The sequence below is a fragment of the Sphingobacterium sp. NGMCC 1.201703 genome (assembly GCF_047784615.1).
In the GTDB taxonomy this organism is placed as follows: domain Bacteria; phylum Bacteroidota; class Bacteroidia; order Sphingobacteriales; family Sphingobacteriaceae; genus Sphingobacterium.
In genome coordinates, this window is record NZ_JBLOHD010000004.1 from 173,014 (window position 1) to 230,684 (window position 57,671).

44 protein-coding genes (2 of these 44 only partly in view) are annotated in these 57,671 nt (G+C 43.6%); 15 read left to right on the plus strand and 29 right to left on the minus strand.

From position 1 onward, the window contains the following. The 8 genes from ACK8HY_RS09175 to ACK8HY_RS09210 form a co-directional block, all read right to left on the minus strand. Positions 1–1,377, minus strand: the beginning of a protein-coding gene (locus ACK8HY_RS09175; RefSeq protein ID WP_416133422.1) for a SusC/RagA family TonB-linked outer membrane protein. It extends 2,154 nt beyond the left edge of the window; 1,377 of the gene's 3,531 nt are visible here — the first part of the coding sequence; its start codon is at positions 1,375–1,377; its stop codon lies off the left edge, out of view. A 278-nt stretch (positions 1,378–1,655) separates the two neighbouring features. Continuing rightward, positions 1,656–2,876: a FecR family protein gene (locus ACK8HY_RS09180; RefSeq protein ID WP_416133423.1), complete on the minus strand. Its 1,221-nt coding sequence runs from the start codon at positions 2,874–2,876 to the stop codon at positions 1,656–1,658. Between the two features lie 66 nt (positions 2,877–2,942). Beyond that, positions 2,943–3,542 carry an RNA polymerase sigma-70 factor gene (locus tag ACK8HY_RS09185; RefSeq protein ID WP_343563947.1) on the minus strand — a complete coding sequence of 200 codons (600 nt, stop codon included), beginning with the start codon at positions 3,540–3,542 and terminating at the stop codon, positions 2,943–2,945. Between the two features lie 129 nt (positions 3,543–3,671). Then, a complete protein-coding gene (locus ACK8HY_RS09190; protein WP_416133424.1) occupies positions 3,672–5,180 on the minus strand; it encodes a glycoside hydrolase family 32 protein in 1,509 nt (502 codons plus the stop codon). Positions 5,181–5,427: 247 nt separating this feature from the next. Then, entirely contained in the window at positions 5,428–7,110 is a 1,683-nt protein-coding gene (locus ACK8HY_RS09195) for a RagB/SusD family nutrient uptake outer membrane protein (protein WP_416133425.1), read from the minus strand. Between the two features lie 101 nt (positions 7,111–7,211). After that, on the minus strand, positions 7,212–10,337 hold the full coding sequence (locus ACK8HY_RS09200) for a SusC/RagA family TonB-linked outer membrane protein (RefSeq protein WP_416133426.1): 3,126 nt from the start codon (positions 10,335–10,337) through the stop codon (positions 7,212–7,214). Positions 10,338–10,422: 85 nt separating this feature from the next. Beyond that, a complete protein-coding gene (locus ACK8HY_RS09205; protein WP_175992116.1) occupies positions 10,423–11,379 on the minus strand; it encodes a carbohydrate kinase family protein in 957 nt (318 codons plus the stop codon). A 50-nt stretch (positions 11,380–11,429) separates the two neighbouring features. Further along, positions 11,430–12,752: a sugar porter family MFS transporter gene (locus ACK8HY_RS09210; protein WP_416133427.1), complete on the minus strand. Its 1,323-nt coding sequence runs from the start codon at positions 12,750–12,752 to the stop codon at positions 11,430–11,432. 292 nt (positions 12,753–13,044) lie between these two features. On the opposite strand from ACK8HY_RS09210, the gene ACK8HY_RS09215 reads away from it, so the two are divergent. Then, positions 13,045–15,795, plus strand: coding sequence for a substrate-binding domain-containing protein (locus ACK8HY_RS09215; RefSeq protein WP_077438435.1), 2,751 nt, complete (start codon positions 13,045–13,047; stop codon positions 15,793–15,795). A gap of 8 nt (positions 15,796–15,803) precedes the next feature. Here the strand turns inward: ACK8HY_RS09215 and ACK8HY_RS09220 are convergent, their stop codons facing one another. The 6 genes from ACK8HY_RS09220 to ACK8HY_RS09245 form a co-directional block, all read right to left on the minus strand. Beyond that, the gene (locus ACK8HY_RS09220) at positions 15,804–16,577 is read right to left on the minus strand and encodes an ABC transporter permease (RefSeq protein ID WP_077438436.1); all 774 of its coding nucleotides are present in this window, start codon (positions 16,575–16,577) and stop codon (positions 15,804–15,806) included. Next, complete coding sequence (locus tag ACK8HY_RS09225) at positions 16,570–17,475, minus strand: ABC transporter ATP-binding protein (protein ID WP_077438437.1); 906 nt, start codon at positions 17,473–17,475, stop codon at positions 16,570–16,572. Before ACK8HY_RS09225 ends, ACK8HY_RS09220 begins: the two co-directional genes overlap by 8 nt. Continuing rightward, a complete protein-coding gene (locus tag ACK8HY_RS09230; RefSeq protein ID WP_077438438.1) occupies positions 17,475–18,752 on the minus strand; it encodes an erythromycin esterase family protein in 1,278 nt (425 codons plus the stop codon). The genes ACK8HY_RS09225 and ACK8HY_RS09230 overlap by 1 nt, the downstream gene beginning before the upstream one ends. 211 nt (positions 18,753–18,963) lie before the next feature. Beyond that, a complete protein-coding gene (locus tag ACK8HY_RS09235) occupies positions 18,964–20,580 on the minus strand; it encodes a RagB/SusD family nutrient uptake outer membrane protein (RefSeq protein WP_077438439.1) in 1,617 nt (538 codons plus the stop codon). Between the two features lie 9 nt (positions 20,581–20,589). After that, positions 20,590–23,703: a SusC/RagA family TonB-linked outer membrane protein gene (locus tag ACK8HY_RS09240; protein ID WP_416133428.1), complete on the minus strand. Its 3,114-nt coding sequence runs from the start codon at positions 23,701–23,703 to the stop codon at positions 20,590–20,592. 372 nt (positions 23,704–24,075) lie between these two features. Further along, positions 24,076–26,331 carry a GH92 family glycosyl hydrolase gene (locus tag ACK8HY_RS09245; RefSeq protein ID WP_416133429.1) on the minus strand — a complete coding sequence of 752 codons (2,256 nt, stop codon included), beginning with the start codon at positions 26,329–26,331 and terminating at the stop codon, positions 24,076–24,078. Between the two features lie 165 nt (positions 26,332–26,496). Here ACK8HY_RS09245 and ACK8HY_RS09250 point away from each other — a divergent pair, with 165 nt between their 5' ends. Both ACK8HY_RS09250 and ACK8HY_RS09255 read left to right on the plus strand, forming a co-directional pair. Then, a complete protein-coding gene (locus tag ACK8HY_RS09250) occupies positions 26,497–28,083 on the plus strand; it encodes a sulfatase (RefSeq protein WP_416133430.1) in 1,587 nt (528 codons plus the stop codon). 323 nt (positions 28,084–28,406) lie between these two features. After that, positions 28,407–29,531, plus strand: a complete 1,125-nt coding sequence (locus tag ACK8HY_RS09255; RefSeq protein WP_077438443.1) for an MBL fold metallo-hydrolase — start codon at positions 28,407–28,409, stop codon at positions 29,529–29,531. On the opposite strand, the gene ACK8HY_RS09260 is transcribed toward ACK8HY_RS09255, so the two are convergent. From ACK8HY_RS09260 to ACK8HY_RS09290, 7 genes are all read right to left on the minus strand, one after another. Next, positions 29,532–30,347 carry a helix-turn-helix domain-containing protein gene (locus ACK8HY_RS09260; RefSeq protein WP_077438444.1) on the minus strand — a complete coding sequence of 272 codons (816 nt, stop codon included), beginning with the start codon at positions 30,345–30,347 and terminating at the stop codon, positions 29,532–29,534. It abuts the gene before it with no gap. A 27-nt stretch (positions 30,348–30,374) separates the two neighbouring features. After that, the gene (locus tag ACK8HY_RS09265; protein ID WP_416133431.1) at positions 30,375–30,959 is read right to left on the minus strand and encodes a Crp/Fnr family transcriptional regulator; all 585 of its coding nucleotides are present in this window, start codon (positions 30,957–30,959) and stop codon (positions 30,375–30,377) included. Between the two features lie 284 nt (positions 30,960–31,243). Further along, positions 31,244–33,004, minus strand: coding sequence for a RagB/SusD family nutrient uptake outer membrane protein (locus ACK8HY_RS09270; protein ID WP_416133432.1), 1,761 nt, complete (start codon positions 33,002–33,004; stop codon positions 31,244–31,246). An 11-nt stretch (positions 33,005–33,015) separates the two neighbouring features. Further along, positions 33,016–36,270 carry a SusC/RagA family TonB-linked outer membrane protein gene (locus ACK8HY_RS09275; protein WP_077438447.1) on the minus strand — a complete coding sequence of 1,085 codons (3,255 nt, stop codon included), beginning with the start codon at positions 36,268–36,270 and terminating at the stop codon, positions 33,016–33,018. A 292-nt stretch (positions 36,271–36,562) separates the two neighbouring features. Continuing rightward, the gene (locus tag ACK8HY_RS09280) at positions 36,563–37,072 is read right to left on the minus strand and encodes a DsbA family protein (protein ID WP_416133433.1); all 510 of its coding nucleotides are present in this window, start codon (positions 37,070–37,072) and stop codon (positions 36,563–36,565) included. Between the two features lie 7 nt (positions 37,073–37,079). Further along, entirely contained in the window at positions 37,080–37,535 is a 456-nt protein-coding gene (locus ACK8HY_RS09285; RefSeq protein ID WP_077438449.1) for a redoxin domain-containing protein, read from the minus strand. Positions 37,536–37,714: 179 nt separating this feature from the next. After that, positions 37,715–38,266, minus strand: coding sequence for a hypothetical protein (locus ACK8HY_RS09290; protein WP_416133434.1), 552 nt, complete (start codon positions 38,264–38,266; stop codon positions 37,715–37,717). 230 nt (positions 38,267–38,496) lie between these two features. On the opposite strand from ACK8HY_RS09290, the gene ACK8HY_RS09295 reads away from it, so the two are divergent. Both ACK8HY_RS09295 and ACK8HY_RS09300 read left to right on the plus strand, forming a co-directional pair. After that, positions 38,497–39,348 (plus strand): SDR family NAD(P)-dependent oxidoreductase, encoded by an 852-nt coding sequence (locus ACK8HY_RS09295; protein WP_077438451.1) that lies wholly within the window; start codon positions 38,497–38,499, stop codon positions 39,346–39,348. Between the two features lie 68 nt (positions 39,349–39,416). Continuing rightward, positions 39,417–40,331, plus strand: a complete 915-nt coding sequence (locus tag ACK8HY_RS09300) for a helix-turn-helix transcriptional regulator (RefSeq protein ID WP_343564008.1) — start codon at positions 39,417–39,419, stop codon at positions 40,329–40,331. A gap of 49 nt (positions 40,332–40,380) precedes the next feature. Here ACK8HY_RS09300 and ACK8HY_RS09305 read toward each other — a convergent pair whose 3' ends face one another. From ACK8HY_RS09305 to ACK8HY_RS09320, 4 genes are all read right to left on the minus strand, one after another. Beyond that, positions 40,381–40,908, minus strand: a complete 528-nt coding sequence (locus ACK8HY_RS09305; RefSeq protein ID WP_343564010.1) for a hypothetical protein — start codon at positions 40,906–40,908, stop codon at positions 40,381–40,383. A gap of 273 nt (positions 40,909–41,181) precedes the next feature. Then, on the minus strand, positions 41,182–41,652 hold the full coding sequence (locus tag ACK8HY_RS09310; RefSeq protein WP_416133435.1) for a hypothetical protein: 471 nt from the start codon (positions 41,650–41,652) through the stop codon (positions 41,182–41,184). Between the two features lie 383 nt (positions 41,653–42,035). Beyond that, positions 42,036–42,632, minus strand: coding sequence for a hypothetical protein (locus ACK8HY_RS09315; RefSeq protein ID WP_416133436.1), 597 nt, complete (start codon positions 42,630–42,632; stop codon positions 42,036–42,038). 137 nt (positions 42,633–42,769) lie between these two features. Beyond that, positions 42,770–43,792 (minus strand): hypothetical protein, encoded by a 1,023-nt coding sequence (locus ACK8HY_RS09320; protein WP_416133437.1) that lies wholly within the window; start codon positions 43,790–43,792, stop codon positions 42,770–42,772. 349 nt (positions 43,793–44,141) lie between these two features. Here ACK8HY_RS09320 and ACK8HY_RS09325 point away from each other — a divergent pair, with 349 nt between their 5' ends. From ACK8HY_RS09325 to ACK8HY_RS09345, 5 genes are all read left to right on the plus strand, one after another. Then, the gene (locus ACK8HY_RS09325; RefSeq protein ID WP_343564020.1) at positions 44,142–44,588 is read left to right on the plus strand and encodes an Hsp20/alpha crystallin family protein; all 447 of its coding nucleotides are present in this window, start codon (positions 44,142–44,144) and stop codon (positions 44,586–44,588) included. Positions 44,589–44,658: 70 nt separating this feature from the next. Further along, complete coding sequence (locus ACK8HY_RS09330; RefSeq protein ID WP_416133438.1) at positions 44,659–44,949, plus strand: hypothetical protein; 291 nt, start codon at positions 44,659–44,661, stop codon at positions 44,947–44,949. A 153-nt stretch (positions 44,950–45,102) separates the two neighbouring features. After that, a complete protein-coding gene (locus ACK8HY_RS09335) occupies positions 45,103–45,957 on the plus strand; it encodes an NEW3 domain-containing protein (protein WP_077438459.1) in 855 nt (284 codons plus the stop codon). Between the two features lie 25 nt (positions 45,958–45,982). Then, positions 45,983–46,978, plus strand: coding sequence for an ABC transporter ATP-binding protein (locus ACK8HY_RS09340; RefSeq protein WP_416133439.1), 996 nt, complete (start codon positions 45,983–45,985; stop codon positions 46,976–46,978). Further along, positions 46,941–47,933, plus strand: coding sequence for an ABC transporter permease (locus ACK8HY_RS09345; RefSeq protein ID WP_416133440.1), 993 nt, complete (start codon positions 46,941–46,943; stop codon positions 47,931–47,933). Before ACK8HY_RS09340 ends, ACK8HY_RS09345 begins: the two co-directional genes overlap by 38 nt. A gap of 362 nt (positions 47,934–48,295) precedes the next feature. Here ACK8HY_RS09345 and ACK8HY_RS09350 read toward each other — a convergent pair whose 3' ends face one another. Together ACK8HY_RS09350 and ACK8HY_RS09355 are read right to left on the minus strand one after the other, a co-directional pair. Beyond that, a complete protein-coding gene (locus tag ACK8HY_RS09350; protein ID WP_416133441.1) occupies positions 48,296–48,793 on the minus strand; it encodes a DinB family protein in 498 nt (165 codons plus the stop codon). Between the two features lie 15 nt (positions 48,794–48,808). Next, positions 48,809–49,201, minus strand: coding sequence for a hypothetical protein (locus ACK8HY_RS09355; protein WP_416133442.1), 393 nt, complete (start codon positions 49,199–49,201; stop codon positions 48,809–48,811). Between the two features lie 484 nt (positions 49,202–49,685). Here ACK8HY_RS09355 and ACK8HY_RS09360 point away from each other — a divergent pair, with 484 nt between their 5' ends. Beyond that, positions 49,686–50,150, plus strand: a complete 465-nt coding sequence (locus ACK8HY_RS09360) for a PepSY-like domain-containing protein (protein WP_416133443.1) — start codon at positions 49,686–49,688, stop codon at positions 50,148–50,150. 78 nt (positions 50,151–50,228) lie between these two features. On the opposite strand, the gene ACK8HY_RS09365 is transcribed toward ACK8HY_RS09360, so the two are convergent. After that, positions 50,229–50,486, minus strand: a complete 258-nt coding sequence (locus ACK8HY_RS09365) for a hypothetical protein (RefSeq protein ID WP_416133444.1) — start codon at positions 50,484–50,486, stop codon at positions 50,229–50,231. A 28-nt stretch (positions 50,487–50,514) separates the two neighbouring features. Continuing rightward, positions 50,515–51,051, minus strand: coding sequence for a hypothetical protein (locus ACK8HY_RS09370; RefSeq protein ID WP_416133445.1), 537 nt, complete (start codon positions 51,049–51,051; stop codon positions 50,515–50,517). A 355-nt stretch (positions 51,052–51,406) separates the two neighbouring features. Between ACK8HY_RS09370 and ACK8HY_RS09375 the strand changes: the two genes are divergently transcribed. From ACK8HY_RS09375 to ACK8HY_RS09390, 4 genes are all read left to right on the plus strand, one after another. Then, a complete protein-coding gene (locus ACK8HY_RS09375) occupies positions 51,407–52,444 on the plus strand; it encodes a leucine-rich repeat domain-containing protein (protein WP_416133446.1) in 1,038 nt (345 codons plus the stop codon). 280 nt (positions 52,445–52,724) lie between these two features. Next, positions 52,725–53,273 carry an RNA polymerase sigma-70 factor gene (locus tag ACK8HY_RS09380; RefSeq protein WP_416133447.1) on the plus strand — a complete coding sequence of 183 codons (549 nt, stop codon included), beginning with the start codon at positions 52,725–52,727 and terminating at the stop codon, positions 53,271–53,273. A gap of 84 nt (positions 53,274–53,357) precedes the next feature. Then, positions 53,358–54,551, plus strand: coding sequence for a FecR family protein (locus tag ACK8HY_RS09385; protein ID WP_416133448.1), 1,194 nt, complete (start codon positions 53,358–53,360; stop codon positions 54,549–54,551). Between the two features lie 146 nt (positions 54,552–54,697). Next, positions 54,698–57,671: the 5' portion of a SusC/RagA family TonB-linked outer membrane protein gene (locus ACK8HY_RS09390; protein WP_416133449.1), read on the plus strand. 557 nt of this gene lie beyond the right edge of the window; 2,974 of the gene's 3,531 nt are visible here — the first part of the coding sequence; the start codon lies at positions 54,698–54,700; its stop codon lies beyond the right edge, outside the window.

A 57,671-nucleotide genomic window follows, 5' to 3' on the forward strand; every position in this document is an offset into this window, starting at 1 on the left:
CACCGTCAAAAATTTCGCTACTTTGGATTGCAGATTAATGCGCATACGGATTTTATCGGCTCCTGTTTTTGGCATGGTACCCGGATTATTGAAGTAACCCACGGAGAAAAGGTACTGCGTATTTTCAGTTCCACCATTGAGTGAGAGGTTATGGTTTTGCAGGAGCTTACGCTGCCCGAACAGCACATCGCCCCAATCCGTATTCGGATAGGCGACTTTATTGGGTATCCCGAATTCCGTCAATCCTTCTGGATCTTTCTTTGCGTCTTCCCACAGCTTGATTGTCGCATCGGTATATACTGCCGCTTGCCCCAGGTTGGTAAAACCCTCATTGACCAGCTGCATATGTCGCGGGTAATCGGTAATAAACTCGGGCACATTATTGGGGCGCAACATGGAAACCATTCCACTATACGAAAGATTATTTTTTCCCTTGGCACCTTTCTTTGTTGTGATGACAATAACACCGTTTGACCCAAGTGAACCATAGATGGCTGCCGTTGCCGCATCTTTTAACACCGAAACAGACTCCACGTCATTGGGGTTTACGGCATCGATGGATCCAACGATACCATCGATCACGACCAATGGAGCGGTATTATTTAGCGTTCCTTTACCACGGATAAGGATCGTGGCGCCGTCTGCCCCTGGTTTGCCGGTAGTAGTCTGTACATTTACCCCCGCAGCCAGGCCTGCCAAGGAGGAGGACAATGTCGAAGTTGACCTATTTTCCAAAGAACTTCCGTTCACGGTGGACACTGCACCGATCACATTGGCGCGTTTTTGACTCCCATAGCCGACGACGACCACCTCCTCTAGACCACTAACTTCTTCCTGTAGGACAACCTGCAGCTGGTCGCCATCACTGACTGTCTTTTCGAGTCTTTGATAGCCTACATTTGAAAAAATCAGGGTATTGCTCCCTGCCGGAAGCAGGATGGTAAAACTACCGTCCTGGACGGAGTTTGTAGAGACGGTGGTTCCCTTTACCGTTACGGTGGTTCCCATGAGCGCCTCGCCCTTGCTATTAACCACACGCCCGCCTATGCTGCGCTGCTGCGGCATTTCGTCGACCGCATGATCCTTTCGTCGCGATTTTAAGATAATGACCTCATCCTTTTTAATCCAATCCAGCTGGAGCGGCGCGGCAATAGCATTCATGGCATCCTCCAATCTGGCATTGCGTATATTGACCGATAGCCTTGACTGCGCCAGCGCTTTACCATTTAAAAAAAAGTTGAGTCCGCTTTGCTGCTGAATGCTGCGCATGACCTGGTTTAAAGTCACATGTTTTGCGGTAAGATTGATAGTTTGTGCATTTCCTTCAGCAAACACCTGCATTATAGTCAGCAAGGAAATGAGTATGATCAATTTCATAATCAGTATACTGCGTATCGTTAAACTCCACGGATGTAGCCTAACAAATGGATAAAAAATCATATGTTTGTATGGTTTTGTATTTATTTATAAATGGTTATCAACATTTTTGCCCTCGGGCATTTAAGTAGGTACATGCGGCCATTCGAGACAGTGCCCCCCAGCACTGTCTTTTTTATACGGCATGTATCCCTTGTTCCTGTTTAAGTAGGTTTCATTAGCCGGTTTGTTTTCATGGTTATTTTGGTTTTAGTTTATTTCCTTTTTCAATAGGTGGATCAAGGCTGCGCAGCTACCAATAGGACGTGTTTGTCCCGGGCTTTAACAAGTTTAAAACGCAGCCCGCCTTCGGCGAGTACCTCCAGCACTTCCCCTAGCGGTTTGTCACGCTTTATGCGACCATAAAAATGAGTTTGTGGTATAGAAGAACTGTATTTCACCTCAACATCGTACCAAAGTCCGATTTGTTGCAATGCTTCGGCCAGCGGTGTTTCATCAAAATAAAATAGTCCCTCTTTCCAGGCAGTAAAAGCAGCGGGATCTACCTGTGCGACCCGAATGGTACCGGTGGCGTTGGTGCTGGACTGCTGCCCTGGCTGTAGGTAGACCGCAGCGATGGCCGGATTCTCATTGGATAATTTAATCCGTCCGCTGACTAGGGTCGTTTTGACCAGTTTATTATCTGGATAAGCATTGACGTTGAAAGCAGTCCCAAGCACCTGCACTTCCTGTCCCTGACTCAACACCTTAAAGGGTCGTGCGATATCTTTCCTTACCTCAAAGAAAGCTTCGCCTTTCAACGTCACTTTGCGTTCATGCTGTGCAAATCGCGCTGGATAGTGCAACGAGGATGCTGCGTTGAGCCAGACCTTCGTTCCATCGGGCAATGTAATCTGGTACATTCCCCCGACTGGCGTGCTCAGTTCCAACATCACCTTGCTCAGGTCATTTGTTTCTTGATTTCGCTCCATCTTTCCGCTCTGCAACGGTTGACCATTGGCATAAGTAATTTCATCGCCCATAATGATACCGGATTGCTGATCGTTGAGTTGAACGAGAGAACCATCCGCCAAACGTAATGTTGCCCGATTACCGCCCGGCGGCAGTTCTTCAGGTAATATCTGTTGCCGTACAGTATGCTTGGTGAGCTGCTGCACCGTATCTGGGTGTTGGTTCCGGATCAATAGGGTGAAGAGCGAAAGGAAAAGAATCCCTGCAGCTGCCCAATAGGGCCATCGCATGAGGCGCAGCGATCTTTTTTTCACCTGCTGCTCAGCAATCTGCCTTTTAATATTCTCAAGCGTTTTTTCCAAGTGGGATTCACTTGCATTCAGCCCGTCGACAGGCTGTAGCAGGCTCTCGATGATAGCCTGGTCCACATCGGCTTCGGGATCGGCTTCGGCTAACGCCGTCCGCAGCCAGGTCATTTCCTCGACAGTACAATTTCCCGCTTTATACTTTTGAAGTAATTGGTCTATTTTAGATTTACGATTATCCACCGTGCTGTAATTTTAGGTAAATACACACGAGATAAAATTAAGGTCTGCTCGATCGGCAATTTTTTTTTATTTTCCTGAAAAAAGCAGTAAGGCAAACATGAATGCAGAAAAACCATTGTCCTGTAAGGCAGCATTGCGGATAAATTTGTTGGCTTTGACGATATGGTCACGGACTGTGGAAACCGAAATCCCCATTTCCTGGGCGATCTCCTGATAGCTCTTTCCCTCTAGTTTAGAAAGTCGAAATATTTTTTGCCGCTGCTGCGGTAATTTGTGCAGGAGTTGTTCGACCCATTGCTGCGCTTCCTTTGAATCCAACATCCGGTCGATGGAATTTTCCCCTTCCACTGCCCCCTGCGCCAGCTGAATGGCTGACTCCAGCTCCAATTTTAGCCTTCTTCTAAAATTAAAGGTGATATTGCGCGAACAGGTGTATAAAAAAGCGGCAAATGACTGTTCGGGATCTATTTTTAACCTATTCTCCCATATCCGGACAAACACATCCTGAAGCAGATCTTCGGCAACAGTTTTATCCTTGATGAATTTAAGGATATTGGCGTAAATGGTATGGCTGTAACGATGGTACAAGACATCAAAGGCCTGCATATCCCCACAACGGAGTAGGCGCAAGAGTTCATTCTCAGGCATGCAGTGATAGGTGTCCATAATTGATTATTTCAACATGAAGTTAGCGACTTCAGCGCAATAATTCAAATCATTTTATGAAACGTTTCCTATACACTATTTTCTGAGAGCCTTTCTGATTACGCAGAAAGGCTCATTAAGTTACAACGCTTATTTATCCTTAAATGCCGCGATGTCTATATCCTTGAAGATTAAGTTATCCTCTCCTACAATACGTAGCCGGGTCATTGGCTCCTGCGGAAAAAACAAGCCAGTCATTGCCGTTAATCCACCATCAGCAAAGAGTTCTACAGAACTGACATCGATATATAGACTTAAGGATACGGTTTCGCTATTGGATAATCTTTTGGCCGTACTTCTTTTGGGGAAATCGGCATTGAAAGCAATTTCTCCGGATTTTGAGCGGTCAATATAATATGCTTTTTGATCTTTGGCATATCCCACAACAAGCTCATTTCCAATAGCATTTGACAAAATCACCTTAAAATTCTGTTGTTTTAACTTATTGATGTCCAACCGAAAAGCTTGGGGCAACTGTTCCTGTATACTGAGCTCTTTGGATTGATTTGCCCGATATTTTTTTACCGGCCGAAATGCTTTAGCCAACTCCGGTGCCGCTGAGCTGCTCACATAATATTTCTGATCTACTTTCTGCAAAGCTAGATCACGCGGAATTGTCGAAGATGAACGCCAGCGCGTCGTCGGCACCACATTGGCATATTGCCAGTTGCTCATCCAGCCGATCATCAGCTGCCGCCCGCCGAGATTACTCCAGGTTACTCCCGCATAGTTATCAGGTCCCCAATCTAACCATTTAATTGAAGTGTCTGCCGGCTGAAATTGATGCCCATCAAAATCACCTACAAAATACTGGGTCACCGAACCACCATTGGGACCTCCCGGATTGATGCTCACCAATAGTACCCATTTCGTCTCCTCTTTGTATTTCATCGGGATCAGGTCAGGACATTCCCAGACTCCACCATGTGCGCCCACTTCCTTTCCAAATTCGCTCTCCTTTTTCCACTCTTTTAAGTTTTGGGACGAATAAAAGGTAATGCAATCTTTGGTTGCCAGCGTCATAATCCAGCTTTTTGATTTTTCGAACCACATCACCTTGGGATCGCGAAAATCCCAAATCCCGGGATTTGGTAGCACCGGGTTACCTTTGTATTTGGTCCAGGTTGCGCCCTGATCAAGGCTATAGGCCAAACTCTGATTTTGGTGCAGGCCGGTTTTCCGGTCTTCCTCCTGATGATTGTGGTGTGTAAAAATAGCGACCATGGCCCCCTTTCCAAAACCAGCGGTATTATTTTTATCAATCACCGCACTTCCCGAAAAGATCGTCCCCAAACTATCGGGATACAAAGCAATTTTTTGCTCGTCCCAATGAATCAGATCTTTGCTGATAGCGTGCCCCCAGTGCATTGGCCCCCAAACTGATTTTTCAGGGTTATGCTGAAAAAAGAGGTGATAATTTCCATTGAGATATACCATGCCATTGGGATCATTCATCCAACCCTGTTTGGGTGTAAAATGGTAGCTCGGCCGGTATTTTTCCAGCTGGTCATTACTGCCCTGCTGTCCTACCTGCGCAAAAGCTGAGCTCAGCATGCCTGCAAAAAGCATGGCGGCTCCGTATTTCTTCATTCTATTCATAGCTTAATTAGTTTAATATCATTTATCCCATTTCACCTGAGTTCTTAAAATAACGATAATTCTTATGATTTTTCGATTTTCATCGCATTGACTTTAATTGTTCCCTGATCGGCATAAATGGTCTAGGAAAACCTTATTGGAAGGCACAATCAGCGGAGTAAAATTAAGTTCTGTTATAAACAGGTCTATGGGTCCCAATCCGATATATTTTAATGTTCCCATTGGTATAAATTGGTTATTGTGTTAGTTAATATCCCGGATTCTGTTTGTAGAGGTACTTACTCAGTCTTATCTGCGCTTCCGGGATAGGCAGATATTCATTCTTATCTGCTGTAAAATGAGCTGATGCGTAATAAGAACGACGTGATTTCTCAGTTTCATAATATGCATTCATATTCTTATCCGCTATCCCCCATCTGACCAGGTCAAAGAAGCGGCCGTTTTCCATCGCCAGCTCCAGGCGACGTTCCCATCGCAAAGCCTTACGGGCGTTTTCCTCGTTCCATAGGATGTTCTCCCCATTTTTATAGGTTTCTATCAGCATTTTATCCGTAGCATAACCGGTCATTGAAGCGCTATTTTTTGCACGCATACGTACCTGGTTGATCAGTGGTAAAGCTTCGGCCGACCGGTGCAGTTCAATCAGCGCCTCCGCGCGCATCAATATGAGGTCAGCAACACGCAAGACAATACGGTTTTTTGTATTCGCAAAGAATGGAGCCATTGGGACAAAGCAATCGCAATCCGGATCAACATTCTCCTTCAACGAAGCATACACCGAATAATCCGCAGGATTACGGTTCCAGCTCTCCTCATAGATACGTTTGCTGTTATATTTGTAAGGAAGCCCTGGAATTGCCACCGTATGGAATAACCTTGGATCATATTTTTCTGATGCATTGAAGGCATTCAAGCTATTGTAATTATCGAGTGGCACACCCTTTCCTGTTGTGCGGAATGCATTCACGAGGTTCTGGCTGGGTTTGTTGAAATCACAACAGCCCAAGCCCATTGGTACAGAAAGCAGATCCGAGAAATTCACACGTCCGAATTTTGTCCCGTCATCTTTTGAAAACTGGATGGAAAAGAGGGCTTCCGTACCATTCTCATATTTTCCGGGCAGAAAGTTGAATGCAAAATCTGCTTCAAGGGCATGGTTCGAGGCAAGTACGATCTCTGTATTTTGTAAGACTTTTTCGAGATCGCCCGAATTGATCCCGGTTACGGTATGCCGTTCTTCGTTGTCTTGGCGATAGGCTTTGTACAGGTATGTTTTCGCCAGATAGGCTGCTGCGGCAATCCGGTTGGCACGGCCGACTTCAGCTTGTACAGCAGGCAAATGGTCTACTGCATATTGAAAATCGTCAACAATCTTTTGCCAGAGCATGTCATTATTAAATGCCCTGTTCGATACGGTTTCATAACTATCTACTGGTACAGTTTCATCGATATAAGGGACATACTTAAAAAGCGTTTTGAGCATGAAATAAAAATGGCCTCTCAGGAATTTTGCCTCGGCCAATTTGCCTTCTTTACCCTCGAAATTGTCCATTTCCTGAATTGTTTTTATTGTCGTATTGGCACGCGAAATCGCTACGTACAACTGAAACCACAACTTATCTATTTCTGCGAAATTGGTCATCATATTGCTGGACACTTCCAAAAAATGAAATGTCTGGATATCCTGTGGTCCCGAACCGCCTTTATAGGCATCATCGGACCGTACCGTACCATAGGGCCATAAGCTAAAAGGCACATCATAATGGTCATTGCCTAAAGCTGCATAGGTGGCTGTGAGTAATCGTTCCGGTTCCTTGATCTGATCGGAGCTCAGAACGCCATTCGGTGTCTGGTCCAAGAACTTGGTACATCCGGACAGCATACCGGCAAGTACCATCATTATCGCTATTTTATTGGTTATTTTTTTCATTGGAATTCTATTTTTTAATAGTCTATATTTCCATGGATTTATTGTTTTGGTTCCGCTTCTTATCTTTTAAGGTTTTCGATCCCTTCTATTCGATCCCACTATTAAAAGCCGATATTTACACCTGCAGTCCATGTCGTCGGAATCGGGTATCCCCAGCCTACATTCTCGGGATCCACACCTGTGAAATTCTTCGATTTTACCGTAAACAGGTTCTGTCCGGTCACATACACGCGTAAGCGGCTCATCCGCAAACGGGAAGCTGTAGCCGTTGGCAAAGTATAGCCAAGAGACAGGTTGCGAAGTTTCATATAGGATCCATTTTCTATAAAGTAATTGGATAGACGTCCTTCATCATTATTGTTTGTTGTCTGCAAAGCTGGGATGGTCGAAGTGGGATTCTGTGGTGTCCAGGCATTGAGCAGACGTACACCTTTATTGGAATTTACATCATCGACACTCCAGAAATCAGTCTGTTTTTTCAGCCAGTTTTCAACATCTATCCCCTGTACCCCCTGAAAATAGGCCGACAGATCAAATCCTCTGTATTTCAAGGCAATATTCAAACTATAAGAAAAATCAGGATGCGGGTTGCCGATCCAAGTGCGGTCCATGTCCGTGATCTGCTGATCTGCGGCATACACGTTGACATAACGCAAACGGCCAATACCTTTACCGGCCTGATTGACGTGATCGTCAACTTCCTTTTGATTCTGAAAGATGCCATCTGTTACATAACCATAAAATGAACCCAATGGTCGGCCGATAATATTATCACCCTGACGGCCTCCGTAAGAGTTTTCCACGGCTTCAGGCAGGTGGGTTACCTTATTTTTATACGACGAAAGGACAGCAGTTATATCATAATCCAGCCCAAAAGAAGTCTTATTGCGGTAACCCGCGGTAACATCCAGGCCCTTATTTTCCATGGAAGCACCATTGGCCCAGCGGTAACCACCCTCACCTAACACGCCGATATAAGCCGGATTGATCAGCATATCTTTTGTCGCTTTAATATACCAGTCTACGGATCCGTAAAGGCTTTGGCCAAATAGCGTAAAGTCCAGACCGATATTGGTCTGTGTCGTTGTTTCCCACTTTAGGTCGTTATTTTCAGTTTGGATTTTTCGGTATCCTGAAGGAAGCGTCCCTGTTCCTGCGCCCGAAAGATCATAAGCGGTACCATCCACAATATTCCATGTAGGATCGCCGACGCCATATTCAGGAACGTAAAGTGCATAGGTTGCCAGATTGCCGATCCCCTGGTTACCGGTCTGCCCCCAGCCTGCACGCAGTTTAAGATCAGTGATAAAGTCTTTAGTACCGGCCATAAAACCTTCGGATGAAATCCGCCATCCAGCCGTTACCGCCGGAAAAGTGGCAAAGCGATTGTTTTTCCCAAAACGGGAAGAACCATCATGTCTCACGGTGAAGGAGGCCAGGTAGCGTTCATCGTAGGCGTAGTTAGCCTTTCCAAAATAGGAAAGGAGTGAAAATCCGGTAGAGCCACCGCCCACAGCAGCCGTCCCCGTACTTACCCCGGGCCACATATATTCCGGTGTTTCAATGGAAAATGCACCATCCCCGGCTGTATATGCGTTAAAATTGATGTCGTTCTGACGATTCATTTCTATACCAGCCAGTAGATCTATGGTATGTTTTTCAATCTCTTTTCTATACGTCGCAGTATTCGACCAGGTCCACTTTAATCCTTGGGTCTGTTCCATATTCACAGCGCTTCTACTGCTGCTCATAAAACCCGAACGATAGGAAACTTCGAGGTTGCGTTTGTAGAAATTGCTGTAATCTATACCGTAACTCGTGCGCAGGTGCAGGTCTTTGATCAGCTGCAAATCAGCGTAAGCATTTCCAAATAAGCGCCAGTAATTGTTTTTATTATTTCTGTTATCATGCAACAGGCGCATTGGATTATGACGGTCATTCATTCCTAGGGCAGGTCCGCCCCAGCCTATTCCGTCTACGGTATGTACCGGTATGATCGGTAATGCCTTCAACGATAGATCGAGCACATCTCCGGGCACCTGTACCTCGCCCGTGTTGTTCACCGTAAAATTCTCACCGACGATGAGTTTCCCGTCAAACAGTTTATAATCGGCATTCATCCGGGCCGATATACGTCGGAAATCGGTATACCGCAGTGTTCCACTATTGTCCAGATAACCCAAAGAAAAATAAGAACTTGACTTTTCTGTCGCCGAACTTAAGGTTGCATTGTACGATTGAAGCAAGCCCGGTTTAGATACTTCATCAAACCAATCGGTATCCGCTGCATACATGGTATGTTCGCGATCAATATATTTCGATACAGACACATTGTTAAGCTGTGGCAGACCATTGGCATCATTGTTCCATTCAAATTGATAGCCGATATTATTGCTGTTCGGATTACCGCCACTATTGATTGTCGCCCGCCAAAGTGCCTGACCATATTGCTGTGCATTGAGCACTTTCATGCGATTATTAAAATGCGTGCTGGTCACATAGGCGTCGACCGTAAGCTTCGGAGCACCAAGTTTTCCTCTTTTTGTTGTGATCACAATAACGCCATTTGCCGCACGCGAACCGTATATACTTGCCGAAGAGGCGTCTTTTAGCACCTGAATGCTTTCGATATCATTGGAATTGAGCTCATGCATGCCCCCTTGGGTGGGGATACCATCGATGACATAGAGCGGATCCTGGCTGCTGTTGATCGAACTGATACCGCGCATGCGTACTGTGGCCGCACCGCTTGGGCTACCATCGGAAGTCACCGTCATGCCCGCTACGCGGCCCTGAAGGGCTTTCATTGGGTTATTTTCCGGAGCTTTCATCATTTCGCTTACATTCACGACACTGACGGCACCGGTCAGATCCTTCTTACGCTCGCGCTGATAACCCGTGACAACCACCTCATCAAGTCCTTTTTCGGTACTGACCAGCCGGATATCCAAAAACTTTCTGTTCCCCAAAAGTACCGTTTGGGATTCGTAGCCAACATTAGAGATTTCTAAGGTACCGTTACTGCCGGATAACTGCAGCACAAATTCCCCTTTTTCATTTGTCTTTGTTGCCTGGCTGGTTCCCTTGACCATCAACGATGCCCCCACAACTGGGGTTGCTGTCGCACTGTCCGTGATCCGCCCCCGAATTTCTGTCTGCTGCGCAAAAGCAACAACCGAAAAGAGAGCCAAAGACGGAAGCAACATAGCTTGCTGTCTTGTAAACATAATTGGTTATTATAAGTAGATTATTAATTGATTATTTTTCCTCTTTTTGCCTATACCGCATTTTCCCTCTTTGCGGTACAGGCAGCTATAACTTCATCTTCTGTTCGTTATCGCGGAAGATGGGGTTCAGCCAATGGAAGCGGTTGATATCCGCTTCATTATAAGCGGGACATGCCCCCCTGCTCTGTGTCACAAAACCACTTAAGGTAGCCGCAAACTCAAGCACCTCCTCCAAGGCGATCCCTTCTGCCATCTGAAAGCGTTTGGTCAAAAAAGCCGCTAAAAACGAATCACCACTTCCGATGGTATCTTCCACCTGTACTTTCAATGCAGGAAAATGATAACTGATATTTGCTTTTTTATGATGGTACACTGCTCCAGCCGCGCCATAGGTAACAATAGCTTCCTGAATGGCAAAGCAATCCAACAGCAGATCCACCCGCTGCTGGTCGGTATAGGTTGCCGGCGCACCGCTCCATTCGGCAATGATATGCAATTCCTCTGCATTCATTTTAACGAGATCCGCATAACGCAATAATTCATGCAAGCGATTCGGATCAAAAAAAGGAGCGCGCAAATTAACGTCCATCACCCGAAAAGGGGCTGCCTTTAACAAGGTCAACAGACTTTGGAAGCTCACATCATCGCGACAGGCCAGACTGCCATACACCAAAAAATCCGCTTTGGAAACCGCTTCCAGTACGGCTGGTCCTACTTCAATTTTGTCCCATGCCACAGGATATACAATGTCGTATTGTACATTACGGTCTGCATCAATCGTCACTTCAACCGTGGAGGTTGGTAAACTGTCGTCATACTGAAAAAATGTGGTCGGAACTCCCAACTGTTGACATACTGCCAGCAATTCTTTACCATTTTCATCTCTTCCGATACGGGTTAGCATCTGTGTAACAACACCCAGCTTATTGAGATGATAAGCAACATTTAGCGGAGCACCGCCCAATTTCTTTCCGGTTGGCAGATTATCCCAAAGAACCTCTCCGAAACAAACTCCCTGTATTGATTTATTCAGATTTTTCATTGTCATCTTTATTTGTTCACCGAAGTGATTGGATCTATAATAGCGCTATTTTAATGCAGATTGATTGTCTGCCCCATATCCTCCAGTGAGCGCCCTTTCGTTTCAGGCATAAATTTCAGGACATAAATAAGTTGCAATACCATAAATAGCGCAAAGATCAGAAAGGTACCACCACCGCCGACCATTTCTGTCAGTGCGGGAAAGCAAAAAGTAATAATTGCAGCCATTACCCAATGTGTCAAACTGCCAAATGTCTGCCCTTTGGCACGCACATCATTGGGAAAAATTTCGGAAATAAATACCCAGATCACTGCCCCTTGAGAGAATGCGAAGAAGGCGATAAAACTCATCAGATAGATCGTAATGGCAAAACCTGTTGTCTGCCCTGTATAGAAAGCCTGTGAAACCAGTGCGAGCGATACGATCAAACCGATCGAACCTACGAGCATTAGTTTTTTGCGGCCTATTTTATCTATAAAATTAATGGCCACCAGCGTGAAAATAAAATTGATCACACCGATCCCTACTGTCGAAAGCAGGGAGCTCTGTGAACCTAGGCCGGCCATTTCAAAAACACGCGGTGCGTAATAGATAATCGCATTAATACCCGAAAGCTGATTGAACAGCGCAAAACAGAGGGCCAGTAAAATTGGCCGGGCATTTTCCCGAATAAATAATTTACCCTCACCCGCCAACTTATCTTTTGATTCCTGAATTTTCTGGATTTCAAGTTCGTAGCCTTCCGAATTGAGTCGTTGCATGATCTTTGTCGCTTCAGGTAGGTTATTCTTGTGCAATAACAACCATCTGGGACTTTCTGGAATAAAGAAGATCAGCACAAAAAACAGCAAAGACGGAAAGCACTGCACTCCCAGCATCCAGCGCCAGGATTCCTCCCCGCCCTGTCCGATAAAGTAATTGGATAAATAAGCGATCAGAATGCCCAATACCACATTAAACTGAAAGAGACCCACCAGCTTGCCGCGTGAAGCTGCGGGTGAAATCTCCGAAATATAGATAGGTGCTGTCACGGATGATACACCGACGCCAATACCACCCAAAAAACGAAATAGAATAAATACTGTCCAGTCACTGGCCAACGCACTTCCGATCGCTGAAATAAAATATAAGGCTGCGACAACGAATAATGTGTTCTTTCGGCCCAGTTTATCGGATGGCCAAGCGCCCAATGCTGCACCAACGACCGTACCTATTAATGCAATGGCCATCGTAAGCCCATGCTGAAACTCGCTCAAATGCCAATGTTCCTGCACGGCTTTTTCAGCGCCTGAAATAACAGCTGTATCAAAGCCAAATAAAAATCCGCCTAATGCTACTACAAAAGACCATGCTAATACTGTGTTTTTGTTCATCTTATGATCTACAATTGATTAACTCAAATTTAACCCTAGCTTCACGCTTACTTAAATTTGGAGAGCGCAAAAACATTTATTTATGTAACATTTTTAGAAATAGCACAAACATTTATATACCAACCACTTAAGCGAAATCAAAATTTTCAAACTTTCAGTTTTTAGACATATCTTATAGAAAATGATACATATTTCATCGATCTGTTTTTAGTGTAAAGAATACACTAACAGGGTGCTTATTATCTAAAAAAAACGAAATAATGTATATTCGGAATGTAAAGGGGAAAAAAACATGGGAAAATATACCGTTTATGGCATGTTGGTCCTGCTGCTTTTATGGGGTTGTCAATCGGCAAGCCAGAAAAAGAAGCGGGTCATTGCTTTTTCACAGTGCATCGGAAATGACGCATGGCGGCAAACTATGCTCGAGGAAATGAAACGGGAACTCTCCTTTAATCCTGATATTGAGTTCTTGTACCGCGATGCCCAGGGCAATAATGCGAAACAGATTGATCAAATACGCGAACTGACCAAAGCGGGTATCGACCTGTTGATAGTTTCACCCAATGAAGCCGAACCGCTTACACCGATTGTTGACTCTGTATTCCAGCGCAAAATACCCGTAATTGTTACCGATCGTAAAACCTCTTCAGGCCAATACAACGCTTATGTTGGGGCCGACAACCTGGCCATTGGAAAACTTGCTGGTCAATATAGCCAGACTATCCTCCAAGGTAAAGGAAAGATCGGATTAGTGACAGGATTATCGGGCACCTCTGCGTCAATCGAACGTGAAAAGGGATTTATGCAAAGTATAGCAGCCGTAAGCGGTATGCAGGTCAACGCCATTATCCATGGTGGATGGGAAAAGAATACAGCATACACTGAAATGCGCAAACATATCGCTCAAATGGCACAAAGTGATGTTATCTTTACCTTCAATGATCAGATGGCCATGGGCGTAAAAAAGGCCCTGGACGAGGTGCAACTTCAAAAAGAGATTAAAATCATCGGAGTAGATGCGCTTCCCGGACGGGGTAATGGTCTTGAGCAGATTATGCAAGGTCATATGTACGCCTCTATGCTCTATCCTACCGGTGGAACTGAAGCCATCCGAACCGCACTGGCAATTATTAACAATCAGCATTATAAACGCGAAAACATTCTCGCTACCGCCGTTATCGACCGGACAAATGCCGAACTATTGGCCCTACAGTCACAAAAGATCCAACAGCAACAGGCCGACATTGACAAAAGGCAGGAATTTATCACCGAGCAGAACCGGATTTACCAAAATCAAAAATCTGTCCTCAATGTGCTCGTTGTCAGTTTGGTGCTCGCCGTGGTATTTGGGGGCATTTCCATTATCGTTATCAAAAGCAACTGGGAGAAAAACAAACATCTCGAAATCCAGAACGGAGAGATCCTTTCCCAGCAAAAGCAGATCGTGGAGATGAACAGCCAGATTCAGCAGGCTGCAGAAATCAAAAACAATTTTTTCACCAATATCTCCCACGAGTTTAAAACCCCGCTAACGCTTATCCTGGCCCCTATCGAGGAGCTCGAAATACGGAAAGATCTATCAGAAGATGTCCGAGAGCAGTTGTCGCGTGTCAAAAGAAGTGCGAAAAAATTGCAGCGGCTTGTCAGCGACCTGATCGATATCCATCGGATCAGCAAATCGAAAATCAAGCTCCAGGTATCGGCCGTACATATCGATCCTTTTATACAGCAGGTTATCAACAGCTTTAAACCCTTGCTCAAAAAAAGTAGGATATCAATCAGCTACATCAATAAAAGTATGCTCAAAGAGGTCTGGATCGACGAATATCTGATGGAACAGGTCCTCTCCAATCTTCTTTCCAATGCCATAAAGCACACCGCAACCAGTGGCCGGATTGAAATTTCACTCGAAGAAAATAGTTTCAAAGATTATTTCTATTTGCGCGTACTGGACAATGGTCTTGGGATAGCACCGATTGATATCGAGCATATATTTGATCCTTTCTATCAAGGAACAGGCAGCCGTAGTGGATCCGGAATTGGCCTGGCCTATGTCAAACAGATTGTCGAACTGCACCATGGACAGATCACGGCCAGCAGTAAATTGGGCCATGGTTCGATCTTCACCCTAAGGATGCCTATCGGTAATACCCATTATGAACAGGAGGAGATCCTAACGGCTATATCCGATGTAAAACCTGTGTTCCGGCAACACGAGTTATTGGATACTGAAGTAAAATCTCCTGATAGGAATCTCTCTTTTCATTCCAATAAATCGAAGAGCATTATGATTGTTGAAGATGACGATGAAATCAGAGATTACCTCAGATCCATTCTGGAAAACGATTATAATCTCTTCTTAGCAAGAGATTCGGGGCAGGCCAGCGCTTTGATGAAAACACATTTTCCGGATCTGGTGCTCACCGACATCATGCTCCCTGACGGCAGTGGTCTGGATATACTCAAGGACATCAAGACATTTTACCAAACGGCCCATATTCCAGTCATTCTGTTGAGTGCATTAGCGAACGAAGAGACCATCCTTGAAGGAAATCTACTGAAAGCAGATGACTACATGACCAAACCATTCAATGCCGCAGTCCTTCGGGCAAGGATTGCCAATATTCTACAATCACGGCATCAGCTTAAAGAAAAATATAGTAGTAATGTCGAGCAATTTGAAGCACAGCAATCGGATTCCATCAACGAGAGCAACAGAAGGTTTCTCAATAGCTTTTCGGCTATAGTCGAATCGAAGCTGTCCGATCAGCGGCTGAGCGTGGACGATATCGCCGGTGAACTCAACTTATCGCGCGTACAGCTGTATCGCAAAGTCAAACAGTTGCTCGATTGCAGCATCAGTGAGTATATTGTTGAGAGAAGACTCAAAAAGGCAAAAAGCCTGATGGCTGACGGACTCCATATCAATGAGATCTACAGCCATGTCGGTTTCTCTTCGGCCTCCTATTTTGCCTCAGCGTTTAAAAAGAAATACGGCCAGTCACCGAGCGCATATAAAAAAGAACTGGACAAGAAATAACCGATCGACTATCTAAAAAGTCCTTTCTGCCTAAAAATGTAAAAACTGAGCAGCATAAATAAGAAGATCATGGCGATATTACTATAATCAAGTCGTCCAAAGTCATCGTTTTCATTCATTATATCCAGAAAGGCTTTATAAGTACCTGTATAAGGAATAAAGTCCGAGAAGCTCTTTTGCGCTACAAATACCGAAAACACCAGCATGAACATGCTTATTCCAATGGGATAAATAAAGCTTTTGAAGAGCAGGCTTAAGGCCAATTGGATCATCGAAATAGCCGATAGCGTAATCAAAAGCTTCAGAAAGCTGAAGAAAATCACCAGCCTATAATCGTGATTCTGAAAGCCAAGCACCGGGTAAATCAAACCCAGTATATAGCCGCTGATTAAGAATGCTGCGTAAGCAAACAAGATAGAAAACAGTATGGTTAGCAGGATAAACACGGCCTTTGAAAAGAATATCTTTGACTTATCAAGCGGCAATGTAAATAGTACCTTATAATTGTTATTCCTATACTCCACATCACAACAGGCATAAACAAACAGTGCGATCAGAATAGGGTACAACAAATAAAAAAACTGAAATACATACCTTCCCAACAATACCTTCCAGGGGTTAGGTACTCCAGTTGCTCCTCCCGACCTGATGATATCGTAGATAATATAAGCATCGATCGCGAAAATGAGCAATACCGGAGCGATAAGGACGCCAAAAATCTGCCGGTTTCGAAGCAGTTTAAATTTTTCAGACAAGAAGGCGGTATAAAATGTATTAGTCATTTGATCGGGCAATTAAGTTTATAAAAATCTGTTCAAGATCTGCATTATGGGACTCTAGTCCATAAATTTCAATCTGCTGTTGTACCAAGCATTTAATCATCTGATCAAAGTGGTTGTCACCTGATATTTTCACTACGACCGTCTGTCCCTCAGTTCTTAATACCGAAAATTCGGCATTATTTAAAACCATGGCCGCTCGTGTAGCATCAGAAGTCCGCAGTCGTGCCTCCCTTTCCACCTGACCCAGCAGCTCATTTTTGGTGCCCTGAAATATCATTTTTCCACCCTCAATAATGCCTATATGCGTGGCTATTTTTTCGAGCTCGCTTAGTATGTGACTTGACAGAAATATCGTCTTCCCCTGCTCATTGAGCATGCGAAACAAATTTCTCATTTCTACAATTCCCTGCGGATCGAGTCCATTTAGCGGTTCATCCAAGATCAATAATTGGGGATCGTGAAATATAGCCATGGCAATTCCCAGCCGCTGCTTCATCCCCATAGATAAGGTACTGGCTTTTTTCCTTTTCTCCTTCCGGAGGTCTACCATTTCGAGCACGGCATCGATCCGTTTATTTCCCTTTTTGTGGATGATATCCAAATATTTTAAATTCTCAAAAACCGTTAATTTGGTATAATAGCATGGCGCTTCAACGAGGTTGCCCACATTTGCATAAATAGCGCTTCGATCGGCTTTTAAACTTTTCCCACGAATAAAAATAGCATCAGCACGATCCTCCAGAAGCCCTAGCAGGAGTTTGATGGTGGTAGACTTTCCGGCACCATTCCGCCCAAGATAACCATAGACACTTTTGTCCGGAACATGGAGGTCTATGTGATCTAGAATGGTTTTTGGACCTATTTTAAAGCTAAGCTGATGTGTTAGGATACTTTCCATTAGCGTTTGAGATTTGTTGGTCTTTTATTTAAATCGATATAAAAAATGCCATCAATATAGTCAGCCCATTTTCTTTCCTCCGCAATACCCTGGTTAATGACTGAAACAAATGAACGTTTGAGCGGGGCGGTATCAGGTAGTCCCCGTAGATCCAAAAAGAAATAAGGTACTCCTGTTTGATGGAAAATATTTTCAATGGCTAATTTACCGGCTTTACCCACTATTTGACCTACATCATTTTTCTTTCCATAGGAACTAAAGTCAAGCATATAAGCCTGAGGGCCATATTTCTTTTTAATATAGGTGCCCAAAGGAATGTATTCTTTGTTATAAGCAGTTGAAAAGGTATGGATATTGGCACACCATACAATGATTTTTTTTCCGGCATATAAGGAATCTATTTGATATTGGAGATTTTGGGCCATCAGTGAGTCGCGAAGATGCATACTCGCCATGGATCCAGCTGCATACGACCAGGATTTTTCATAATTAGCTTTTATATCCGCTAGGTATCGACTATAAATCCGGTGTTCCTCACCTCTGCCAGAGGCCCATAAAGCATATTTCAATTTCCCGATTTCATGTAATAACTGGTTTTTAGCTGTAGAATCAAGCTTTCTATTGGCATATCGAGCTAGGGTCAGATACGCTAGATTATTAAGTTCTTTTTTTAATAAGGGATAATTTTTTAGATCGATCTCATTTTTAAGGCAAAATTCCTCCAGCAGCTTTGCACGATTATCGCCAAGTAAACGACCGGAAAACTGAATATCAAATCCACCGAGTGTGATTGGCTTGTCTGATAATTTGGACTTTTGATAGTAAGTTATCAAAGGAGCCGTTTCTTTATTCCGCCACCAGAAATCAAATAATCCCAGGCCAGCCAATGACTGTTTAGGAAGTTGCAACGTCGGGCGATCCATTTCCTTATTCATGACCCACATATCATATTGTCCAGCTTCATACAGCACAATATGATAATCCAACTTCTCATGGAGATAACGGATCAATCGGGATTTGGCCCGAAAAGTCTCTCCATCGTCGTGCGTCATTTCCCCCAACATCAGTATCCTATTATCCTTTAAAATACGGTCGAATACTTGAAGATCGGAAAAGTTACTATCCATGATGGAAATACTATTGATTACCGCTTTATTGCGATTTACATCTACTCGCAGGGCTTGATAATTCGGCGGAAGCCGATCATTGTAAATAAGCTTATTAAAAACTAAAATAATAACAATAAGAGCCGTTAATGCGAAAAGTATACGCTTCATTCTGCACGATTAATTCGGTTTATATTTCCGGAAATAGGTAATTAAAGATACACTATTCCGAACAGTTTCAATTATAAGATGATAATTTTTGTCATTTCCATAAAAATCACCTATGATTTCGAAAATAAAAAACGGTTAAGCATTTACTGCTTAACCGTTTTTACCGAGCCTTGTTATCGTGCATTACGCCTGGATTGTGCTTATTACGCGATTAGTAACCAGGATTTTGTTTCAGGGTTCCTTTGCTGTTGTCGATAACAGCTTGTGGAATTGGCCATAATTCATTTTTTCCGGCTTTGAATGTTCTGTTCTCGGAGAAAAAGCGGTCAGTCAAAGACGTGTAGGTTACTTTTCCTGTTTTGGGATCGACCGTTCCTTTTGACAAAGCACCATTTACCGGACCGTTCATCACATCTTTGGCAATCCCCCAACGGATGATGTCAAAACGACGGCGTCCTTCACCAGCTAGTTCCACACGGAGTTCACGACGTACCAGTTCGCGTAATTTATTCTGTGCAGCATAAACAACTTTATCCACTTTTGGCATTTTTGCACGCTGGCGTACCAGATCGATATTTTCATATACGCTATTATCAACCTTGCCCAGCTCAATTTTTGCTTCAGCATTTAATAACAAGATCTCCGCATAACGCATCACAATAATATTGGTTCCTACATTCCATATATTCGTGTAACTGCTCGGGTCTTGAATGTATTTCCTATAATTGTATGCTGTGCTGGAAGCATTATCAGCAGCAGAAGGATAATCTTTTGAATCTGGATTTAGTGGATCAAAATACTTTCCTTTATATAATGCTCCCGGATAAACGATCGTTGCTGCTAGACGTGGGTCCCTATTTTCATAAGGATTTGCCGGATTATAATTTGTCGACTCTCCGATTGTTTTTCCTTCAGCCGTTTCGTAAGCATCAACTAAACTTTGGGTAGGCACAATTGATCCCCAGCCTCCCATAGAATTTGGTATCATGATGCCCAACATCGTATATGGCTGATCATTCGCTAGATATTCGATGTTCATCATTACTTCACTATTATTTTCATTTGCCTCTTCAAATAAAGTCGCATAGTCCTTAAAAAGCTTATACGTTCCTGAAGAAATAATTTCCTGTGTCGTATTAATAACGTCCTGATGTCTCTTTTGGAAGGCATAACAGCGCGCCAATAAACCCAAGGCAGCCCCCTTGGACATTCTAGTTCCCCCAGTTACAAAGCTTAAATCAGCAGCAGCTTCCTTTAGTTCTTTTTCAACAAAATCCAACACCTCTTTTTGAGTATTTGCCGGAACATAAGCATCCTCTTTCGCCAATGTTTTAGTGATAATTGGCACTCCGCCAAATAAGGTTGCCATATCAAAGTATCGATAAGCGCGAATCACACGAACCTCAGCAATCAATTTCTTTCTTTTCTCCGTCGCCATAGGAGCTTTGTCAATATTCTCTAGTATATAGTTCGCCCGACGAATATGTTCATAAGTATACCTTGAATCAGCATTTCCAGAATTTGTTGGCGTTGCTGTACCATTTCCTAAGGCCTGGAAACCCTCCCATGGAAAATCGCTGTTGGAGTTATCCGAGGTGCAATCCATATAAAAAATCTGTGTTCCATCTTCCCAGGCGGATCCCTCGTTAATTTTTCCATCCGAATTGCTTGTACCACTATACAGACCAGTTACAGCGAAATCTGCTTCCGCTTCTGTTTTCCAAAAATTATCGGCATTAAAAGCATCTAAAGGTTCCTGATCAAGTTTTTGACAGGAAGCCATGAATGCAACTACAGCCAATGCGATTGTTATATTTCTAAGTTTCATGATTTACAATTAAAAGTTTACGTTAAGACCAAAGACATTTGTTTTTACCTGCGGATAGTAATTACCACGCGAATCTGCCGGCGCTTCCGGATCAAATCCTTTTGCAAAGCCCGTAAACGTCAGTAGGTTTTGGCCGCTGTAATATAGTTTTGCGCCCTTGATTCCGATTCTATCTGTAAACGTTTTTGGTAGCGTATAGCCAAAAGTGATATTTTTTAAACGTACATAACTCGCATTTTGAATCCAGAAGTCCGAAGGAGTACCCGAAGGGCTATTTTGTGCCCAGCTGGTCAATGCACGTGGCATAGATCCATTTGGATTTGTTTCGGCATTAAAGCGATCCGCATAGATGGTTGTTGGCTTATCTGACCCAGAGATTCCACCGATAGCTTCGCCCCATAGGTAGCCACTCACTTTGGCTGCACCTTGGAAAAATAGGCTTAGATCAAAATTTTTATAACTCATATTTGACGTCAAGCCAAAGATGAATTTTGGATCTGGCGAACCTAAATACACCCGATCATTACCGTCAATTTTCTTATCACCATTTTGATCTTTGTAAATAATATCCCCGGCACCTATTTCCTCATTTACACCTTTTATTCCACTATTTTTATACTCTTCATTTGAACGATAGATTCCAGCAGATTCATAACCATAAAACGAACGGATCGGTCTCCCTTGTTCATAGACATAAAATGTTCCATTCACCTGTGGTTCATCGCTTGCCCATTTTTTAATCTGGTTATTGATGTAGGAACCATTGGCAGCAATACTGTATTTAAAGTCACCAACGCTATTTTGATAATTGATCTGTAATTCAACCCCATTATTTTGTACTTTACCTGCATTTTGGTATGGAGAAGGAAGGCCGTATAGCTCTGATACAGGTAGTTTTAGCAATACACCATCTGTACGGCGATCAAAATATTCAAAGACAAAACCTAAATTATTCTTTAAGTTCAGATCCAAACCGATATTTGTGCTTGTGGTCGCTTCCCAGCGCAATAACGGATTGGCAGATTGTACGGTTGCCCCACCAGAAACAGGTTTGGTCCCAAACGGATAATTAAATCCAGGAGAAATGGTGAATATGCCTGGATAGAAAGCATCGCCCGTCGGGTATAAATTGTCCGAGGTTGCAGACAACTGCTGATTACCCAATTTACCCCAGCCCCCTCTTAATTTCAATTCTGATATTCCATCAGCTAACGCAGATTCTTTGAAAAAATCTTCCTGTGAAATACGCCATCCTGCCGAAAACGAAGGGAAGGTACTCCAGCGATTATTTCCCAGGAAACGCGAGGTTCCGTCACGTCTTACATTGGCTTCCAGAAGATATTTATCCGCAAAAGCATAATTGATCCGCCCAAAGAAAGAACGCAAAATTAATTTCTTTGCACCGCCATCCACCTTCATGCCGTCTCTGCTTCCTAAATTAAGTTCTGGAAATTCTTGATTCAAAAAACCTTGCGCGTAGGCACTGGAATAGTCAGCCTTGAACGTCTCATCCATAAATCCACCTAAGACATTAAATTGATGATCAGCAATTTTTTTATCATAAGTCAGCAAAGTCTGAAAAGTTAACCGCTCCGATTGGAAATTATAGACTGTTAAGTTATTCATTCCTTGTTTAGGCCCTAGACCACCATTTTGGTCCTGGTATTGAATTTCTTTAACAAATTTGGAAGACATATTATCGATGGGTTGAAATCCAATGACTTGTTTAATTTTCAAACCTTCCAAGATTTTAAATTCCCCCGAAAAATTGACCTGCGTATGCTTATAGATCATATTGTCTTTCGATTCCATATCCATCCAGGCGATAGGGTTACCATCACTACCACGACCGTATACACCATTGCTATATTTGTATGGAATAAAGCTTGGAATCCGATTGACCTGTCTAAAGATCTGCGCCATATCACCTGTATATGGATTTACCGGTTCGGTGATCCGTTGGTAATTATAGGCCAATCCCAGATCAAAGCGCAATCTTTCTGATACTTTAGCACCTACATTGGTCCGTAAGTTATACCGATCAGAGCTCGCTACTTTAATCACACCTTTCTGGCCCAAGTATCCACCGGAAGCCATATATTGTACATCCTCCGTTCCGCCTGTTACCTGCATGTTATGGGACTGTTGAAATCCCGAGCCTTTATACAACAAACCTAACCAATCTGTATTGGGATGCCCATCCGGATCGGAGCCATTTTTGAAAAGCTCGAGATCTTGAGCTGAAAAACGAATATCTTTTCCCTCGTTCTTTAGCGCTTCATTTAAGATTACAGCATGATCATAGGAATTCATATATTCCGGCAGACGCGTTGGATCCTGAATACCGGCGTATCCTGTATAATTTAATTGCGGTTTGCCACTACCGCCTTTTTTTGTTGTAATTAAAATCACGCCATTGGCTGCCTTCGAACCATAGATTGCAGCACTCGGACCATCTTTCAATACGGATACACTTTCAATATCATTTGGATTGATATTATTCATCGAACTTTCGATCCCATCCACAATCACCAAAGGATTGGCGTTGTTGATAGTCCCTAGACCACGAATGCGTATAGTACCATTGTCTTTACCCGGCTGACCGGAATTCTGCGTGATGGTTACACCGGAAAATTTACCTTGAATAGCTGATGATACGTTCGTCACGGGGCGATCTTGTAAGTCTTTTGAACTAATTGCCTGTACCGCACCCGTTAGATTCACTTTCTTTTGCTTGGCGAATCCGACCACGACGACCTCTTCCAACGCCGAATTGTCACTTTCCAATTGAATGGAAACCGTATTCCCGCTGACGGTCACTTCTTTGGATTTATAGCCCACACTGCTTACGACCAAAATATCACCGGTTTTTGCCTTAATTGAAAATGCACCTTTCGCATCCGTGGATGTTGATACCGAGCTACCCTTCACCGAAACCGTCGCTCCTACCAATGGCCCATCCGCTGCCGTGACCTTACCTCCAATCGGATTTTGTTCAACGACAAGCCCGGCATTTATCAATACAGCTGGCCGATCTGCCGCAAATGTCTGTTGCGAAGACGCCACAAGAAGAGCAATAGCAAGTAGGCTTACCTTTTGGTTACTTGTAAATTTTGAAATCATAATTAAATAGTTAGTTATTATTGTGTCAATCAGTTTTTCAGTTTAAGATTGACAGGTTTAGTCCCTTAAATTAGAGGGATAATCTTTGGGAACAAAGTATTGGACAAACGAAATCGATTGCGTGAATAGCGCAATCGATTGTGTTGATAATAAAAAATATGCTTATGTCACCTTCTTATTCAAAAATCGCATGCAACCGATAGCATAAACTAATGTCAAAAAAAGGGGATCTCAAAATACAACAAGGTCCGTTAGTCGATAGACTAACGGACCTTGTTTTTGTTAAAATCAAACAGGAGATCTTATAATTTAAAAGTGTATCTTCAAAATTTAAAGGCGTATCGTCCCACTGTAAGATAAACAATTATCACGCTAATTTCCCCAATTTTTATTGGCCTTATCTCCCATCATAAACTCAAGCGTGCCACCTTTCAGGATATCGGCATGGTTTAATTGTGTGCTATTCAACGGTTTTCCATTAAGGGTAGCCGACTGAATATATTTATTTTTGGACGAAGCGTTCTTTCCGATAATTACAAAAGATTTTCCATTTGGCAGGCTTAACGTTGTTTTCTCGAAAAATGGAGATCCGATACTATAGGAAGCCAGCCCCGGAGTAACCGGATAGAAACCCATCTGAGAGAAAACGACGAAGGCCGACATACCACCGCCATCCTCATCCCCGGGTACCCCCATCAGGTCATTTCTGAACCACTCCCCAATCAGCTTATGGATACGTTTTTGCGTCATCCAAGGTTGTCCAGCGTAGTTGTATAGGTAAGGAATATGCAGCGCCGGCTCGTTTGCCATTGAAAACTGACCTACATTGCCGGTATGATCTGGCAGCTGCGCATAGAAATCAAATTTAGAGCGACCGAGTGACTGCTGGAACATTTCATCCAGATACTGTACAAACAACTGGTTACCCCCCATCAATTTGATCAGATCCGGAATATTGTGCTGCACATCCCAACGGTATATCCAGGCATTATTTTCGCCATAATATTCACGGGCACCCTGTCCCCCGGAAAAAACATAATCAAAAGGCATGATAAAATTACCTTTTTCATCCTTCGGGTGGAAAAATTTGGTCTGCTCATTGAATAGGTTTCTATAATTGAAAGATTGCTTCATAAACAGGTCATAATCTGCTTTTATGCCCAATTCATTGGCCAGTTGCGCCAGACACCAGAGGTCATAGGATGTGCCCAGTGTAACAGCCACCGGTTGGCGTCTTTCAAAGCCATGTACTTCGGGATACGTTTCCTTTTCGCCCGGATGCAAGGCCGGGATATAGCCTTTTTCTTTGAAAAAATCATCCATTTTTCCAGCAGGTTTATCCGACCATGGCGCCAAAGTCTTTTCGGTGATTGCTCCTTTTGCCGCTAGATAAGCCTTCTGAATATCAAAGCCACGGATGCCCTTACGATAGGCATCCAGCAAGGTTGCAACCCCGTGGTTGGAATTCATCCTTCTGCTATCTCCCGTAATTTCTGGAAAGGTCGGCAACCAAGGTTTGTCCATCTGCTCTGACATCCGTACAAAAGAATTGAGGATATTGGATTCCGTCCCCGGCTCCAACAGTACGCGTAAGGGATGGTGCGCACGGTAAGAGTCCCAGATCCAGTCATCTGTAAAAAATGGCTTTCCTTCGTCCGAATGAACCTTGCCATCAAATGCGCTAAAATAACGTCCGCCTTCGGAAATGTTTACCGGACGCTCATAAGTTCTGTATAAGGAAGTATAAAACACGTTTTTGTCGGATTCATTGCCTCCTTCAACAGCGATTTTTCCCAAGGCCTGATTCCAGATTTTACGTCCATTTTCCGCTAGTTTATTTTGATCGAAATCAGCAATCTCACGGTTCAGGTTTGCTTTGGCCTGCGCGGCATCAATAAATGAAACTCCGTATTTCATTTTTAAATTAGCTCCCGGCTGGTCAAACTGTAGTACCAGGCAAGCATTCCGTCCTTTGGCCTCTGTTCCTTTTTCCAGCTGTTGCCCTTGCAATTTGCTTACTGCACTAGGCTTGATCTCAGGAACCGCATAAATATATACACGTGTCCCATTGCCAATTTCCTGTATTCCCGACAGCGCCTGACCATCCCATTGCAGTTCCCCTTCTCGTGAATTAAACTGCAGATATTTTGTGGACGTATTCGGGAACGTGAAAGTATACATACCCGACTGGTGCGATAGTGCATAATCCACTTTAATATCTTCCTGATCCAAAACAACGAAATAACGATAAGGCTTGATCTCCTCCTGATCATAACTATACAATTGTACCGGACGGAGTTGATTTGGCAAACGCAACATTGGACTCAGGTTGAAGGCCGACGAGCCACGGTGGCTCGTTACGATAAGCGGCAGACCATACAAACGGTCCGAGGTAAAATCCCCTCTTTCGGGGTACACCCGTAATATACTGTTGGGTAGGTGGACCGTCGGATAAGTCGGTACCAGTAAATGACTGATATTTCCCATGTATGGATTGACATAATCCACGAGGTCTTTTGCGTTTTTGGCCTGGGAAAAACCTTTTAGCACAAAAATCGAAAAAAAAGTACAGCAACAGATCGTGCGTACAATTGCCTTAGATTTCAATTTGAGATTCTTATTTAGCATTATAATTAATTAAGTAATCAATGGTTTATGAGGAAACTGAAGTTTCGCCTCTAAAGTTAGTTTTTTTTGATGAAATACAAGGATGGAAATTTGCATGTTAAGCGATAATACTTATATTAGGTAAGCTTTATTCCAATAAAAGCAGTAAACCTTCAATTTGTCTCTATGTTATCCTTCAAAAACAACAGGTTACTCATCTTATCGCTGTTATGCTGGGGTATCGGATCGACGGTCCATGCCCAGAGCGCCAGCAAGGCGCAGCAGATTAGCCCGACCGACCGGCCCAATATCGTCGTATTTTTTGTAGATGACCTGGGTTGGCAGGACATGTCTGAACCTTTTTATAAAAACAAAACAGCAATTAACGAAAAGTTTCATACGCCCCATCTGGAACTGCTGGCCAAAGATGCGACCAAATTCACGAATGCTTATGCGACGCCGGTGTGTACCCCTTCTCGGGTGAGCTTTCTAACTGGGTTGAATGCAGCACATCACCGGGTCACCAACTGGACAAACCCCAAAGCCAATACCGCCACAGATAGTAAGGACGAACTGCTCCATCCTCCGGACTGGAATATCAATGGGTTGAGCCCTGTGCCCCATATTCCCCATACTGTTTATGCGACGCCATTTCCAAGCATACTCAAGGCCAACGGGTATTATACCATCCATATTGGTAAAGCGCACTGGGGCTCTGCCGGCACTCCGGGTGCCAGTCCACTCAATCTGGGTTTTATGGTCAACGTAGCCGGACATTCCGCCGGACATCCTCAGAACTACTATGGGGAGCAAAATTATGGCAACCTGCCCGGTAAGGCAAGTTACCAAGCCGTTCCAGATCTGATGGAGTATCATGGCACATCCACTTTTCTGACCGAAGCGCTGACGCAGGAAGCATTGAAAGCGCTGGAGGAACCCATCCGCCGCAAGGAACCTTTCTTCCTTCATTTCTCCAATTATGCCGTGCATGTACCTATTCAGCCTGATCCCAGGTTTGTACAAAAATACCTTGACCGTGGGCTGGATTCGACAGAAGCGGCCTATGCCTCGCTGGTCGAAGGCTATGACAAAAGCATGGGCGATATCGTACAGTTCCTAAAAGACAAAAATCTCTACGAAAACACTGTAATTATCTTTTTGAGCGATAATGGTGGGCTCAGTCTCAGCCCGCCACGGTCGGGCGAGCCCCATACCCAAAACCTCCCGCTCAAGGCAGGCAAAGGCTCGCTCTATGAAGGGGGCATCCGCATTCCATTATTGATTAAACAGGCCAACATGCATCAAGCAAGCAGCACTCCCATTCCGGTCCTGGTAGAAGATCTCTTTCCGACCATACTCCAAATGGCCAAAGTAACAGATTATCAGCTCGTGCAGCAACAGCCTGATGGCAAGGATCTAACTCAGCTAATGGCACACAAAGCAGACAACAGCTGGAACCAGCGTCCTCTCGTCTGGAATGTTCCCAACAAATGGACCGTTCCCGATGGGCCCGGTATCAATTTCTTTTCGGCCATACGCCAAGGTGACTATAAACTGCTTTACGATATGAAGCAAGGCAAATTGGAACTTTATAACCTGCGGGAGGATATTGGTGAGCTGAATAACCTTGCACCTCAGATGAAAGAAAAAACCAGTGCGCTTAGCAAGCTCCTTTCCGATCAGCTGCGAACATGGAAAGCCCAGTTGCCTACCTACAAGACTACCGGACAACAGATCCCCTACCCTGATCAGATAAAATCTGTCGACCAATAGCTTTTATTTTCAACAAAACTGTTTTTTATGTTGGCCTCAACTTGTATAGAAAGCCTTTGCGATTTGACCGCAAAGGCTTTTATTTTAAACCTTATAAAACTGATACCCCATTAATACGGATAAAGATACCGGACAGTCAGAAAAACCTATTACCTCTAGTCAGTCAGCTTCTGTAATCAGCTGAATAGGTCTACAGCGACGTTATCTCGAACAAGGCCCTGCCCTTGTGTAGGGACGTGAGCCGTACAGCACATAAAAATTGAGCTTTACACAAAAACAATAGGTAGCTGAGCGAGCTATTTTTGTATCGTAAAACAAGTAAGATGAAAACAAAACACCAAGCCAGAAGCTTCTTCCGATTTTTGAAATGGTCAGCCCTAACGCTTGTTGTTCTCATCGGATTAATCACAAGCTTTATGATGCATCCCCAATTTGGCAAAAGGCCCTCAGGAGAAAGACTTAAACGTATCGAGCAATCGAAGCAATTCAAGGACGGAAAATTTCGCAACAGCAGCCCAACACCACAGCTAACGCAAAGTTGGACGGTAGCCCTTTCCGATTACCTTTTCAAAAAATCAACCGAAACCAGCCCCAAGCACAAGATACCTTCGGTACCTGTCGATTGGGACAGTCTCTTTACCAAATCCCATGGTTTGGTCTGGTTGGGGCATTCCTCCTATCTGTTGCGTGCAGACGGGAAAACTATTCTTGTCGATCCGGTATTGAGCGGCAGCATATCGCCTATACCGGGCAGCGGCAAAGCCTTTGCGGGCGCTGATGTAACAACAGCGGATGCGCTTCCAGCCATCGATTACCTATTTATTTCCCATGATCATTACGATCATATGGATTACAAAACACTCAAAGCACTGCAGCCCCGAGTCGGCAAAATAATCGTTGGACTTGGTGTGGGTGAACATTTGGAATATTGGGGTTACCGTCAGGATCAGATTATAGAAAAAGATTGGTGGGATCAAGTAGATCTAGGAAATGGATTTCATGTAACGGTCACACCGGCACGACACTTTTCAGGGCGTAGCATTTGGTCGGCCAATACACTCTGGGCCTCCTATGTCCTGGAGACGCCAAGCCGGAAGCTGTACCTGGGCGGAGACAGTGGTTATGACAGCCATTTTAAAGAAATCGGCGATAAACTTGGCCCTTTTGATTTGGCGGTACTCGAAAATGGACAATATGACTTGAGCTGGAAATACATCCACATGATGCCCGAAGAGGTAGTGCAGGCCGCAAAAGATTTACGCGCAACAAAATTATTACCCGTACACTCCTCCAAATTTGTTCTTGCTAATCATGCATGGTACGAGCCTTTGGAACGTATTTCCAAAGAAGCATCCCTACAGCAACAAACCTTGCTCACCCCTCGCATCGGTGAAGTGGTTGATCTGGATGAGCTCCACAACAGCCCGAGTTACTGGTGGAAAAACTGATTAGGCGATTGAATTAATTGTCGCCGGAGTTATTCCAAATTTCTCTTTGAAGGAAGCGTAAAAATGAGAGAGGTTTTCAAAGCCAAGGTCAAGGTAAATGTCCACGGGTCTTTTCCGCTTGTTTTCAATCAGGTAGTAGGCCTCGGAAAGACGCTTCTCCTGCAGCCATTTCCGGGGTGAGGTGCGGAATATTTTTTCAAAATCACGTTTAAAGCTCGCCAGGCTACGACCAGATAATTTGGCAAAATTCTCCAAAGGAACATTATACTTATAATTTTTCAGCATAAACTCCTCTAGGTCAATCTTAAATGGTTCGGAGAAATCAAATAGCAAATTTTTTAAATCGGGGTATCTCTCCAATAGTAAAGTGATTAGTTCGTATATTTTAATGGTCTCCATCTTCGGGCTGACCCGCTCCGAAGCCTCAGCATAGGGCGTGAGCGACTCAAAATAACTTTTGATAAAGGCATCACCTTCCAAAATGATATTGGTATCGGCAGACTGTTTTTTATCCGAAGAGAGCTGATGATCCAACGCAAACTTCTTGAGTCGGTCGGTGTGCAGCAAGATTGAGATCGACTGATAGTCCTTATTTTGTGAGGGGTATTTAAATGCCTTTGCCAATTGATTTCTTCGGGCAAGCAGTAGCTGGCCCTCCTTGGTCACCAGCTTTCCCTTTTCATGGTCAATGTGTGTTTCACCGGATAGCTGGAACATGACTACATGTTCGGGAATAAATTGTTCATGACCAAAAGCCTTATCAACGTAACAGGAATACAAAAAGGCCTTTCCAAAATCTTTTTCATCGATACTCATAAAAATTTTCTTTAACAGTGTTGACAACTATTTTTTTGCTGCGAGCCGCTTGCGGATGATGCTGACAAATTCAGGCGAAACACCGAGGTAAGACGCGATATAATATTGCGGTACCCGTTGTGATATTGTTGGGTACAATTCAATAAATTCAAGATAGCGATCAGCAGCAGGTTTGGCCATGGTATGGATCAGCCTATTTTGCAGTACCGCAAGCCTTCGTTGTACCAACATACGAAACACGCGTTCAAACTTCGGCACCGTCTCCAGCAATTTTTCTTTCGTCTCCGGTGTCAGCATCAGGAATTCACATTCTTCCAAGGTTTCCATATACAGGCTGGAGGGCGAATGATAATGAAAGGAAGCGATATCACTGATCCACCAGTCTTCGACCGCAAAGGCCAAAGTCACCTCAAAACCGTTTTCGTCAAGATAATAAATACGTACACAGCCTTTCTGAAGGTATCCTTCAAACTGACAGACTTCTCCTTCCTGCAGGAGCATCGTTTTCTTGGGTTCCTTCCTTATGGTCAGCAGGCTAGTGAAGCGTTCGGTTTCTTCATCCGTCAGCGTGATGCACTTTGATACATTCTTGAGGATATTTTCGTATAGCATGCGTTAAATCTAATTATTTTCGTGTAAAATATAACCCAAACCCAAATGAGCTATGATTTGAGCTGAAGAAAACAGCATCCTGATATCAGCATGATATTGGGTACTGCTTTCGCTATTTTCACAGCAGCAAGTTAACGATAAATGTAAATATAAAGCATACAGTCCACAAGCGCCAGCATGAAATTCTCTTCGCCCAGTTTATCATACTTTTATTCCAGTACAGGTTCGACAACATAAAAAAGCACCTCATTACGAGATGCTTTTTATGGTAACCAAAAAAACGCTTATTTTGTCCAACCTGGGTTTTGAGCAAGATTGGGATTCTTGACAATCGCAGTAGCAGGTATTGGATAAAGGTATTGTTTATCTTCCCAGCTTCTTGGCACAGCCTTATACCATTCGAGGTGATTATCTGTTGTCATCGTCTGGAAATTTTTGCTCCCGCCGCCGATCGCAACTTTAGCTACCCCACTTGGTGCTGTAATGGACGAAGCCGGCTTACTACCATCATAGAAAATTACATCCGGTTTGCCATCGTGATCCAAGTCCATCAGTTTTTCCAGTGTTGGTACATAGATCCCGGTCCAGGAAAGGTTGGCCATCAAAGAGCCCAGTTTCCACCTTTTCAAATCATTGAAACGGAAACCCTCCAATGCCAGCTCAACCTGCCTTTCACGGCGTATTTCCAATAACACAGGATCATTGATATCAGGGAAGAATGTATTTTTCAAATAGCTGTCCACCTTGGTCGGCAGGCTATTGTTTCCTGAAGTAATTCCTGCTCTTGCGCGCAAGGCACCAATGGTCTTGGTCCAATCTGTTAGGTCCAACAGGCCAAGTTCCTGTCTTGCCTCTGCGTAGTTCAGTAAAATTTCAGCATACCGCATCAGGGGAACTGCATTGGTGTTATAAGCGCCGTTGTCGTAGTAAGGGTCATCCAAGGTGTATTTAATCGGTTGATAACCCGTATACGTATAACTGGCAAAATTTGGCGGAGCAGCCTCACCCGCTCGTTTATATCCTGGTGTGCGGATCAGTTGCGCTAACCGATAGTCACGGTTTTGACATTCTTCATAAAATTCTTCCGTCTGATAACCTGGACGATCCGTATAAGGTGTTCCGTCAAGGTTCAGAATACTGTTAATAAAGGGTCTTACCAGACTCAGTCGAGGCCCATAGGTCGCCGAAGTCCACCACCAGTTGGCATCGTTCATCAGGGCCTGATCTTTGCTGAAAGCAAGCCCCAGCATAACCTCCTGCTTCAGCGGTTGGTTGCTCACAAATAATTGACGCTGCGACATCTTGGGATCGTTCGCTACATATAGACTATATGGGCCTGTTTCCATCAGGATTTTTCCGGCGTCAGCGGCCATTTTAAAGAAATCTGCCGCTGTTGTCGCCAGGTTCAATTTGTGGTATTTTCTAAATGTACCTTCAAATAATGCTACACGTGTCTTTAGCCCCAGTGCCGTCCATTTATTGATCAGGGTGCCATCAGCGCCATCACCGGTAATGTTTGCATAGGCAAAATCCAAATCTTCCATAATATGTTTCATTACGAGCTCACGCGAATCCCTCGGTGCGAGGAGGATATCCTTCTCATCGACGGTCAAGGGATGATCTACCCAGGGTACATCACCAAAGCGGACCACCTTATCGTAATAAAACCAGGCCCTAAAGAAACGGGCTATACCGATATAATTGTTTTTGACTGCATCGCTCAATTGCGGACTTGTGCATTTGGCAATCATTTGATTGATATTGCGTAAAGCTGTCCAGCTCCAGCCAGTACTGATTTCGGCAGAGTATGCACCTTTTACCATGAAGTCATTCAAGCTGTTTACCGCAGCATAATCAGCCATAGCGTCCCCCTTAAAGGCATCACTTCTAGAGGTAATATCGCGGTAAAAGGAATTGCTATAATTTTTCAGGCCATTCTCCGTTCCGAAGATATCCTCTTCGGTTGCCGATGCTTTAGGGAGCTCGTTCAATTCACATGAACTGAATAAGAGCGCTATGATAGGTATAAATAAGATCTTTTTCATTTTGAATACAATTATAATCCAATCGATAAATTAAAACTGATGCTCTTCATCACGGGATAGTTAAACCCGTCACCACTATTGGAATCACTTATATCCGGGTCAGACTTCATAAGGTTGCCCACATCGAGGTCCTTTGTTTTTTTGTATAAAGGTGACCAGGTCCATAAATTCTCACCGGACAATCCCGCACGCAGGCTACTGATTTTGAGCTTAGTCGTGACAGATTTTGGAAAATTATAGCCAATCTGGATATTTTTCATGCGGATATAGGCGATATTTTGCAGGTATCGTGTCTGCGGTGTTGCCTTAATGGATTCATTGTAACCTGCATAACGTGGAAAATAGCCATTGGGATTATCCTCTGTCCAATAGTTATTGAGGTGCCATTCGGGCAAATTATTGTACGGCCTATTGTACTGTCCCCAAAAGATGGACTCATTGCTCGGATACCAGTTCTGCTTTCCTACACCCTGGAAAAAGGTAGAAAAATAGACATTTTTCCAGTCCATATTGATATTGAAACTGTAGATATAGCGTGGTTCGTAATTGCCGATAATGGTTTTGTCACCATGGTTATTGATTGTATTGGTTCCATAGTCGATAACGCCATCGCCATTGAGATCCGCAAAGCGCACATCACCCGGGTAGATAATTCCGGAATTGGAGGATCTAATGACTTTTTGTGTTGGCGCAGCATCGATTTCCGCCTGATTTTGGAAAAGCCCCTGAGTGACATACCCCCAGATCTCACCGAGCCGCTGTCCTTCATAGTAGCGATCCGTTTGATAGCGGTCAGTCTGTAGCAGACCAGCCTTATTTTCGTAACGGTCTATGTCCGAGCGATAGTCTGCCAAAGTCGCTTTTACCGACCAGTTAAATGGGCTATTGTTCCAGTCGAAACGGTCTTTATAGGCAATACTCAGTTCATAGCCTTTTGTTGTCATATCCGCATAGTTACCTTTGGGCGACTGTGCCCCGAAGATATCCGGCAGCTCCACGCTGAAGGTATACATATTCAAGGTCTTGCGCTGGTAAAGATCGCCTGTAAAGGTCAACTTTCCGTTTAGTGATGAAAAATCCATTCCAAAATTGGCGGTGCGGGCAGTTTCCCAGGTTAAGTTATCAGGGATAACCTTTGGTACCGAGGTATAGGAAGGTTTCTGTCCGTTCAAAAGGCGGTCCATGATCCTGATCTCATAGAGATCCATATAGGTATAAGGATCCACGTTACCATTTCCCAGTGAACCGTAAGAAGCCCGGAATTTCAGGTCAGAAATAATCTTTTTGTCAACGGTAAAGAAGGGCTCCTCAGAAATGCGCCAGCCCGCAGAAGCAGAAGGGAAAAATGCCCATTGCTGGTTGGTTGGAAATTTGGAAGAACCATCGTAGCGCCCATTGAATTCAAATAAGTACCGATCCTTGAAAATATAATTGGCGCGCATAAATACACCAACATTGCGATACTTATTATAACCAGCGGTAGCGGTTGTATTTTGCCCGAGAGCCAGATTGATATTATCCACATTTTCGGTCAATAAGCCCGTTTTCGTGATATAGGAAGAATTATAGACACGTTGTTCGTAATTATAGCCCAGCAAACCTTTGACATAGTGATCACCTATTGTTTTTTCGTATTCGCCGTACAGGTTTCCAAATAGATATTTCCAGTTTTGGTCCACCTGGTAAATATTGTTGTTCATATCTGTTTCCAGCTTCAGCATCTTACCCTCCTGCGTACTATAAGGGACCGGTACGCGTACCCGGATCGAGTTAAAATCGCGGTTTCTAAAAGTCAGATCCCCTTTGATGCGCAAGCTGTTGTTCAGGAATTTGGTTTCAAAAGAGGTCGTATTACGGAGATCCCGGTTTTCAGTTTCTGTTCTATTTTTACCATAGATAAAGTCACCTACAGAGTAAGCAGCCGAAAAACTTAGTGAACCGTCTGGATTGAATATCGGTGAAGATGGGTGGCCCTCATCTGCAATATTACGCCAGATATTTCCTCCTTCACCAGCTGTAGTCGGGTCGCGGTATTTCGCATAGTTATAGTCAATATTATTGGCGATACGCAACCAATCATTTACCTGCAGACCGGCTTTTGCCCTTGTGTTGTAAGTTTTGTATTTATCACTATTATAACGGTACATACCATTGTAGCCATAGGCACGTCCGGAGAGGTAGTAATCCAGTTTTTCGGTATTGCCGCTTACAGAGAGATTATGATCCTGTACAAAGGTGTTGTCTTTGATCAGGACATCGTAATAATCTTCATTACCATAATAAACGTAATTTCCTTTATCATCCACCGTCACTTCATCCGTAATTCCCTGCTCTTTGCGACGTTTGAATTCGTTGAGCCAATCCGTTGTAAAGATCTGCGTTTTGTTCAGTTTACTTGGGATAGACGAATAGTTATTCCAGGCATTATAGGCCGTAAAGAAATGAGAGGCATATTCGTAGCCATCTGTTACGAATTTGGGTCTTGCAATTGGCTTTTGAAATGATCCGCTTCCAGAATAGTTGATGGAAGATTTTCCGGACTTAGCTCTTTTGGTCGTAATCAGAACCACCCCGAAAGTTCCCCTTGCACCATATATTGCTGCGGAAGAAGCATCCTTCAATACGGAGACATTTTCGATATCGTTTGGGTTGAGTGAAGCGGGGTCCCCTTCGACGCCATCGATCAAAATCAAGGCACTTCCCCCCTGTCCGATCGAAGTGGCACCACGGATATTAAAACTCGGTGCGCGATTGGGTTTACCATCCGCCGGAACAATGTTTAAGTTAGGCACAACCCCCTGTAACATCTGACTGGCATTTGCTAGTACGCGGCCCTCAAATACTTCCGACCCGACCTGATCGACTGCTCCAGTCAGGTTAGCTTTCTTCTGGGTACCATAACCTACAACGACTACCTCTTCCAATTCGGTATCCTTGGACTCCATTACAATTTGTAACTGAGCGGAATTGATGGTCAGCACCTGTTCATTGTACCCCACTTGGGTCAGCCTAAGCTTTTGGCCGATAGCAGCCTCCATGTTAAACTTTCCTGCGGCATCAGTAGATGTTGTTTTCTGGGTGGATAAATTGGTGATGGTCACTCCGGGCATAGCTGCACCGTTTTTGTCTTTTACCACACCTTTTACGGTAGACTGGATTGCAATAGCTTGCGTCTCTCTGTTCAATTTGGCATAATTACGCTCTACATTTGCCCAGGTGGGATATGAGAGACCCAACGCCATACTGATTAGTAATGTTTTCTGCATTTTTAGTCTGGTTTAGAATTCAGCCCCAAAGTTGGCGCTTTCACTTGGTTTATAATTTACCTTAATATTAATAAATATTTAATTAATAACCATACTCTTCCGAACTAAACAGGTTTAGCAGACCTATATTTAATAGAAATTTAACTTATAAACAACACGAATCACATAAGCAATCAAAGAGCTTCCCTCGACTTCGAAGGTCAAATGGCCTTTGCTACCAAAACAACGATATTTCGTTATTTGCTTACCAGTTTGTAGCTTTATGGTTCTCCGATGGGCAGGATTATACCAATCAATTTTCATGTAGCATCTGAACAAGACCTTCCGCGCCGCCGTCAAATTTTTGACCATTAACAAAAAATGTAGGTGTTCCATTGACACCGCTCATCATGCCGCTTTCAAAATCTCCTTCCACTTTTTCCTCCAGACTTTCTTTTTGCATATCGCTCTTAAATTGATCGACATCCAAATTTAGCCGTTCGGCAAGGTCCATTAAGAAACGTGTGCTTAGGCTCCGCTGGTTATCATAGATCGCATCGTGCATCTCCCAAAATTTCCCTTGCAGCGCTGCAGCTTCTGCGGCGAGCGCCGCCGGACGTGCATATTCATGCATTTCTGAAAGCGGAAAATTGCGGAATACAAATCTGATCTGGGATCCCAATTCAGCCATCATCTCTTTCAATATCGGATGTGCAGCCCCGCAATGTGGGCATTGATAATCGCCATATTCGACGATCGTTAAATCCGCACTGCTATTTCCTTGGATATGGTCCCTGTCGCTGACTTTTGGTTTTAATGACATAATTTCGCTATTTAAGATTTTCTAATGCTTCTATGATACCATCCGCGCCTGGATTTACTGCTGTTGGCGATAAGTAGCTCCATTGGATAACACCCTCTTTATCAATCACGAAAAGTGCGCGCTTACATTCGCCTTCATCCTCATCATACACCCCGTATTTTCTGGCGACCTCACCCTTCGCTTCAAAATCCGCAAGCAGCGGAAAATGTAATTTTCTGGACTGCGCAAAGGCCATATGGCACCATTTGCTATCTACCGATATACCCATGATCTCGGCATCATATTTCTTAAAATATTTTAGCATTTCATTATAAAGGGCCATCTGGTCACTGCATACTGGGCTCCAGTCAGCAGGATAAAAAGCAAGGATCACATTATACCCTTTAAACTCGGACAATTTGATTTTCTGATCGGGAGTCGCATACAACGTAAAATCCGGTGCAACATCGTTTTTCTGTAACATACAAACGTATTTAAATTTAACCATTATCCAGAGCCTCAATTTGGTTTAACCGATTCTCACCAAAGACTCTTCCTATAAAACAAAGTGTTGTCATGGAAGAATTGTTTTATCACGAACGATTAAAATTGCCTTCTTTAGTGCCTTATCAGCTCTCCCCAAGTTGTCAACCGAACAGTTGATTATTTATTTAACCATTTGCGAATGAGTTTGGTATAATTAGGCATTACCAGATAAACCATTAGAAAAACGATACAACCTGTGATCAGCAATCCATCGGACATACGATTTTGAGAAATATGAAAATATCGGAGAACAGGTAGCAGGATCATAGGCATAACCAATGATAAGGGGTAAATGGCAGACCAGGTAACAAGATATTGCTTCCAGCGTCGGGGTATCTTATTAACCTGCTCTGGCGTTTCAAAAAGGAACTCTAGGCCTGACTTGATCTGATAACGGTCCTGTTTTCGAAATAAGGGACTGGCCTGTTCAATCATTCTTTTGCGCGTATCGGACTCCATCCAGATTTTTAGGTTGTCCACTGTATCAAACCTGATAATTACAGTATAGACAAATGTTAAATTGGGGATAGGTCGAATGACCTGGAGATCAATAAACCCTTTCGCATGTTTCGTGAGCGGTACAATTTCCGCTAACCACTGGTCGTATTCGAGTTGCTTATCATCCAAAATGTGATGTGTTATTACGACGGACGCGCCCTGGTTTTCCATAATTATCTTTTGTTTAAATTGCGCATTCTTATCAAGTGGTCATCCACTTCCTGGCTTTCTTTTTTCTCCACTCGTTGATAAGGTGAAATAAGGATTACACTTCGAAAATACAATTATCGTTAAAAACATCAAAACCACGATTTGACTACAAGATCCGTCGATCTGCCTACATCCAAAACACCGCAATTCATCACTTTTGTAACATCAATTTATTTTAAACTAAAAACACAATGAAATCACAAAAAGTATGGTTTGTTACCGGTGCTTCAAAAGGACTTGGTTTAAACTTGGTAAAGGAACTGTTGGCACAAGGTTATCATGTTGTCGCAACTTCACGAACAAAACGCGCACTGGAAGATGAAATCGGTGAGAACGAAAATTTTCTTCCACTCGAAGTAGACATCACCGACAATGCAGATGTCAGCCGGGCAGTACTGTCGGCGATTGATTATTTCGGGCGTATCGATGTCCTCGTCAACAACGCAGGATACGGGCAAACAGGCGCTATTGAGGAACTCAGCGATTCAGAAACCCGGCGCAATTTTGACGTGAATGTCTTTGGCTCACTCAATGCTATCCGACATATCGCGCCTCATATGCGTCATCAACAATCGGGTCATATTTTCAACATTGCGTCCATCGGTGGTCTTGCAGGTAATTTCCCCGGTTTTGGGATCTATTGCTCCACAAAATTTGCCGTAGCAGGATTTACTGAAGCGCTTGCAGTCGAAATGCAACCCTTCGGTGTACACACAACCTTGGTTTACCCGGGTTATTTCAGGACGGATTTTTTATCCGACGGATCTATACAAACTGCGGCCAATCCTATCCCGGCTTACGTCACTGCGAGGGAAAATGAGACCGCACATCTTCAGCAAATCCATGGCAATCAGGCAAACGATCCGCAGAAAGCAGCTACTTTACTGATTGAGCTAAGTACATTGGAGCATCCACCAGTACATTTTTTAATGGGTGAAGATGCCTATACGCTCGCCAAAAATAAAATCGATACCTTGACTGCCGAGATTGAAAAATGGAAAAGTTATACCGTATCCACAGGATTTGAACAGCCTGTTAAATAGCTGGAAAAAAGTAAATGGTATAAAAAGAACAGGCAACATAAAAAAAGAAAATAAGTAAATTTACATCTATGGAGAATACATTTCGCTTTCATTCCCTTTCGGAATTTCATCGCTTTTGTGGACTGCCCCAGCCAGAACATCCATTGATTAGTCTGGTCGACTATAGTCAGGTGCATTACCCTGTCATTGATACCAAGTTAAATTGGATCCAGCATTTTTACTCCATCGGATTAAAGCGAAATGTAAACGCCAAATTTAATTATGGGCAGCAACAGTATGATTTTGATTCGGGGGTGCTCACCTTTGTGTCCCCCTTACAGTTTCTAAAAGTGGAGATCAATCAGGAGGTCCAAACTGAACCCAGTGGCTGGCTCCTCCTGATACATCCTGATTTTTTGTGGAACAGCGAACTGGCAAAGCATATCCATACCTACGATTTCTTTCAATATGAAGTCAATGAAGCCCTTTTTCTTTCAGATAAAGAGGAAGCAATTATTGTGGATATTCTTCAGAACATCGAAAAAGAGTATCAGTCCAATATCGATAAATTCAGCCGCGAACTGATCCTCAAGCAGATCGAACGTTTGCTTATCTATGCTGAGCGATTTTATGAGCGTCAATTTATCACGCGAAAAAAATCCACTCAGGAACTTGTAACCCGATTTGAACAGCTCCTTTCAGCACAGTTTGACCGGGACAAACTGCTGGATAAAGGCGTCCCGACGGTCAGTTTTCTAGCGCAACAGCTCAACCTATCCCCAAATTATCTGGGCAGCGTTCTCCGCGTTTACACACAACAAAATACCCAGCAGCATATCCAGCATAAAATGATTGAATATGCCAAAGTACGCCTTAGCACCAGCTCCCTTTCTATCAGCGAAATTGCTTATGAACTTGGTTTTGAACATCCACAATCTTTCAGTAAGGTATTTAAGAAAACCACCCAACAGAGTCCTCTTGAATTCAGGCAACTATTTCAATAAACTCCCGCTTTCAAAGGCAGGAATTTTATTATTTTGCCCCTCAACAATATTAGTCCGCTGTGTAATACCCCTTCACGCCGATACCGATTGTCCAGAAGAATTTGGATTTTTCCAGATCTTCGAGTAGCATATCCACATTATCTTCGTACTCGCCCTCAGCCTTTATGGCTTCGATATCTTCCTGGATATCCTCTTCGGTCATCTGTCGCCAAACCCCGACTGAGCTATTCAGAAAAGCGTAACAGTACCCCGCTTCGGAATCGTCTACAGGGCCATTGTTCTTTTCACTTAGGATATTGAGCAGTTCCTCAGCCTCTACTTTAAATGGGTTAAGTCCATAGATACTGATCTCGGTTTTTTCTGGTGTGGGGCCATTGATGCTTTCGATAAATTCGAGTTGCCCAAAATCATCGAAATCTAGCCGCAATTCAAGCTCATCGTAATAATATTGGCCATCCAACGCGTCTGAAGGTGGCCCGAGAATAGTTTGTACCTCCGCCTGTGCCATGCCCAAAGACACCGATCCTATATCTTCAATGTGTATTCCGACAAGCGGAATAAGTTCGATCTTTTTCATAAATACCAAGCTCGTTTGTGTTTATATTATACGGAACAAGAACTGTTACACTAAAGTTAGGTAAAAAAGTAAAGACCGAAAATCAAATAAATGATTCTTATGCGCTTCAAAAATTCAAAGATCCGCCAATTAAACTACCAATGATTGCTCCACCCATCTATCAAGCCTTAATTTGATCTTATGCCACTTTTCAAGAAAATATCTCTCCATAAATTTCAAATTTGATTATTTATCATATCCGTCGGAATAAATTTCCATTCCCTTAAATCTTATTCACTGATTCCGATTAGTCTTCCGATTATTAAACATGACCTTCTTCATATAACCCTTTTTTCCATTAGCCATAAAAACTGCTGAATCCTGTGATATATAATTACGAAAAAAGGAAAGCAATTGCGGGGTGGCTTCATAGACTAGATAATTCAACCTTACAGTTTTATTATCTGGATTCAAACACAATTGACATAACGATTTCTCATGATCATAAAACTCGATCTCTAGATTCGAACAATAATTATGTTTATGTAAAATATCATTCATTTCGGGTTTGTAGCGTTTTAATTTAGACATCTCATCCAGCAGGCTATACCATTTTGCTAGGGGAACTGTATCATTGCCTGCTACAAAAAATCCCGTGGAATCATGCCTATAAGAATTACTTAAGTACATTTCCACCCCATACTGTTCATCAACGGATTCGCGATTGAATAAAATCCGTAATTCTTTTTCCCGCTTCTCTTTCATAGGTCCACAAGAAAACAATAACAAAGCACAAAAAGATATTGTGTAAAAAACTGAAAATGTATTTAGATCACCTTTCATAAAATAACAAATATTCCATCAATAGCCGAATCTTTTGATTTAACAAAAATACCCAACAATCTGTAGGAATAACTTCGATTGCGAAAAAAAGCCTCCATCGGGAGGCTCTCTTATATATTATTTGGTGGTTTTTCTAACGGTCATCATGGGATATCGCTTCCTTGTTACCGTTAAGTCGATACACTTCGCTATTGTAACAGATATTATGCCAAATATTCATATTACAGTTATAATTAACATATTAATCCATTATTCTATAAAAAATAGCGATCAGTCAAGCTTGACGGGCGGAGCCATGCAACGATCTAGGTTTTTATTTTGGGATCGATCCAGAACAGCGTAGCCTCTGTATGGCTAAAAAATTCCATGGGTGTCAGGTGGCAATCCATGGTATCCTGCAATCCTCCATCCGTGTAGCTAACCACTTCTTCGGAGGGAATCACCATTCCGGTCAGGATCGCATCCTCGTCAAGACAATTTAAATCGGACAACAGCACATTAATATGGTTAGCTACTACCCATTGCTCCAGTTCCTCTTTGTTTACCTGCCGTACACGTCCGGCAAGAAATTTCGCTTCCTCCACTTCTTTTTCGACGCTATTCGGGTAAAATAAGCGTAAAAAGGCTTCGTATTTATCAAATGACTTCAACCGGATGGCCTCATTGCGCAGAAACTGTTTCTCACCCAATTGCCCGTATTCCTGAGCATATTTGCGCAATTCGATCTGCTGCAATTCATGATCGCTACATTTCGCCAGTTCGGATAAAGCATAGACGTCTGTTCCGTGCCCATCGTGGTTATTCAAATATTCCCAGATATCGCCCGGAACGACTTTGGGTCTCTTATGTTCCAGGACATTATATCCTTCTGCAATCCATTGTTCTATTTGTTCCCTTCTCATCGCATTACCTTTTTTTAAAATCTTCAAAAATCTATACGCTTTCCAGGCTCGACTCGATTTAAATTCAATAGCAGCGTTGCCCTGTGCTAATTGAACAAGTGCACAAGGAGGAAAGTTTTCCAAATAAACGTTCTATTTTAATTATCTACACGCTTAGGCATACTTTCAGGCATCATCTTCACATCTTCCTGTTCTTTAAAATCCTGTGTCTTCAATTCCATTACCCCACCATCAATGTGGTAAAGACAGCGATAGGATTTTGAAAAAATAAATCGGAAGTACCTTGCCGACCCCGCAGCTCGGGCAAAATTCTTGGGCTCACCGAAGAAAGAATCTGATCCCGCATATTTCTCTGGCATGGTTTCGAGTGCCCTGCCCATATTATCTTTGTCCGCCCATTCAAAACTATTCGCATAAAAGTTGATTTCGGATTTATAACTATTATACCTGCTCTGATAAACATGCGCCTTTTTCTTTGGATCAGTATAGGTCACTTTAAAATGTATGTCATCCACGAATTCAATCTTGTAGGCGGTCTTTTCCTTACCAAGTATCAGTTGCATATCATTGTACTCCGAACTTGATGATGACCGGTCATATTTAGCCGAAAAATACCAGGTCGTATTTTGGAACGGATAGGTATCCGTAATCGGGAAGGTGCAATTGTCCGAAGAAAATGAAAATTTCTGCCCTTTATCATAGCGCAGTATAAATTTAATATCACGAAACCGCTTATTGTTTATGACCGTATCCTCCATGATTATAAACTGGATCAATGGATTTTTAAACGTGGCTTGGTAAGTATGAGCGTCGGTCTGTTCTAGCTTAGGCTGATACTCCTGCAATCGCTCCTTAAAAATTTTTAGGTCAGCAACCGTACGATAGGTTAATAACACTTCATTCTTGTCGTCATACTTTCGGGTGGACAACATAACCTGTTCTTTATTCTGCTTATTTATATAAAGCGTATCATTTATCCGCGCAAATCCAGCAGCGGGTAGATAGATCGGATTTAATATGGCAACCTCATTTTTTGATATACCCTCGTCGGTATAGAGATGGACGAAATTCATCGGGTAGAATTTTTGTGCAAATAAACGATTGCCCATACAAGATATAAATACCAGGAGGCACAGCAACGTAACTATTTTTCTGTTCATTTTCTTTTATGATCTATTTGAGCATAAAGGTAGGAATAGTTAGTATATCGGTAAGACGGCTTTAATATCCGTACAGGATCGCTTACAATTCGCTATCCCTCACAAAATATTGTCAACGGGAGATTTAAACTCGCAAAAGGGCCGCGAGCAAACCAGGGGACCTAATGATCAATGTCAAGAACCACCTGAATGTAATCTGGCAATACTGTCAATTTATCAGTAAAAATTGACAGTCTATGTGCAAAAAATTCAGTTTTTTAAGCTCGGTATTTTTTTTGCGGGCTATTTTATACAGTCGGCCGACTGACAGATTGAATTTATTGTTATACTTCATTAAAAGGAGGTTACTATGAAACTTGCAAAAAGAAATTGGAACAATTTTTCACTTTTTTCGCCCATGTTTGATAATTTTAACCGTGAACTTTTAAACTGGGACAACAGAAATTATTCATCCACAAGCACCACGGTGCCTGCGGTCAATATCAAGGAAAACGGTGATACTTTTGAAGTTGAAGTTGCAGCGCCGGGCATGGCCAAAGAGGACTTCAAGGTTTCGCTCGACGGCAACCTATTGACCATATCCTCTGCCAAAGAGGAAAAAAACGAAGAACAAACAGATAACTATACCCGTCGCGAGTTCAGCTACCAGTCCTTCCAGCGTAGTTTTGAACTTCAAAAAGATGTGGTCGATCAGGACAATATCCAGGCGCGCTACGAAAACGGTATGCTGCGATTGACGATACCAAAAAAAGAGGAAGCCAAACAAAAAGAACCACGGCTTATCGAAATATCCTAAAGATCCAAATAGCAACTTTAACCTGGTTAGTCTCCCCGGGGAGGCTAACCTATTTTTATTTAAGCAGGATATGGAACGCTCAAATTATTATATCGAATTACAGATGTACTGCCGTGGACGCTATATGACCATCGCCAGTTTTGACCGGAACAGCTGCGAGAAGATTGTTCATGAACTATTTGACGAACTGCGCGGGGATCAGCAGGCCTCTGACCTCCGAAGGCTGCGTATCAATCTTCTCCTCAATGATACCGAAAATTCCAGAACACAACTGAGATCGATCCACTGTACACTGGATGAACTGGCAGAAAACACCAAGATCATCATCAAGAAGACTTTCAGGGCCGTGAACTTCGAATGATGCCTAACAGGCCGATCGTTTTTTATTTTACCCTTGACATTTATCAAATTGATTTTTAATTTGGACGCGGTTTTCGAAAAGGTAACCGATACCAAAACCGACATTTTTTAAAAGCTAATATTCTATTTAAATATAAATTTTAGTTATTGGATCATGTTAACAGAATTACTAATTACAAACACAAACCGACGTTTTTCTTTCCGGCCATTTTTCACTGCACTTCTCGTGCTGGCAACCTCGCTCTCACTTCCGGCACAGACCGTGAAACCGCTCAAATCCAATTTTGAAGCGCGGCTAATGAATATCGAGTCGCCCAGTAATGAGCCCTTTCGGTATACCGCTACCCTCAGCAATGGGTCTGCACAACCGGTCAATTACAACTTTAACGCACAGCTGCCAGACGGCTGGCAGATCAGCTACCGCGTGGAAGGCTCACAGGTGACCTCGCTGATGATGCAAGCAAATAAATCACAGGAAATCAGCATTGAAATCAGCTGCCCTATTTCCGCCAAACCCGATAAATATAAAATTCCTGTAAAGGCGATATCCGCGCAGGATACGCTGGCATTGGATCTGGAGGCCGTGGTCAAAGGCTCCTATGCACTTGAGCTGACCACACCCAGCGGCAGACTCAGCGACGAAGTCGTCTCTGGAAGCAGCAAAGAAATCCTGCTCAAAGTCAAAAATACCGGTACACTCCCCCTCAATGCGTTGGAACTAAGTTCCCAGTTGCCCAGCCGATGGGAGGCAACCTTTGATCCTGCGAATATCAAACAGCTCGAAGCAGGAAAATCCATCGACGTCAAAGTCAATCTAAAAGTTCCCGACAAAACCATTGCCGGAGACTATGCAAGCAAATTTGAGATCAAATCCGCCAATAGCAATGCCGACATCTCATTCCGCATGATCGTCAAGACCTCTTTGCTTTCAGGCTGGGTCGGCCTATTGGTCATCGTACTGGCTATTGGACTGGTGTATTATCTCATCCGCAAATACGGCCGTAGATAAAGGTAGGACAAAAAAGATAATTACAATGAAGGATCCTATCATTCAATTGACAGGCCTGACCAAAACCTATGGCAAATTTACCGCCGTAGACAAGTTGGACCTGCATATTTATCCCGGCGAAATTTTTGGCCTGCTGGGGCCCAATGGTGCCGGAAAGACCACCAGCATCCTGATGATGCTCGGCCTGACCGAACCAAGTGCCGGCACAGCCTATGTCTGTGGCCATAATGCCACCCGTAACCCCATAGCCGTGAAACGCAAAGTCGGTTACCTGCCCGATAATGTGGGCTTCTACCCGGATATGACGGCACTGGAAAACCTATGCTTCATAGCCGAACTCAATGGGCTGACTAAATCCCTAGCACAGACTTCAGCCAAAGACATGTTGCATGTTGTGGGGCTCGAACAGGAAATGCATAAAAAAACGGGTTCTTTTTCCCGTGGGATGAAACAGCGTCTAGGGCTGGCCGAAGTGCTGATCAAAGCACCTGAAGTTGCTATCCTTGACGAGCCCACACTGGGCATAGATCCCAAAGGTGTTGACGAATTTTTGGAGCTGATCAAGCAGCTCAGCAGGGAGCATAAGCTGACCGTACTGCTTTCCTCCCATCATCTCCATCAGGTACAGCGCGTCTGTGACCGCGTCGGCATTTTTGTGGGCGGCAAGCTGCTGACCCAAGGCTCAATAGAAAGCCTGGCGCAGAACCTTCAACAACAGGAAGGTGTCAGCACCGTCATTACGCTCGAAAGGGCGCCGGATACCCAGCGGTTTAAAGAAGCCTTAAAGGTGCTGCCGGGACTTCGCAAGGTAAGCATAAATGGACTTTCGGTCGAGTTAAAAACCGACAGCGATGTTACCGCTGCAGCTGTCCGTATTTTGGTCAACAATGGGGCAGACATTGTCGCCGTAAGCCGTAATGACTACCAGCTCGACGATATTTACAATACATATTTTGAGAATAGCATAACAAAAGATACTGTCTATGAAAAATCCAGGGGTTTCTTCAAAAGATTTCAATAGCAAGCTCTCCACGCCCATGCAGGTGCTGGTACGCAAAGAAATCGCTGCACATATCCGCAGCTGGCGGTTTATTATACTGATCCTGCTTATCGTGCTGACCTTCGGTGCCGCACTTTATGTTTCATCCATGGGGCTGAAAGATGCTGTCAGCAATATGCGTGATCCCGACCAGTCATTTTTGTACCTCAAGTTGTTGACCACGACGGATAATTCCATTCCGCCGTTTCATGTTTTTTTAAACTTTCTGGCCCCATTATTGGGCATTGCGCTGGGCTTTGACGCGGTCAATGCAGAGTACAACAACGGTACACTTACGCGGTTGCTGGCGCAGCCAATCTACCGCGACAATCTACTGTTCGCCAAATTTTTGGCGCCATTGATCGTTGTGGGAACATTGTTTGTTGCATTGGTCATGCTGATGATCGGTGGCGGACTGATGGGCACCGGTGTACGGATAGAACCGCAGGAATTGCTACGCATTCTCGGATTCACCTTGATCAGTGTGTTGTATGTCGCTTTCTGGCTGAGCCTTTCCATCCTGCTGTCGATCCGCTTTCGTCAGCCGGCTACTTCAGCACTTACCGCCATCGGTATCTGGCTGTTTTTTACCGTGTTCTTCCCGATTCTGGTAAACCTGGCCATCCGCCCCTTCCTGCCCAATCCCAATTACATCTCGGAGCAAGAGTACATTGGCTACAATGAGCTGATCTTAAATCTGCTCCGCTTGTCACCGAGCCAGCTCTACACCGACGCCACCACCACACTGCTGATGCCTTCGGTACGCAGCCTCGGTCCGATCACCATGGAACAGATGGTGGGGGCTATTCCCTCGCCCCTCTCCTTTCGTGAAAGTTTTCTGATGGTTTGGCCACAGATCAGTGGGCTCACCGCCGCCATGATGATCTGTTTTGCCTGGTCCTACTATATCTTTATGCGGCGGGAGATACGGAGTTAAATAACGCCGCGGGATCCGACTGATTGCATAACATGCATAAGCCAACCATGCTAGGATCCTGCTCTAAGAAAAAATAACAGAGGTCGCCTGTCCGATCGGACAGGCGACCTCTGTTAAGTGTATAATGAATAAAAAATGGCTGCTTAATCGCTATTTTCCTTTTTGTAAGCATAGTAAAAAACAATTCCGTCGATTGTGGCGACAGCAAAGCGGATAATAAAACACAGGGATACAAACCCACCGATAAATGCAAAAGCAAGCGTCAGGGAGGAGATACTCGGGCAGCACTGATCTGGGATCAATTTCTAGCTGAGATCTTAACAGGACTAGAAAGCCAAAGTGGATCCATTCGTAACCAACCTTTATTTCAGACAACGGGAAGTGACCAGCAGCTGGCCGACATGGCGTTGTGCATGTTCAGCCGCATGAAATAAGAGACCGATCAGGGTCGTTGGAATCTGCTTTCTCCCCAGGAAACGTTCATCAGTCAAGGTTGCGGGATCAGTCATCGACAAGACTTCTAAAGCCTGTCGGATCTGCAGCTGTAGGTTTCCGATTAGTGTAGCGACGCTGTGGTTCAAATCCACGATACCTTCTTTCTGGAGATAATTAAACTGCTCAGCAGACAAGGATTTACCTGCTGCATAGGTAAACATGCGATCAATCACTCCTCGGATATGCAGCAGATGAAATCCAATACTAGCATTACCACAGGGCCTTGCCCAGAGCTGCTCCGGCGACAGCTGGGCTGTATATTTTGTGCTATCCTCTACCACTTGCAGTAGCGCATGTGCTACCGGCTGCAAAAGAGCTGGAATCCCCTTGATTGGTCCCCGCATCCATACTTCTAAATTGTCCATACCTGACTTAATAAGCTATTTTCGTTTATTCGTACTCTTTAATGCCCATAGTACCAGTATCGGTTGAAAAAATAAACGAGCAAGCCTTTTCCCATCACTGTCCAGTCCGAAACCATCCCGATGTTCTTTATATTGGGCGATATTGCCCGGGAACACCGCAACAAAAAACAGCGCTGCAATTTTTCCGACAGTAGCACGCTGTTTGCCCCTAGCCAATAGTAGCGCAGTGCCCAGTGCAATTTCAGCAAATCCCGAATACCGGACCGTATCATCTTTAGCGATCGGCACCCAATCAGGTACCTGTGCCTGAAATTCCTTCCGGGCAAAGGTCAGATGTCCGATTCCCGCTACCATTAAAAAAGCACCTAAGCTATAGCGTGCAATCTTTTGAAGGCAAGATTTTTCCATACTATTTTTTAATAGAAGACAGTATACATCCAAAATAGTTTACTGAGGACAGATAAGATCTGACAAATAATCCCGATAAGGTATAAAAAACAGTAAAAACAAATTATTTATACCACTTCGGGTATAAATATGGATTCATTGCACTTAAAAAACTTTTCATTAATCCATCATAATAACAATGTTATATTATCCCCACATACAATCTTTTAAATGTGAACCTAGTCTATCCAAAAGACAAGGAAGATATAGCCTTAACATTGGGAGGTCGTAAAAGAAAGATTAAGCAACCTGACTTCAACCAATTAGCCGCAATCAGATCGATTTGTAGATTTATCTGCTGATATTAAGCTTCCAAGTTTCTTTCCCAAATGTTTCCAGAATCTATATAGAACTTTATCTTATGGTATTTTCTATTTCCCAGCTAAAGGTGGCTTTAAAAACAGCCCCCGATAAGATGAGTAATAGAATTAAAAAAATAGCGTGTATGAAGAAATTAACTTGGTTTGCAGCTGCATTGATAACGGGCAGTGCATTGACATTTATGGCTTGTGACAAAGATGATCCGATCGAAAGCGACATCACTTATGCAGAACTTCCCCAGCTGGGCAAAACGATGATTGAAACTCATTTTGAAGCAAACACGGTAGTCAGTATTACACGAAAAAACAATTCAGATACAGACGGCGGCCTCTATGAAGTCAGATTGAACAATGGTATAGAGATCGATTTAGACAAAGATGGCAATTGGACCGACATTGAAGGGAATCGTCAAAAACTACCCGATACCTTAATTCCGTCACCTATATTGAGTTATGTCGTTAAGCAATATCCAGCGCCTTTATTTATCGAAGGTATTGACAAAGAACCTTACGGTTACCAGATAGATCTGTCTAATGATCTGGATCTAAAATTTAATGCTGATGGCAGCTTCATCGGTCTTGATGATTAATAACCAACAATTCTTGGGACCTGCCAAATAAAGCCCTGAGGCCAAAAGTAGGTCTCAGGGCTTTATTTGAAAGTCAATCTATTGCCCTACCTGGCACAGCGACAAAACCATTACAGGAAGCAGGGGCGTACCTATTCGACTCCAGTGGGTCAGTATCCAAATGTCACCCGCTGTTGTTCTTACTTTTTGTCGACAAAGTATACTTCCATTCTGCCATCTTCGGATTTTAGATTGATCAGATAACCCGCCTGTTCCGTAATTTTCAGCGGAATACCTTCGGTTTTTGGGTGGATAAGGATCTTGATCTGGAAGAATTTTTAAGGTGTCTCTCCCCATGATTTTTGAGGATTAGCCTAACCTAGCTTTACATCGAAAGATTGAGGTCGGCGATGTCCTCCAACACCTGAGCATCATTTAGATCAGCATTTTTTGCCCTACGCGACAGCTGATGTAGGCCAGCGATAGGTAAAACAACCGTAAAATCTTTTGTGTCCCCTTGTTTAAAGTTGAGTACGCCGGATACCTTGATCAGCACATCTTTTAGATCATCAATCTTTGCCGTTTTCTTTGTGACTTTAAAGCGGACCGATACATTTTTTGCAGCGGCAGCCCCCTCCAATGCGATCAGTAGCATATGATCGAGATTGACATTCAGTGCCGAATGTAAAGGATTCACCTTTTTTATGACAACACTTTTTAAGGTATCGTTTACACGTTCAGTATTGAAAATAAAGACACCACTTTTCGCATTCCGGTCACCGCTATATTGTCCGGGATATTCCTGAACCATATAGTCGACCGCAATCTTGACATTATCGTTAAAACGTCGCGCCAATTGTTTTTTTCTCCCAATAAAAGCTCCAATAAAAATCAACAGAATAAGTAAAATACCCGTAGCCATAAAAAATGTTTTTAATATTAAAATAGGTAGATGGCTCAAAAGTAGCCGTTTTTTTCCTTTTAAAAAAAATACAGCGAGCTCTTAACCAGATTTATAGGACAAAAAAATACAATTGTAATCAATCAACTACAACTCATCCGCAAAAATGCATATCCAAAAAAATGTTACTATAAACAGGCAAGAATCAGCAGCCCTTGTCCGCGGCGACTACATAAAATTGCCCATCAAATTGTTTAGTGCAGATCTCATATCAACCGACACGAATCGTAAACAAAGTCTCACGGATATAAATAGGAAAGAAAACACTCGGCCTGAATAAACATATTTGCACCCATACAAAAACAAAAAGATTAACGTGAAAAAATATATTATCGTTTTCAGCTTCTCTCTACTTGTCCTTACGGCGGTTGCACAGAAGAAAAAGAAAGAAAAATATCCAGAACCTAAGCGCGTGGAGTTTGTCCCAGTGGTCGAAGCTAATCCGGTTAACGAAAGTGCAGAAAACCCTGCTGCCTTTGCTGCGCCGATGCCAACGACCAGTACACCTACTATCCGGGCCACGACAACCGACGGAAAGGAAATACGCTTCAGAAATATAGACGAATTAGCACATACAGATCTATCGAGCTTGAAAGAGCTGTCTTTTAAGACCATGGTCTCTGACAGAACACTGGAGAGTAACGTTCTACAAAAGGTCATGAACGAAGGCAAACAATTGGAAGTTTTAACAATTGACAATTTCGCACTGGATGCTTTTCCGGAAATCAAAACGCCCAATCATCGGTTGAAAAAGTTGACATTAACTCAAAATAAGTTAAAAACACTTCCAGCCAGTATTTCCAATCTGACAGCACTAGAAGAATTCAGTTGCCACAACCCCCTGACAGTTCTACCGCCATCATTTGCGCAGCTCAAAAATCTAAAGCAGATCGGATTAGACAATCACAGGTTTACGGCCTTTCCAAAAGAAATTTTTAGTCTGAACAAATTGTCCATCTTACATACTTCTGGCAATTTTCAAGAAACAACGAAGATGTCAGAACTTCCTGATCTCTTTCAGCAATTACCCGAACTGGTCGAACTCGGTGTACAAAGTGGAGCGCTGTCTTCCCTACCCAAATCTATTGCGACACTCAAAAAACTTGAACACGCTAATTTTTCCTACAACCAATTTACATCCGTACCCGAAGTATTGGCGACAAATCCCAAGCTGAACCATGTTTCATTTAACAATAATCCTTTACAATGGGAACCGTTCCTGGCCTCGGTCAAAAAAATAAAATGGCCGGGCTTGTTTGCCGTGCACGAAACGGGATTTACAAAAAAACAATACCAACAGATTCAGGATATCCTGACCAATACAGATCTCTATTACGACGGAATGAACGATTAAATTCAACCGATCCCGACACACTATGTAGGCAGTCTGGCTTTTGACCAGACTGCCTACATAATTAAGAACTCTTTAAGATTCCAAAACTTATTTTATACGTCTTTTATACGTCCGTAAATAGCCGAAAGCGCGGCCTCGTCAAGACGAAGACCTGCCAAAAACTTTACCACTCCGATGTAGTTCACCTTATCCCCGATTCAAAAGTTAGCATATTTTCCTATATTTATGCCATGCTCCAAGAGCTCCTGTTATGTCAATTGCTTAATACATATTAAATCACTTGGAAAATTTGCAGACATCTCTACCTTATGATATAGAATCGCTTTTTCAACGGTATTACAAACAGCTCTGTCTGTTTGCCAACAATATACTGCATGACGAAGCATTGGCTGAAGATATTGTCCAGAGCTTTTTCGCCGGTCTCTGTGAAGGGCGGAATGCCTTGCCCGAAGATGAAAGCGCACGCAAGGGCTATCTTTTTATTGCCGTCCGAAACAACTGCCTCAAACAGATCCGAAGTGAAAAAGTAAAAAGCAAGTACTTCGATCAGCTCGATAAGGACATGATCGAAGAACAGACGATCATGGATGCCATGATGCAGGCTGAAGTGATCAACCAATTGATGGAAGCGATCAATGAATTGCCACAGGGCTGTAAGCAGGTGCTGCACATGGCCATTTTTGAAAAGCGCTCCAACGATGAAATTGCCACTAGCCTGACCATTTCCATTAATACCGTCAAAAGTCAGAAAAAAAGAGCGATACAACTTCTACGCACGCGTTTGGATAGCCGGATGCTCGCGTTACTGTTATTTTTACTACCTGACTAACAGTAATTTACATTTTTATCCATTTTTCCTTCCATCCTTTTACATCCCTTGTGGCTCCTTTAATTAAACAACCGATTGAAGAACATGAAGGATCAGCAATTTATACTAGTAGATTACTTAGTAAAGCACTTTAGCGGGACACTGAGTCAAACCGATATACAGTCCCTTCAAAAGATCTTTGAAGATGATCCTAGCTTGCGCGATCAATGGGAGAAATACACCAACCAGGGTCTCAAATCCAGCGATGCCCAGTTTTGGAATAGCCTGGACCTCGATCGGGCAAGAACCAACATCCTAAATTATCCAACTGCCAAACCCATAATCCAAGCTACCGGCAATGCCCGCATCCGAAACCTTAAAATCCTTGTGGGCCTAGCCGCCAGCCTGCTCGTCATTATCGGCGCCGCACTGTTCCTGAATACGGTACATCGGGATAAGCAGATTGTCGCCGACCAGGTGTATAATTATAAAAATGACGTTTTGCCGGGTGGACAGAAAGCCACACTCACACTTTCTAACGGTAAAACCGTGGAACTAAGCCAGCAACAGGCGACACTGAACGAACAGCATGGCGAACAGCTCCAGATTAGCAATGGACAATTGCAGTATAAGACAAACAGTCCACAGGCAGAACTGGCGAACTTAAAAAATACCCTAACTGTGCCCGCGGCAGGATTCTATCGGATGGTACTACCCGATGGTACCAAGGTCTGGGTCAATTCAGCTTCGGAGCTGAGTTATCCATTGGCCTTCGGCAAATCAATCCGCAAAGTAGAACTGCGTGGCGAGGCCTATTTTGAAGTTGCCCATGAAAAAAATAGACCGTTTATTGTCAGTACCGCACATGGGGATATTAAAGTCCTGGGCACAGCTTTCAACCTACGGGCATACAACAATGCTTCCTCCAATGTCACCCTGGTCAATGGCAGCATCCAGCTGACCAATACCAATAAAACGACAAAACAGGTCATTCCGGGGCAAAAAGTTGAATTCGATGGCAGCGACATGCGTGTCAGTCAAGCAAATATTGAAAAGGAAATCGCATGGCGTCAGGGCTACTTTTATTTCGAGCACGACAAGATTCAGAACATTATGGATCAACTGGCAAGATGGTATGCTATTGATGTCATTTACCAGGGCCCGATCAGCAAGAAAACCTTTGGGGGAAGCATCAGCCGGGATGTCAGCCTGGCCGAGGCCCTAGAACTGATAAAACGTGGTGCCGGAGTTGAATTCGTTATTGACCGAAAAACCGTTACCGTAAAAAATAAGTATTAACAAAACAAGTAATTATCAAAGGAGGACCTATCAATGTTATAAAGATTTACTTAACCAAACTTAGCGGTACCGCGTCAGGCTACACTAACCAACGGCACCTAAGTACCTGAATTAAAACCAAAAAAACCAACCCTATTGCTGAATATATGAATTACTTTATCAAATGTAAAGATTACGTGTTCGGGAGTCGAATGACCGAACCCAGCTTTACACCCCTTATTTCAAAAAAAGTCAAAGCCACTTTGTTTCTAGGATTACTATTTACCTATGGCGTATACGGTAAATCAGAAGCCCAGCAGGTCACTATGCATGTCAGCAAAGGTGACCTGAAAACCATCTTTCAGGAAATCAAGAAACAGACCGGTTACCATTTCTTTTATGACGAAAGTCTCTTTAACGGGCTAAAGACGGTCAGCGTCGATGCCAACAACCAAAAGCTGGAAACAGTGCTTAAAGAACTTTCGGACGAACTGCCGGTGGCGTTTGAGATCCACAAAAAACATGTTGTCGTGCTCCCCAGTGCACCCAAAAGTACTGTTCGGGCGCAACAGCAGCAACAATACAGCATTAAAGGCAGGTTGATCGCCAAAAAAGACGGTAAACCCATTGAAAATGCAACAATAAGTCTAAATGGAACTACGACCAGAACATCTTCGGATAGCAAGGGAAACTTTTCGCTGCAATCCGCACAGCCAACAGGCATGCTGACCATAACCCACCTTTCGTTTAAGGCACAGAATATCGCATTCAACAGTACGACCTCCAGCGATCTGAACATAGCGTTAGAAGAAAACGACAGCGCGCTGGAAGAGGTTGTTGTAGTCGGCTTCGGTACGCAAAAGAAAGTCAACTTAACAGGAGCCATTTCACATGTTGGCAAGGAAGCCTTTGAAAATCGGCCCGTCGCCAATATCGGTCAGGCGCTACAGGGACTTGTCCCCAACCTGAACATCACCTTTGGAAACGGTTCGCCGAACAATACGCCGGGATTTAACCTGCGCGGTGGTACCTCCATGAATTATAATGCGAATACGCAGGTCTTTGAATCGGTCAATGGCGATCCTTTGATTATCATCGACGGGGTCGAGAGTACCACGGGAGCCCTCAATCAGCTCAACCCCAATGACATCATGGACATGTCTTTTGTCAAAGATGCCTCTGCGGCTGCAATCTATGGCACCAAGGCCGCCTATGGGGTCATCCTAGTCCGTACCAAACGAGGCGAGTTCAATCAGAAAGGCAAGATAGCCTACAACTTCGATTCCAACTTTGACACCCCATCCGGGATCCCTGATATCCTCAATGCCTATGAGATCCAAAAATCCGGCATGGACAGAACCCTATGGACAAATGGCAAGCCCGGTACGGCAGATGAAAAAAAACTGGAGATGATCCAAAAGTATATGGATAATCCCACGCCCGAAAATGCATGGTATCAGGAGGGAAACAGCATTATTTGGGTAGCCAATGTCAACCCCTTTGAGGAAGCAGTCAAAAAATGGACCCCGATGCAAAAACACACCCTCAATCTCAGCGGCGGGGCGGAGTCCATTAACTACTATATTTCCGGAGGATTACAGAATCAATCGGGTATGTACAAGATCAATACCGATAAACTGAAACGCTACAATGCCCTGATGAATATCAATGCCAAGGTGAACAGCTGGTTCAGTGTTTTTGGAAAGATTGGTTTTGACCAGACAGATTTCAATAGCCCCTACATCGTGGGTGGGAAGGGAAGTATATGGTCTGCCATGATGGGCGAGACACACAAAAACATCAATATGCCCATCCAGACCGGACCGAATGACCCCTTGCCCAATACCTACACCGATAACATTCTCGCCTGGCTGAGCTACGGGGCCAACAACCAGTCCACCGACAGAAGGGTATCGTTATTGATCTCGCCTGAGTTTACCTTAATTCCAAATGCATTGAAACTAAAGGCTGACCTCAGTTATCAGCCGCAGTCTTACAGCCTGAACCGCTACAGCCCAAAGTTCAACCAAGTCGTGGACTCCTGGCAATACACCGCCCAACAGGCCGAAGCGGCGGAAAACCGGGCCTATTTTGACAACAACAATACCAACAAATATTTGGTTAATATCTATGCTGATTATAAAAAGACCTGGGCTGGAAAACACAATTTCTCCACCGTCGTCGGATATAATCAAGAGCAGACAAAATTTAATCAGATTACCAACACCTTCCGCAAGTTGATCTCGCCAGATATACAGAACCCTGATGCTGCCGAGGATCCATCTTTGCATACCGTATCCAGGAATGCGTATACGCTTGCTGGACGCGCCCTATTCGGACGAGTGAATTACAACTATGCCGAAAAGTATTTTTTTGAGAGCAATCTGCGCTATGACGGCAGTGCGAAGTTTACCGAAGAAGACCGATTTGTAACATTTCCTTCCTTCTCGGCCGGATGGAGGATATCGCAGGAGAATTTTATGGAAGGTACAAAAAGTTGGCTCAACGAACTTAAACTGCGCGGAAGCTGGGGGAAACTGGGCAATCAGCCCTCATCCATCTATCCGTATCAGGCAACCATGGGTACCGGAAAGGCTCCTTACCTGATCAATGGCCAGCAGATCGTCTATATCAATCCGCCAGTACTTGTATCCCCCTTCCTGACTTTTGAAAAAGCCAGAACCTGGAATATCGGCTTGGATGGTACATTTCTCAAAAACCGCCTCGATGTTACCTTTGAGTATTACAATCGTAAAACAACGGATATCCTGACCGATGGCAGCGCTTCATATCCGACGGTATTGGGGACAGCAGCACCGCTGGAAAATTCAGGGATACTCGAAACAAGAGGATTCGAGCTTTCCTTTCTTTGGAAGCAGTCCATTAACAGTGAACTCCGCTATCGTGTAGGTCTTAACCTTTCCGACTACCTGACCAAAGTACAGCATTATGCGGCCAATACCACCATGATGATTGCCAATGCTTCGGGCCGGGAGGTGATGTATGATGGTAAAACAATCGGTGAAATATGGGGGTACCGCACCGGTGGCATACTGCAGGAAAGTGATTTTGCCGGACGAAACGAATCCAATGGCAACTGGATCTACAATGGCGCCTATCAAGGCACACTTTATCCAGGCT

Bases quoted from the DNA above. Each gene is read 5' to 3' on its own strand.
- ACK8HY_RS09185 (WP_343563947.1), bottom strand. From the start codon at position 3,542: ATGGACACCTATCACTGCATGCCTGAGAATGAACTCTTGCGCCTACTC.
- ACK8HY_RS09190 (WP_416133424.1), bottom strand. From the start codon at position 5,180: ATGAATAGAATGAAGAAATACGGAGCCGCCATGCTTTTTGCAGGCATG.
- ACK8HY_RS09195 (WP_416133425.1), bottom strand. From the start codon at position 7,110: ATGAAAAAAATAACCAATAAAATAGCGATAATGATGGTACTTGCCGGT.
- ACK8HY_RS09200 (WP_416133426.1), bottom strand. From the start codon at position 10,337: ATGTTTACAAGACAGCAAGCTATGTTGCTTCCGTCTTTGGCTCTCTTT.
- ACK8HY_RS09205 (WP_175992116.1), bottom strand. From the start codon at position 11,379: ATGAAAAATCTGAATAAATCAATACAGGGAGTTTGTTTCGGAGAGGTT.
- ACK8HY_RS09210 (WP_416133427.1), bottom strand. From the start codon at position 12,752: ATGAACAAAAACACAGTATTAGCATGGTCTTTTGTAGTAGCATTAGGC.
- ACK8HY_RS09215 (WP_077438435.1), top strand. From the start codon at position 13,045: ATGGGAAAATATACCGTTTATGGCATGTTGGTCCTGCTGCTTTTATGG.
- ACK8HY_RS09220 (WP_077438436.1), bottom strand. From the start codon at position 16,577: ATGACTAATACATTTTATACCGCCTTCTTGTCTGAAAAATTTAAACTG.
- ACK8HY_RS09225 (WP_077438437.1), bottom strand. From the start codon at position 17,475: ATGGAAAGTATCCTAACACATCAGCTTAGCTTTAAAATAGGTCCAAAA.
- ACK8HY_RS09230 (WP_077438438.1), bottom strand. From the start codon at position 18,752: ATGAAGCGTATACTTTTCGCATTAACGGCTCTTATTGTTATTATTTTA.
- ACK8HY_RS09235 (WP_077438439.1), bottom strand. From the start codon at position 20,580: ATGAAACTTAGAAATATAACAATCGCATTGGCTGTAGTTGCATTCATG.
- ACK8HY_RS09240 (WP_416133428.1), bottom strand. From the start codon at position 23,703: ATGATTTCAAAATTTACAAGTAACCAAAAGGTAAGCCTACTTGCTATT.
- ACK8HY_RS09245 (WP_416133429.1), bottom strand. From the start codon at position 26,331: ATGCTAAATAAGAATCTCAAATTGAAATCTAAGGCAATTGTACGCACG.
- ACK8HY_RS09250 (WP_416133430.1), top strand. From the start codon at position 26,497: ATGTTATCCTTCAAAAACAACAGGTTACTCATCTTATCGCTGTTATGC.
- ACK8HY_RS09255 (WP_077438443.1), top strand. From the start codon at position 28,407: ATGAAAACAAAACACCAAGCCAGAAGCTTCTTCCGATTTTTGAAATGG.
- ACK8HY_RS09260 (WP_077438444.1), bottom strand. From the start codon at position 30,347: ATGAGTATCGATGAAAAAGATTTTGGAAAGGCCTTTTTGTATTCCTGT.
- ACK8HY_RS09265 (WP_416133431.1), bottom strand. From the start codon at position 30,959: ATGCTATACGAAAATATCCTCAAGAATGTATCAAAGTGCATCACGCTG.
- ACK8HY_RS09270 (WP_416133432.1), bottom strand. From the start codon at position 33,004: ATGAAAAAGATCTTATTTATACCTATCATAGCGCTCTTATTCAGTTCA.
- ACK8HY_RS09275 (WP_077438447.1), bottom strand. From the start codon at position 36,270: ATGCAGAAAACATTACTAATCAGTATGGCGTTGGGTCTCTCATATCCC.
- ACK8HY_RS09280 (WP_416133433.1), bottom strand. From the start codon at position 37,072: ATGTCATTAAAACCAAAAGTCAGCGACAGGGACCATATCCAAGGAAAT.
- ACK8HY_RS09285 (WP_077438449.1), bottom strand. From the start codon at position 37,535: ATGTTACAGAAAAACGATGTTGCACCGGATTTTACGTTGTATGCGACT.
- ACK8HY_RS09290 (WP_416133434.1), bottom strand. From the start codon at position 38,266: ATGGAAAACCAGGGCGCGTCCGTCGTAATAACACATCACATTTTGGAT.
- ACK8HY_RS09295 (WP_077438451.1), top strand. From the start codon at position 38,497: ATGAAATCACAAAAAGTATGGTTTGTTACCGGTGCTTCAAAAGGACTT.
- ACK8HY_RS09300 (WP_343564008.1), top strand. From the start codon at position 39,417: ATGGAGAATACATTTCGCTTTCATTCCCTTTCGGAATTTCATCGCTTT.
- ACK8HY_RS09305 (WP_343564010.1), bottom strand. From the start codon at position 40,908: ATGAAAAAGATCGAACTTATTCCGCTTGTCGGAATACACATTGAAGAT.
- ACK8HY_RS09310 (WP_416133435.1), bottom strand. From the start codon at position 41,652: ATGAAAGAGAAGCGGGAAAAAGAATTACGGATTTTATTCAATCGCGAA.
- ACK8HY_RS09315 (WP_416133436.1), bottom strand. From the start codon at position 42,632: ATGAGAAGGGAACAAATAGAACAATGGATTGCAGAAGGATATAATGTC.
- ACK8HY_RS09320 (WP_416133437.1), bottom strand. From the start codon at position 43,792: ATGAACAGAAAAATAGTTACGTTGCTGTGCCTCCTGGTATTTATATCT.
- ACK8HY_RS09325 (WP_343564020.1), top strand. From the start codon at position 44,142: ATGAAACTTGCAAAAAGAAATTGGAACAATTTTTCACTTTTTTCGCCC.
- ACK8HY_RS09330 (WP_416133438.1), top strand. From the start codon at position 44,659: ATGGAACGCTCAAATTATTATATCGAATTACAGATGTACTGCCGTGGA.
- ACK8HY_RS09335 (WP_077438459.1), top strand. From the start codon at position 45,103: ATGTTAACAGAATTACTAATTACAAACACAAACCGACGTTTTTCTTTC.
- ACK8HY_RS09340 (WP_416133439.1), top strand. From the start codon at position 45,983: ATGAAGGATCCTATCATTCAATTGACAGGCCTGACCAAAACCTATGGC.
- ACK8HY_RS09345 (WP_416133440.1), top strand. From the start codon at position 46,941: ATGAAAAATCCAGGGGTTTCTTCAAAAGATTTCAATAGCAAGCTCTCC.
- ACK8HY_RS09350 (WP_416133441.1), bottom strand. From the start codon at position 48,793: ATGGACAATTTAGAAGTATGGATGCGGGGACCAATCAAGGGGATTCCA.
- ACK8HY_RS09355 (WP_416133442.1), bottom strand. From the start codon at position 49,201: ATGGAAAAATCTTGCCTTCAAAAGATTGCACGCTATAGCTTAGGTGCT.
- ACK8HY_RS09360 (WP_416133443.1), top strand. From the start codon at position 49,686: ATGAAGAAATTAACTTGGTTTGCAGCTGCATTGATAACGGGCAGTGCA.
- ACK8HY_RS09365 (WP_416133444.1), bottom strand. From the start codon at position 50,486: ATGGGGAGAGACACCTTAAAAATTCTTCCAGATCAAGATCCTTATCCA.
- ACK8HY_RS09370 (WP_416133445.1), bottom strand. From the start codon at position 51,051: ATGGCTACGGGTATTTTACTTATTCTGTTGATTTTTATTGGAGCTTTT.
- ACK8HY_RS09385 (WP_416133448.1), top strand. From the start codon at position 53,358: ATGAAGGATCAGCAATTTATACTAGTAGATTACTTAGTAAAGCACTTT.